This window comes from Streptomyces sp. URMC 124, from assembly GCF_051386455.1.
Lineage (GTDB): Bacteria > Actinomycetota > Actinomycetes > Streptomycetales > Streptomycetaceae > Streptomyces.
The window spans coordinates 1-56,660 of sequence record NZ_JBPQTS010000023.1 but is presented as its reverse complement, the minus strand read 5'-3'; the positions used below and the strand labels follow the sequence as shown (position 1 = coordinate 56,660).

Sequence of the window (56,660 nt, the reverse complement as noted above, 5' to 3'; positions counted from 1 at the left end):
CTGCTGTCCGACGTCGCCGGGGAACTGGCCGGATACGCCTCCGACCTCGACGCCGACCCGCTGCGGCTGGCGGCCGTCGAGGAGCGGCGCGCCGCGCTCACCCAGCTGACGCGCAAGTACGGTCCGGACATCGCCGAAGTCCTCGCCTGGGCCGAGCGCGGCGCCGAGCGGCTCGGCGAGCTCGACGGGGACGACGAGCGCATCGAGGAGCTGACCGCCGAACGGGACGCGCTGCGCGCGGAGCTGGGCGGGCTCGCCCAGGCGCTCAGCGACGCCCGGGCCGAGGCCGCGCAGCGCTTCGCCGACGCCGTCACCGCCGAACTCGCGGAGCTGGCCATGCCGCACGCGCGCGTCAGCTTCTCCATCCGGCAGACCGAGGCCGGCGAGGCGGACAGCGGCATCGAGGTCGGCGGGCGCGCCGTCGCCTACGGCCCGCACGGCGCCGACGAGGTCGAACTGCTTCTCGCCCCCCACCCCGGCGCGCTGCCCCGGCCCATCGCCAAGGGCGCGTCCGGCGGTGAGCTCTCGCGCGTCATGCTCGCCGTGGAAGTCGTCTTCGCGGGCTCCGCGCCCGTGCCCACGTACCTCTTCGACGAGGTCGACGCGGGCGTCGGCGGAAAGGCGGCCGTCGAAGTGGGCCGCCGCCTCGCGCGCCTCGCGCGCACGGCCCAGGTCGTGGTGGTCACCCACCTCCCGCAGGTGGCGGCCTTCGCCGACCGGCACCTGGTGGTGGAGAAGACCCACGAGGGGTCGGTGACGCGCAGCGGCGTCCAGGCGATGGAGGGCGAGGACCGCATCCGCGAGCTCTCCCGCATGCTGGCGGGCCAGGAAGACTCGGAACTGGCCCGCGCCCACGCGGAAGAACTCCTCGCCACGGCCCGGGGCACGTCCGGAGGGGCGTAACGCTTCCGGGTACATCCGTCGGCCTCGGCGCCGGGCCGCCCGCTACGGCCGGGCAGAACGGCGCCGGTGCCCGTCACGGGAGCGCCTGCCGCCCGAACGCGGGGCGGGCTCGGCACCGCCGGATTGCTGCGTCGTGGCTGATCGCCGCTGCGGCGGGGGTAGTGCCGGGCGGTATGGGGTTGGTGGGCCGGCCTGTCCTGCCTGTCGGTGGCAGGGGCCGGTCGTTGCTGGAGTGTCTGCCGCTCGGTCGCGGGGCGGGCTCGGCTCCGCCGGGTGCTGTGTCGTGGCTGATGACCGTTGCGGCGGGGGTAGTGCCTCCTGCCTGTCGGCGGAGAGACCGGCCACCTGGGATGCCGGCTGTCCCCTTCCGCCGCCGCGGCGAGCAACCCCCCCCTCGCGCTGTCCGGCGGTGCCAGGGCCGCCTGTGGTGGGTGACACCTGTGCGGTCGGCGGCGGGGCTCGTACAGTCGGGGGATGATCAAGATGGTGGGGGCGGCGGCGCTCTGCGGGGCAGTCGTGGCGCGGGGGGTTTACGAGGGGGCGCGGCGCAGGCGCCGGGACGCCGGGCGGTGGCGGCGGACCAATCACGCCGGCCGCACGGTCGACCTGTACGCCGGGCCGGCCGCGGTCGCCGGGACCGTGTTCGCCCTGGCCGGTACGCCCGCCCTGCCGCCGAAGGCGCGGGCCGCCGGGGCGCTGGCCGTGCTCGCGGCCGGTGCCTGCGGGGCCTATGACGACTTCGCGGGAGCGGGGGACCCGCGGCGGGGTTTCCGGGCGCACCTGGGCGCCCTGCGGCGCGGTGAGGTCACCAGTGGCGCCGTGAAGCTCTTCGGGGTCGGGGCGGCGGCCGCCGTGGCCGGGGCGGTCGTCAAGGAGCGGCCACTCGACAAGGCGCTCGCCGCGGTGGTGATCGCCGGCTCCGCCCACCTCGTCAACCTGCTGGACGTGCGGCCGGGCCGGGCCGCCGGGGCCGTGCTCGCGCTCGCCGCGCCCGGCCTCGCACGCCCCGCCTCGGCGGGGGCCGCGGCCGCACCCATGGGCGCGGCGGCCGCCCTGATCGCGGAGGATCTCGGCGAGCGGACCATGCTCGGCGACACCGGCGCCCACGCCCTCGGGGCGGGTCTCGGGCTCGCCGTCGTGGCGGGCAACGGCCGTGCCGGGCTCGCCCTGCACGCGGCCGCCCTGGTGGGCACGGCCCTGGCGATGGACGCCAGAAATCACCTATGTGAGTGAATCCGCGGATGCGCGGGCGAGGTAGGGCGCTCAACCCGCGAGACGGTGGTCCCGTGATGTCGGCGGACGCTGGCATCCTGGGCGGCAGCACTGCGCCGTACGCCTCCCCGATGCCGACGCCGAATCAGGAGTTCTCCCCGCGTGAGCAGTACACCCGCGCCCCCCGGGCGGCCGCCCCTGCACGCGGTGCAAGTGCTGGGCAGCGGGGGAGCCGGCAGCGGCGCGCACGTGCGTTCCCTGGCGGCCGGGCTGGTGGCCCGCGGGCTGCAGGTGACGGTCTGTGCGCCCCGGCAGACGGACGAGGGGTACGGATTCACGTCCGCGGGCGCGGCCTTCGCCCCGCTGTGGGCCCGGCCGGAGGCCCTGGCCGTGGCGGGCATCCGCGCGGCCAGCGCCGACGCCGACGTGGTGCACGCGCACGGCCTGCGCTCCGCCGTCCTCGCCGCCCTGGCGCTCCGCGGCCGCACCACGCCCCTCGTCGTCACCTGGCACACCACGTGTCACGAGGGCGGCGCCCGTGGGCAGTTCCTGCGCCTGATGGAGCGGAGGGCGGCCCGCGCCGCGGCCGTCGTCCTCGGGGTGACGTCCGAGCTGGTCGACCGGGCCCGGCTGCGCGGCGCGCGCGATGCCCGCCTGGCTCCCGTGGCCGTGCCCGCCCCGCGCCACGCCCCCGATGACGACGAGCCGCGCGACAAGACCCGGGCCGAACTGGGCGCGGTGGCCCGCCCGCTGCTGGTTACCGTGGGCCGTCTGGAGCCCGGCCGGGGCCACGGCCTCCTGCTGGACGCCGCCCGCGTCTGGCGCGAGCTGGATCCGGAGCCGCTGCTGATCGTGGCGGGCGAGGGCCCCGAGCGGCCGCTGCTGCAGCACCGCATCGAGGAGGAGAACCTCCCGGTCCGTCTGGTGGGCCGCCGCGACGACGTCCCCGAGCTGCTCGCCACGGCCGACGTCGCGATCCTGCCCAGCCGCTGGGAGGCCCGCTCCCTGCTCGCCCAGGAGGCGCTGCACGCGGGCGTCCCCCTGGTGGCGACGGCCGTCGGCGGCGTCCCCGACCTCGTGGGCGATGCGGCCGAGCTCGTCCCCTACGGAGACGCCGCCGCCCTCGCCGGTGCGGTGGCCCGCCTGCTGGCCGATCCGGCCCGCCGCGCGGAGCTCACCGCGGCCGGCCGCGCGCAGGCGGCCTCCTGGCCCACGGAGGACGACACGGTCGCCCACGTCCTCAGCGTCTACGACGAGCTGGCCACGGGCGGATAGCCCGCACCGGCGTCCGGCAGGCGGAACGTTCAGGCGGGCCAGTGCCCCGGCCGGCTCAGCGCCGCCGGCAGCTTCGTGCCCCCGTCGCCCCGCGCCGCGTTGAGCTGGGCCTGGGTGAGGAAGACGCTCCCCGTCAGGTCGGCCCCGGCGAGGTTCGCGTCGCGCAGGTCGGCCCCGAGGAGGTCGGCGGTCCGCAGGTCCGCGCCGGCGAGGTCCGCGGCGATCAGGTACGCCCCGCGCAGATTGGCGCCCCGCAGGTCCGCGCCGCGCAGCCGGGCCCCCATCAGGTCGGCCCCGCGCCGGTTCTTCTTCTTGCCGGGCACCTGCGCCCGTACGAGCTCGCTGGTGCGCTGCAGCAGTTCGCCGACCTCCTGCCGGCGCGCCGCCACGTCCACCTCCAGGATCGCCTCGGGGCTCTCGTGGGTCAGGCGCTCGACGGCGTCGTGGACGCGCCGGACCTCGGCGTGGACCTGCCGGGCCGCGGGCAGGGTCAGGGCCTCGACCAGATACCAGAGCAGCTCGTGCAGCTGCCGCATGACGGGGTAGACGGCGAACATCTGCCGGGCGGTCCCGCGGTCCTGCCGCCAGTCCCGGCCGCCGAAGGTGACCTGGGAGACCTTCTGCCCGGCCCCCTGGCAGTCGTAGACGGTGCAGCCGGAGAAGCCCTTCTGCCGCAGCTTGGTGTGGATACCGCAGCGGAAGTCCTGCTGCAGGTTGCCGCACGGCTTGCCCGCGTCCTTGGTCACGGCGAAGTCCGCCGAGGCGACGAAGGGCAGCGCGACGCAGCACAGCCCGAAGCAGCTGCCGCAATCCGCCCGCAGGTCCTCGCGGTCCGCCGCGGCGACGCCGGCCGCCTCACTCTTGCTCATCCCGGTCACTGTGGTGTGGCTCCTCTCCCCGTTCGAGTAGAGCCCGGGGCGTCTGCGCAGGTCAAATCCGCTCGGCGGGACGCTCAGATCCACTCCGTGTGACGCCGCGCGCGCAGCGCCAGGCCCAGGGACAGCACCGTCTCCGGGTCCTCCAGGTCCACTCCCAGCAGCCGGCCGATGCGCGCCAGCCGGTCGTAGAGCGTCTGGCGGTTGAGGTGCAGCTCGCGCGCCGTCTCCGCCTTGCGGCCCGCGTGGGCGAGGTACGCGGTCAAGGTGGGCAGCAGCGCGGGCCGGGCGGCGGCGTCGTGCGCGATCAGCGGGCCGAGCACCCGGTCGACGAACGCGGCCAGGTCGCCCTGCGAGCGCAGCCGCCACAGCAGGACGTCCACGTCGAGCCGGCGCACGTCGTGCCAGGGCCGGTCCGGCAGCCCCTGGGCCGCCGTCGCCGCCTCCGCCGCGTGCCGCAGCCCGGCCCCGGCCGTCTCCCAGGTCGCCGGAGCCCCGGCCACCACCACGGGCGCCGGGAACCCCGCCCGCTCCGCGCCCGCCCGCAGCGCCGCGGCGACCCGCCCGGCCACCGCCGCCCGCTCCGCCGCGTCGCGCAGGCCCACCAGCAGCGGCACCCGCCCCTCCGGCAGCCGGACGCCCAGCAGCACCGGCACTCCCACCCCGGCCAGCTCCTCCTGCACCGCGCAGGCCAGCGCGGCCCGGCCGTCCGCCGGCGCCAGGTCGGTGGCGGGGCGCATCACCAGCGGCAGCAGCGGCCCCGGCCCGGGCCTGAACCCCAGCACCCTGGCCTGCGCGGGCGCGTCGGCCGCCGGGACCCGGTCCTCGGCGAGGTCGGAGAGGAAGTCGCCGCGCCCGCGCGCCGCCAGCTCCTCCTCCTGGCGGGCCTGCAGCAGGACGACCGCGAGAAGCCCGGCCGTGCGGTCCGCGGCGATGCGGTGCACGGGCGCCAGCGGGGCGTCCACGGGCAGGACGGTCAGCCGGGCCCGTACCGCGCCCGGGCCGGGACCGGTCCCGGGAATGTCGGTCACGACCGCCCCGGCCATCCCCGCCGACCGCAGCCCCTCCCACACCTGCAGCGGATCCGAGCCGCCGGCCGCACCCTCCGGCCCCGCCGCGTACAGCAGCCGGCCGTCCGGCGTGCCCAGGAACACGGGGTTGCCCGCGAAGCCCGCGAACAGCCGCAGCACCTCCGGCACCCCGCCGCCGCCCAGCAGCACCTCCGTGCACCGCCGGTGCACCTCCTCGGCGCGCCGCAGCAGCGCGTAGTGCTCGTTGACCAGCTCGGTGTGGATCTCCTCGGTCACCGCGACGAACGGCACCTCCCGGTGCAGCTGCACCAGCGGCAGCCCGCACGAGCGCGCCGTGTCCACCACGGCGGCCGGCAGCGTCGTGAAGCGCGCGCCCAGCTCGACCACCAGCGCCGCGATGCCCCGCTCCGCCAGCCCGCGCACGAAGGCGCGCTGCTCGGCGGGGCGGCTGCCCACCCCCAGACCGGTGGTGAGCAGCAGCTCGCCGCCCTTGAGCAGCGCGGCGATGTTCGGGGCCTCGCCCGCGTGCACCCAGCGCACCGGCCGGTCGAGCCCGTCGCCCGCGGCGAGCACCTCGGGGAGTCCCTTGCGCAGGGTGGGCAGCGCCAGGGCCCGCGCCACGGTGATGGTGCCCTGCGGGGTGTGTTCCATGACCGGAACCTAACGGCCGTCCGGCCCGGTTGTCAGACGGGCCTTGCGGCGGGACGTACCTGCCCGTTCCCGCGCGTTCCTGCCCGGGCCGGCTCTGCGGGCCCGAGGCCGCAGGGCCGCCGCCGTAGGCACCGCGCCGCGCCCCACCTACCCTGTCCCGCATGACCGCCGTGCCCGAGAGCCCCGAGTCCGCCCCCTCCGGCTTATCCCCGGAGCAGGGAAGAGCCGCCGTCCCGCCCGACCGCGCCGCCGTCCAGCGCCGTACGGTCAACGTCCTCATGGCCGCCCAGGTCTTCATCGGGATCGGCATGGGGGCCGTCATCTCGTCCGGAAGCCTGCTCGTGGAGCGGCTCACCGGATCGCAGGCCGCCGCCGGCTTCGCCACCACCCTGGTCACCCTCGGCGCCGCCATGCTCTCCGTCCCGCTCGCGGCGCTCTCCCGGGCCCGCGGCCGCCGCGCCGGGCTCGGCACCGGCACGCTGATCGCCGCGGCGGGCTCGCTGGTCGTCCTCGTGGCCGCCCCGCTCGGCTGGGTGCCGCTCGCCTTCCTGGGGCTCCTCCTGGTCGGCGCGGGGACGGCCGCGAACCTGCAGTCCCGGTTCGCGGCGACCGACCTCGCGGAGGCCGGCGGGCGGGCCCGAGCCCTGTCCCTGGTCGTCTGGTCGGTGACGATCGGTGCCGTCCTCGGCCCCAACCTGAGCGGACCGGGCGCCGTCGTCGCCCGTGCCCTCGGGCTGCCCGAGGAGGCGGGCTCCTTCGTCTTCTCCTGCGTGGCCTACCTCCTCGGCTGGGCCCTCATCCACACCCGGCTGCGCCCCGACCCGATGCTCCTCGCCGCCCGCCTGAACCCGGGCGAAACGCCCGAGCCGGGGGCCCGCTTCCTTACCCGAATGAGCGGCGCCCTGCGACACGTGGCCGCATCACCCTCGGCGCTGACGGGGCTCGTCGCCCTGGTCCTCGGCCATGCCGTGATGGTGTCGGTGATGACGATGACACCGGTGCACCTCGCTCACCACGGGGCATCACTGAGCGTCGTCGGCTTCACCATCAGCCTGCACATCGCAGGCATGTACGCGTTCTCGCCTCTGGTGGGCCGGGCGGCCGACCGGTTCGGCAGGGTACCGGTGATCCTGGCCGGGCAGGTCGTCTACGTCGCCGCGACGCTCCTCGCCGGCACGGCGGGCGACCGCCGGTGGGCGGTGACGGCCGGGCTGTTCCTGCTGGGCATCGGATGGTCGTGCGCGACGGTCGCGGCGTCCACGCTGCTGAGCGAATCGGTGGACGCGGCGCACCGGGCCGAGGTGCAGGGGGCTTCCGACATGCTCATGGGCCTGGTCGGGGCGGCCGGTGGGGCGCTGTCGGGGGCGTTCGTCGCCATGAGCGGCTACGGCGGCCTGAACGCCGCCGCGGCCGTCCTCGTCGTGCCGGTCAGCGGATGCGCGCTGTACTTCGGCTTGCGAAAGCGCTAGTCGCCGCGTTCGGTGGCGCTAGTCACTGCGTTCGGCCCGGCTCCGGGCGGAAAGCCCGCTTTTGAGCCCGCCGCAGCGGCGATCAGCCACTGCGGCGGAGACCGGCGGAGACCGGCGGAGACCGGCGGAGACCGGCGGAGACCGGCGGTGCCGAACCGCCTGGGGGGAGGGGCCCGAACCCCGAGGGCCGCCCCTAACCCCCGAACGCGCTGGACGCCGTCAGGCGCAGCGCCGTGTCGATCAGCGGCACGTGGCTGAACGCCTGCGGGAAGTTCCCCACCTGGCGCTGCAGCCGCGGGTCCCACTCCTCCGCCAGCAGACCCAGGTCGTTGCGCAGCCCCAGCAGCTTTTCGAACAGCTGCCGCGCCTCGTCGACGCGGCCGATCATGGCCAGGTCGTCCGCGAGCCAGAAGGAGCAGGCCAGGAACGCCCCCTCGTCACCCTCCAGGCCGTCCACGCCGGCCTCCTCGCCCGCCGTGGGGTAGCGCAGCACGAAGCCGTCCGGCGTCGACAGCTCCCGCTGGATCGCCTCGATCGTGCCGATCACGCGCTTGTCGTCGGGCGGCAGGAAGCCCATCTGCGGAATCAGCAGCAGGGAGGCGTCCAGCTCCTTCGACCCGTAGGACTGGGTGAAGGTGTTGCGCTCCTTGTCGTACCCCTTCTCGCACACGTCCCGGTGGATGTCGTCGCGCAGCTCGCGCCACCGCTCCAGCGGCCCGTCCACGTCACCGGACTCGATGAGCTTGATGGTGCGGTCGACGGCCACCCAGGCCATCACCTTGGAGTGCACGAAGTGGCGGCGCGGGCCGCGCACCTCCCAGATGCCCTCGTCCGGCTCGGTCCAGTGGTCCTCGAGGTAGCCGATCAGGCGCAGCTGCAGCAGCGAGGCGTAGTCGTTGCGGGCGAGGCCCGTCATGTGGGCCAGGTGGAGCGCCTCGGTGACCTCGCCGTAGACGTCCAGCTGGAGCTGGTCGGCCGCGCCGTTGCCGACCCGGACCGGCGTGGAGTTCTCGTAGCCGGGCAGCCAGGGCAGCTCGGCCTCGCCCAGCTCGCGCTCGCCGGCGATGCCGTACATGATCTGCAGGTTCTCCGGGTCGCCCGCGACGGCGCGCAGCAGCCACTCGCGCCAGGCGCGGGCCTCCTCGCGGTAGCCGGTGCGCAGCAGGGAGGAGAGGGTGATCGCCGCGTCGCGCAGCCAGGTGTAGCGGTAGTCCCAGTTGCGGACGCCGCCGATCTCCTCCGGCAGCGAGGTGGTGGGCGCGGCCACGATCCCGCCGGTGGGGGCGTAGGTGAGGGCCTTCAGCGTGATCAGGGAGCGGACCACGGCGTCCCGGTAGGGCCCGTGGTACGTACAGTGCTCGACCCACTCGCGCCAGAACTCCTCCGTGGCCTCCAGCGAGCCCTCCGGGTCGGGCAGGGCCGGCGGCTCGCCGTGCGAGGGCTGCCAGCTGATGGTGAAGGCGACGCGCTCACCGGGGGAGACGGTGAAGTCGGAGTACGTGGTGAGGTCCTTGCCGAAGGTGTCGGCGGTGGTGTCGAGCCACACCGAGTCGGGGCCCGCGACGGCCACCGTGCGGTCGCCCACCTTGTGCACCCAGGGCACGACCCGGCCGTAGGAGAAGCGCATGCGCAGCGCGGAGCGCATCTGCACCCGCCCGCTGACGCCCTCCACGATCCGGATCAGCTGGGGCGCGCCGTCGCGCGGCGGCATGAAGTCGATGACGCGCACCGTGCCGCGCGGGGTGTCCCACTCGGATTCGAGCACGAGGGAGTCCCCCCGGTAGCGGCGGCGGTCCGCGGGCGGCGGCGCCGCGCCCGAGGGGTGCGCGGGGCCGACCCGCCAGAAGCCGTGTTCCTCCGTGCCGAGCAGACCGGCGAACGCGGCATGGGAATCGAATCGGGGGAGGCACAGCCAGTCGGCCGTGCCGTCCCGGCAGACAAGGGCGGCGGTCTGCATATCGCCGATGAGTGCGTAATCCTCGATACGCCCGGCCACGTCATCTCCAGTCGAACGGCGCCACATGACCCCGGAGGGGTCCTCTTGCGGTCAAGCGATCTTTAGACGAGCTCTGTTCCGGAATGGTGCGTCTCCCCTGGGGAGCACCTCCAGCGGTAGCTGGGGGAGGTGGCTGGGGGAGGGCGGGATGATGCCGTGCCGGCCGGCTCGCTGCATGTGTCCGAGCAGGATACGACGCGGAGTTGGTGCGACGCGCGACGGTTGGAGGACGAATCTGAGCCGAATGGGTGGCCTGTGACAGGGCCGCCACGCAGGGCCACGCAGCGGCCCCGGACGCGTCACCGGGCGCGGCCGGGCCGGGGCGCTGATACCCTGGTACCCCGTGGACCGGTGGGCGCAAGACCCCCCAACCGCAGCGACGGCACCCCCGAAAACTCCGGGTGGGCGCCGGTACGCACCCTCCACTCGCGACCACGGGAGCCCCCCTTTGGCCATTGCCGCAAAGCCCACGACGACCAAGCACCTCTTCGTCACGGGGGGTGTCGCCTCCTCGCTCGGCAAGGGACTGACGGCCTCCAGCCTGGGCGCGCTGCTCAAGGCCCGGGGTCTGCGGGTCACGATGCAGAAGCTCGACCCCTACCTCAACGTAGACCCGGGCACGATGAACCCCTTCCAGCACGGTGAGGTGTTTGTCACCAACGACGGCGCCGAGACCGACCTGGACATCGGTCACTACGAGCGCTTCCTCGACGTCGACCTCGACGGCAGTGCGAACGTCACCACCGGCCAGGTGTACTCCTCGGTGATCGCCAAGGAGCGGCGCGGCGAGTACCTGGGCGACACCGTGCAGGTCATCCCGCACATCACCAACGAGATCAAGCACCGCATCCGCCGGATGGCGACCGACGACGTCGACGTCGTGATCACCGAGGTCGGCGGCACGGTGGGCGACATCGAGTCGCTGCCGTTCCTGGAGACGGTTCGTCAGGTCCGTCACGAGGTCGGCCGGGACAACGTCTTCGTCGTCCACATCTCCCTGCTGCCCTACATCGGCCCCTCGGGCGAGCTGAAGACCAAGCCGACCCAGCACTCGGTGGCCGCCCTGCGCAACATCGGCATCCAGCCCGACGCGATCGTGCTGCGCGCCGACCGCGAGGTGCCCACCGCCATCAAGCGCAAGATCTCGCTGATGTGCGACGTCGACGAGGCCGCCGTGGTCGCCGCGATCGACGCCCCGTCGATCTACGACATCCCGAAGGTCCTGCACACCGAGGGCCTGGACGCCTACGTCGTGCGCAAGCTGGACCTGCCCTTCCGCGACGTGAACTGGACCCAGTGGGAGGACCTGCTGGACCGCGTCCACAACCCCTCGCACGAGGTCACGGTCGCGCTCGTCGGCAAGTACATCGACCTGCCCGACGCCTACCTGTCGGTGACCGAGGCCATCCGCGCGGGCGGCTTCGCCAACCGCGCCAAGGTCAAGGTCAAGTGGGTCGCCTCCGACGACTGCAAGACCCCCGCCGGCGCCGCCGCCCAGCTCGGCGACGTCGACGCCATCTGCGTCCCCGGCGGCTTCGGCGACCGCGGCGTGAACGGCAAGGTCGGCGCGATCACCTACGCCCGCGAGAACAAGGTGCCGCTGCTGGGCCTGTGCCTGGGCCTGCAGTGCGTGGTCATCGAGGCCGCCCGCAACCTGGCCGGCATCGAGGGCGCGAACTCCACCGAGTTCGACCCGGCCACCGCCAACCCGGTCATCTCCACCATGGCCGAGCAGCTGGACATCGTCGCCGGTGAGGGCGACATGGGCGGAACGATGCGCCTGGGCATGTACCCGGCCAAGCTCGCCGAGGGCTCCATCGTCCGCGAGGTCTACGACGACCAGCCCTACGTGGAGGAGCGCCACCGTCACCGCTACGAGGTGAACAACTCCTACCGCGCGGAGCTGGAGAAGGCCGGCCTGGTCTTCTCGGGCACCTCCCCGGACAACAAGCTGGTGGAGTACGTGGAGTACCCCCGCGAGGTCCACCCCTACCTGGTGGCCACGCAGGCCCACCCGGAGCTGCGCTCCCGCCCGACCCGCCCGCACCCGCTCTTCGCGGGCCTGGTGAAGGCGGCCGTCGAGCGGCAGCAGGGCTGACCTATACGGTTGACCGGGGTGAAGGTTTCCGCACGGAGGCCTTCACCCCGGTTTCCGTATTTCTGGAGGACGCACATGGGCATCAAGGACACCGCCGCCGAGTGGCAGGTCAAGGCGAGCGAGACCCCCTTCACCGGCAACAAGACCAGCGTCCGCACGGACGAGGTGGTCATGCCCGACGGGACCGTCGTCAAGCGCGACTACCAGGTGCACCCCGGCTCCGTCGCCGTCCTCGCCCTGGACGAGGAGGGCCGCGTGCTGGTCCTCAGCCAGTACCGCCACCCCGTCCGGCAGAAGCTGTGGGAGATCCCCGCCGGTCTGCTGGACGTGCCCGGCGAGAACCCCCTGCACGCCGCCCAGCGCGAGCTGTACGAGGAGGCCCACGTCAAGGCCGGGGACTGGCGGGTGCTGACCGACGTCTACACCACCCCCGGCGGCTGCGACGAGGCCGTGCGGATCTTCCTGGCCCGCGAGATCTCCGACGTCGAGGGCGAGCGCTTCGAGGTGGAGCACGAGGAGCTCGACATGGAGCTGGACCGGGTGCCGCTCCAGGACCTGGTGCGGGGCGTCCTCGCGGGCGAGCTGCACAACAACTGCCTGGTCGTCGGCGTCCTCTCGCTGGCCGCGGCGCTGGCGGGCGAAGGGGTGGACGCGCTTCGCCCGGCGGATGCGCCCTGGCCCGCGCGGCCTTTCGCGGCGTAGCCGCCTCCTTCGGCGGGGGTTTCCGTCCGACGGCGAGAGGTGCTTACCCGACCATCAGGAGAACCGAATAGGTGATCTTCTGCAGCGACGGCCGGGACTCACCGGGTCGTGCCGGGCCGTGAACTAGGCTCGTCGCGTGCTCGACCGCGGCCGCGGCGGGCTCGTGCGTGGCAGGTGGACGGGAGTGTGCCCCGTGGCGGAGCGGGCGGTGGAGACCGGCGGCGGGACGGCGGCGGTGCCGCCGGGGCGGCGGCTGACCGTTCCGGCAGCGGGTGCCCCGGCCCGCGCAGCGGCCTTCGCGCTGCCCGGGTTCGTAGGGCGCCGCCGGGAGCTGGAGGAGCTGCGCGCCGACATCGTGCGCGCGGGCCTGGACACCCTGGCCGGCCGCAAGAGCGGGCGCGGCCGGGTCCTGCTCATCGCCGGGCGGCCCGGCTCCGGTCGTACGGCCCTGGCCGAGGAACTCGCCGGGCAGCTCGCGGGCCGCTATCCCGACGGCGTGCTGCGCGCCCGGCTCACCGAGACCGACGGCTCGCCCGTCCCCACCGAGCGGACCGCCCGCGCCCTGCTGGCCGCGCTCGGCGAGCCCGTCCCGCCGGGGGCGGAGGAGGACGAGCTGACGCAGGCGGTGCGCACCGCGCTGCGGGGGCGCCGGGCGCTGCTGGTGCTCGACGACGCCGCGGGCGCCGAGCAGGTCGACCCGCTGCTGCCGGACAAGTCCGAGTGCCTGGTGGTGGCCGTCTCGCGCGGCCCGCTGACCGGCGTGCCCGACGTGCGGCCGTGCACCCTGGGCGGCCTGGACACGGCGTCCGCCGTCGAGCTCCTGGAGCGTTACGCGGGCCCGACGCGCATCACGTGCGACCCGGCCGCCGCGCAGGCGGTGGTGGAGGAGTGCGGCGGGCAGCCCGCGGCGCTCGTGCTGGTGGGCGGCTGGCTCGCCGCCCTGTCCAAGCTGTCCGTGGTCGACGCGGTCACCCGGCTGCGGGAGCTGCCGTCCGGCGAGGCCCTGGACGTCGCGGGGCGCTCGCTCTCCCGCGCCTTCCGGCTCGCCCACGAGGCGCTGGCGCCTCCCTCCGCCCGCATCCTGCGGCTGCTGGCGCTGGCCCCGGCCGGCACCGTCGACGCCCACACCGCCTCCGCGCTGGCCGGCTGCTCGGTGGCCGCCGCGCAGACCGCCCTGGAGGACTTCGAGGCCCGCGGCCTGCTGCGGCCCGAGCACGACAGCGGCTCGCTGCCCCCGCAGTACCGGGTGCCGGGCTGTCTGACGGGCCTGCTGCGGGAGCTGATGCTCGCTCAGGAGCGTCCGGCCGAGATCGAGCTGGCCCGGGCGCGGATGCTGGAGCGCACGGTCCGTCAGCTGCACTCGTGCCGGGCGGCCACCCGCACCGACGACCCGCTGACCCGCAAGCGGCTGGCCGAGCTGCCCAGGCCCCTGCGGTTCGCCTCGCCGCAGGCCGCCGCCGAGTGGCTGCGCCGCCGGCTGCCGGCGCTGCTGGCGGCCGCCCGGCTGGCCGTGCAGGACGGGCGGCTCGACACCCTCGCCCGGCGGCTGGTGTCCGCGCTGACCCGGGCCCTGACGGCCCACTTCGGCGCCGAGGAGGCGGGCCCGGAGCTCTACGGCCTCCACCAGCTCGTGCTGGACGTGGCGCAGCGCTGCGAGATGCCGCTGGAGAAGGCGGCGGCCCTGCTGAACCTGGGCGACCTGGACGCCCGCGCCGGCCGGGTCCCCGGCGCCCTCGGCCGCTACCGGGAGGCGCTGGACGCGGCGCGTCAGGCGGGTGACCCGTACGCGATCAGCCGTTCCCTGGAGTCCATCGCGGCCTCGTACCACGAGCTGGGGGACTGGCAGCGCGCCCTCGACTGGTACGGGCGGGCGCTGGAGCTGCGCCTGACGCGCGGTGAACTGGCGGACGAGGCCCGGCTGTACGGGCGGCTGGGCGCGGTGCGCGCCTACGCCGGGCAGTGGAACGAGGCGCTGCGCGACTGGCGGGCGGCCGCGGCCGCGTACCGCCGGCTGCGGGACCTGCCGGGGCACGCCCGGGCCCTCACCGAGATCGCCCGGGTGCAGGAGTACGCGGGCCGGCCGCAGGAGGCGCTGCGCACCTGCCGGGAGGCCGTGGAGTGCGCCCGGCAGGCGGGCGACGACCGGCTGCGGGCCGCGGTGCTGCTGCGGCTGGCGGACGCTCTGGAGCGGCTCGGGGATCCCGGGACCGCAGGTGAGCACCGTGCCGCGGCCGCGGAGCTGCTGGCTGCGGGCCCCGACGGGCCCTCCGCCGGGGCCGGTGGCGCCATAGCGGCGGTGCCCGCGCCCACCGAAGCTGAGGGTTACCTACGAAATCAGTAGTGGTCCCCAAAAAAATTGGCCCTTTGCAAGGCTAGACAGCGCAGGATCCTTCATTAGACTGGTTGGGCCGCGATCGACGCGGTCTGCTCTGGTGTGCCCCGGCATTTCCGGATTAGCCTGTAATTCTCTGATTCAAGGACCGTGATCGACGTGAAGGTCGGCATCCCCCGCGAGGTCAAGAACAACGAGTTCCGCGTGGCCATCACGCCCGCCGGCGTGCATGAGCTCGTGCGCAACGGCCACCAGGTCTTCGTCGAGAAGAACGCCGGTGTGGGCTCCTCCATCACCGACGCCGAGTACGTCGCGGCCGGCGCCGCGATCCTGGACACGGCCGACGAGGTCTGGGCCACCGCCGACCTGCTGCTGAAGGTCAAGGAGCCGATCGCGGAGGAGTACCACCGCCTCCGCAAGGGTCAGACCCTCTTCACCTACCTGCACCTGGCCGCCTCCCGCGAGTGCACCGACGCCCTGCTGCAGTCCGGCACCACGGCGATCGCCTACGAGACGGTCGAGCTCGCCAACCGCGCGCTGCCGCTGCTCGCCCCGATGTCCGAGGTCGCGGGCCGCCTGGCCCCGCAGGTCGGCGCCTACCACCTGATGCGCTCGGCCGGCGGCCGCGGCGTCCTGCCGGGCGGCGTCCCGGGCACGGCGGCCGGCAAGGCCGTCGTCATCGGCGGCGGCGTCTCCGGCTGGAACGCCGCGCAGATCGCCGTCGGCATGGGCTTCCACGTGACCCTGCTCGACCGCGACATCAACAAGCTCCGCGAGGCGGACAAGGTCTTCGGCACCAAGGTGCAGACGATCGTCTCCAACGCCTTCGAGCTGGAGAAGGCCGTCGTCGAGGCCGACCTCGTCATCGGCGCCGTCCTCATCCCGGGCGCCAAGGCCCCGAAGCTGGTCACCAACGAGCTCGTCGCCAAGATGAAGCCCGGAAGTGTACTTGTCGACATTGCGATCGACCAGGGCGGCTGCTTCGAGGACTCGCGTCCGACCACCCACGCCGAGCCGACCTTCGAGGTCCACAACTCGGTCTTCTACTGCGTCGCCAACATGCCGGGCGCGGTGCCGAACACCTCCACCTACGCGCTGACCAACGCCACGCTGCCCTACATCGTGGAGCTGGCCAACCGCGGCTGGCAGGAGGCGCTGAGCCGCGACGCCGCGCTCGCCAAGGGCCTCAACACCCACGAGGGACAGGTCGTTTACGGCCCCGTCGCCGAGGCGCACGGCCTGCCGTTCGTCGAACTGAGCACCCTGCTCGGCTGAGTCGTCAACACGACACGCCAAGAGCGCACCCCCGGCCGGGCCTTGTTCAGCAAGGCCCGGCCGGGGTCGTTTCCGCCCAGTTTGCGAGCGCTTTCGACACCCGGTCACCCACCCGCGAAACTTCCCAGATGTGGGCCGCAGACCCTTGACAGAAGCCTGTTCGATTGCCGACACATCGTGCCGTCTCCGGCGGATTGTGTTGCTGCGAACCGCCGACACGCCATAGAGTCGCCAACCGTCGGCATGGTGCAACGCTGACCTATCTAGATGTTTCCTGGTCACCAAGGAGGTAGGACGACTTGTGAATGAGTCGACATTTGCTCCCGGGGGTGGTCACCCAGGAATGTCTGCGCAGGGCCAGAGTCCCACGGGACTCGAAGCTGTCGGCTCCGTCGCTGTCCACACCTTCGCGGCACACCAGAACATCCAGAGCACACCGACAGCCCACCAGAGCATGGACGGCCATCACGTGAACGCCATGGCCGGCGACCGGGGCGGGGTCGATCCCGCGCGGCTCGCCGACTACGAGGACGTGCCCGACGGGCACTTCTACGACCCCGACGCGGAGTACGAGCCCGACCCCGAGTACGCGGCCACCCTCGCGCCCGACGCTGCCCGCCAGCGCCGCGAGCGCATCGGGCCCACCGGGCGTCCCCTGCCGTACTTCCCCATCCCCGGACCGCTGACCGACCACGGCCCCGCGAAGATCATCGCGATGTGCAACCAGAAGGGCGGGGTCGGCAAGACCACCTCGACCATCAACCTGGGTGCCGCCCTGGCCGAGTACGGACGCCGGGTGCTGCTCGTCGACTTCGACCCGCAGGGCGCGCTCTCCGTCGGCCTCGGCGTCAACCCGATGGAGCTGGACCTGACGGTCTACAACCTGCTCATGGAGCGGGGCATGTCGGCCGACGAGGTCCTCCTCAAGACGGCCGTGCCCAACATGGACCTGCTGCCCAGCAATATCGATTTGTCTGCCGCCGAGGTCCAGCTCGTCAGCGAGGTGGCCCGCGAGTCGACGCTGCAGCGCGCGCTGAAGCCGCTGCTCGCCGACTACGACTACATCGTCATCGACTGCCAGCCCTCGCTCGGCCTGCTCACCGTCAACGCCCTGACGGCCGCTCACAAGGTGATCGTCCCGCTGGAGTGCGAATTCTTCGCGCTGCGCGGTGTGGCGCTGCTCACCGAGACGATCGAGAAGGTCCAGGAGCGGCTCAACCCCGAGCTGGAGCTCGACGGCATCCTCGCCACCATGTACGACTCGCGGACGGTGCACAGCCGCGAGGTCCTCGCGCGGGTGGTCGAGGCCTTCGACGATCACGTCTACCACACCGTCATCGGCCGTACGGTCCGCTTCCCCGAGACCACGGTCGCGGGCGAGCCGATCACCACGTACGCGTCCAACTCCGTGGGTGCCGCCGCCTACCGCCAGCTCGCCAGGGAGGTGCTCGCCCGGTGTCACGCCGAGTGAGTCTGCCCGGCGCCGACGAACTGTTCCGCACCACCGGGGGGTCGGGTCTGCAGTCCTCCTCCCCCCGCCGGCAGGCGAACGGCGAGGGCTCCCCGCGGGTGCCCGGCCCGGCCGGTGACTCCGAGACGACGCCCGAAGGCCCCGCCGGCACGGGCGGCGAGCCCGGAGGCCGCGCCGCCGCGGGCGAGCGGGAGAACGGCCCCGAGCGCCGCCCCGCGCCCGCCCAGGAGCGCCCCGTGGGCGCCGGCCGGGCCGCGGGCCAGAACGAGGCCGCGGCGCCCGCTCAGGGCCGCCGCCGGGGACGCGGGGCGGGCCGCCGGCCCAGCGGCCGCGAGCGCCACGACGAGAAGATCACGGTCTACGTCTCCGCCGAGGAGCTCATGGACCTGGAACACGCGCGCCTGGTGCTGCGCGGTGAGCACGGGCTCGCGGTCGACCGCGGCAGGATCGTGCGGGAGGCCGTCGCGGTCGTCCTCGCCGACCTGGAGTCGCGGGGCGACGCGAGCATCCTCGTACGGCGCCTGCGCGGCCGCTGAGCGGTTCCCCTGCGCTAGCCTCGCTAGCCTCTGCCGTGACCGCGCCCCCGCGCGCCGTCGTACGGCCCGTTCCGCCCCTCACCCTGGATCTCCGATGCCCGCAGCCGCCTCCTCTCCGGCCCGTCGCCCCCTCGGCCGCGGCCCGGCCGGCCGGCCGCATCCGCAGCCGCCCGCCGGCGGCGAGGGCCGGCAGGAGGACCGGCGGGAGGACGGGCGGGAGGAGGCCGTGCCGGCCGCCGCCGCACCGGAGACCCCCGCCGGAGGCGACGCGCGGTTCACCGTCCGCCTGGAGAACTTCGAAGGCCCCTTCGACCTTCTGCTGCAGCTGATCGCCAAGCACAAGCTGGACGTCACCGAGGTCGCCCTGTCCAAGGTCACCGACGAGTTCATGGCGCACCTGCGCGCCATGGGCCCCGGCTTCGACCTGGACCAGACCACCGAGTTCCTCGTCGTCGCCGCGACCCTGCTCGACCTCAAGGCGGCCCGCCTGCTGCCCGCCGCCGACGTGGAGGACGAGGCCGACCTCGCCCTCCTGGAGGCGCGCGACCTGCTCTTCGCCCGCCTCCTGCAGTACCGGGCGTACAAGCGGGTCGCGGAGATCTTCAGCGGCCGGCTGGACGAGGAGGCGCGGCGCTTCCCCCGTACCGTCGGCCTGGAGCCGCACCACGCGGAGCTGCTGCCCGAGGTCGTCCTCGGTATCGGACCCGAGCGCCTGGCCGAGCTGGCCGTCAAGGCCATGCGGCCCAAGCCCGCGCCGCAGGTGTACGTCGACCACATCCACGCGCCGCTCGTCAGCGTCCGCGAACAGGCCGGGGTCGTCGTGGCCCGGCTGCGGGCGGCGGGCCGGGTCAGCTTCGGGGAGCTGGCCGGCGACGCCCCCGACACCCTGACCGTCGTCGCCCGCTTCCTGGCGCTGCTGGAGCTCTACCGCGAGCGCGTGGTCGCCCTGGACCAGGACGAGGCCCTCGGCGAGCTGGCGGTGCGCTGGACGGGCGAGGAAGGGGCGGAACCGCTGGTGACGGACGAGTTCGACCGGGCGCCGGAGACCGAGCCGGAGGAGAGTGCACCGTGAGCGCAGCGACGTACGAGGGCGAAGAGGTGCCCGCGGGGGCGTGCGGTGTCTCCGCGCTCGGCCTCAAGCCCGCCCTGGAGGCCGTCCTCATGGTGGTGGACGAGCCGGCCGGCGAGGAGCACCTCGCCAAGGTCCTGCAGCGCCCCCGCCGCGAGATCGCCGCGGCCCTCGCCGAGCTGGCCGGGGAGTACGACGCCCAGGGCCGCGGCTTCGAGCTGCGGCAGGTCGCCGGGGGCTGGCGCTTCTTCACCCGGGCGGCCTACGCGGACGCCGTCGAGGCGTTCGTCCTCGACGGCCAGCAGGCACGCCTCACCCAGGCCGCTCTGGAGACCCTCGCCGTCGTCGCGTACCGTCAGCCGGTCAGCCGATCGAAGGTCTCGGCGGTGCGCGGCGTGAACTGCGACGGGGTCATGCGCACCCTCCTCCAGCGAGGTCTGGTGGAGGAGGCGGGGACGGAACCCGAAACAGGTGCGATCCTGTACAGGACGACGAACTACTTTCTGGAGCGCATGGGCCTGCGCGGCCTGGACGAGCTCCCGGAGCTCGCGCCCTTCCTCCCCGAGGCGGAGGCGATCGAGGGCGACACTCAGGAAGGTGTGCCGTCGTTCGATCCGGACGCACCGGACACCGAAGCGGACGACAAGACGGAACTTTGATGCGAAGCAGCGGCAGGAACAGCGGAAGCGGCAACCGGGACGACCGGGGCGGTCGAGGACGTCCGGCGTCCGGGGGCGGGCGCGCGGGCGGCGGCCGTTCCGGCGGCGGTCGTGCGGGCGGCAGCTGGTCGGGCGGGCGTCCCGAGGGCGGCCGCTCGGGGGGCGCGCGCGACGACAGGCAGCAGGAGCGTCCGCGCCGGCCGCGCCCGGAGGAGCGCCGTTACGACGTCGGCCCCGACGCCGAGCGCACCCGCGGCGGCGCCACCAGCGGCCGTACCACCGGTCCCACCAGCGGCCGGGGCGAGTCGGCCCGCGGCGGCGCCAAGGGCGGCCCGCGGCGCAGCAGCGCGGCCGGCGGCCGCGGCGGTGCGCCGGGCCGCGGGCAGCGGTCCGCGCCGTCCCGCCCGCGCGAGCTCGACGCCAAGATCGAGGAGCGCAACCGCGAGCGGCACAACAAGCCGCAGGTCAAGCTCCCCAAGACGTTCGGCGAGCAGGAGGGCGAGCGCCTGCAGAAGGTGCTGGCCCGGGCCGGCATGGGCTCCCGCCGCGCCTGCGAGGAGCTGATCGAGCAGGCCCGCGTCGAGGTCAACGGGCAGATCGTCACCGAGCAGGGCCTGCGGGTCGACCCCGAGAAGGACGAGATCAAGGTCGACGGCCTGACCGTCGCCACCCAGTCCTACCTGTTCTTCGCGCTCAACAAGCCGGCCGGCGTCGTCTCCACCATGGAGGACCCCGACGGCCGCCAGTGCCTCGGCGACTACGTCACCAACCGCGAGACCCGGCTCTTCCACGTCGGCCGCCTCGACACGGAGACCGAGGGCATCATCCTGCTCACCAACCACGGCGAGCTGGCCCACCGCCTGACGCACCCGCGCTACGGCGTGCAGAAGACCTACCTCGCCGCCATCACCGGGCCGCTGCCGCGCGACATCGGCAAGCAGCTGAAGAACGGCATCGAGCTGGAGGACGGGTACGCCCGCGCGGACAACTTCCGCGTCATCCAGCAGACCGGCAAGAACTACCTGGTGGAGGTCACCCTCCACGAGGGCCGCAAGCACATCGTGCGGCGCATGCTCGCCGAGGCGGGCTTCCCGGTCGAGAAGCTGGTCCGCACCGCGTTCGGCCCGATCGCCCTGGGCGACCAGAAGTCGGGCTGGCTCCGCCGCCTGACCAACACCGAGGTCGGCATGCTGATGCGCGAGGTCGACCTCTAATCACACAGGCGGCCGCGGCGTGCACACTGGCCGCATGAGTGATCAAGCCATACGTCCCGGAGCCGCTCGGCTCCGGGACGCCGGTCTGCCGGCCATCGACCTCTCGTCCCTCCTCGCCGGGCAGACGGTCGTGTTCGCCACCGTCTCCGGTGCGCACCTCTACGGCTTCCCGTCCCGGGACTCCGACGTCGACCTGCGGGGCGCGCACCTGCTCCCGGTCGCCGATCTGATCGGCCTGAGGGAGGGCGAGGAGACCCGTACGCGGATGGGCGACCACGACGGCGTCGAGACGGACCTCGTCACGCACGACCTGCGGAAGTTCGCCCGCCTGATGCTCCGCCGCAACGGCTACGTCCTGGAGCAGCTCCTCTCGCCGCTCGTCGTGCACACCACCGGCGTCCACGCCGAGCTGACCGCCTTGACCCCGGGCCTGCTCACCCGTAACCACGCCCACCACTACCGGGGTTTCGCCGTCACCCAGTGGCGGCTGTTCGGCAAGCAGGGCGCGCAGGGCGAGCTCAAGCCGCTTCTCTACACGCTGCGCGTCCTGCTCACCGGCATCCATCTGATGCGCAGCGGCGAGGTCGTCGCCCACCTCCCCACGCTCGCCGGCCTGGCCGAGGCCCCGGCCTACGTGGCCGAGCTGATCGCCGCCAAGGCGGAGGCCGAGCACGGTCCGGTCCGGGACCTGGTGGACGCCGCCCGGCTGCGGGAGGACGTCGAGAGGCTGCACGCCGCGCTGGACGACGCCCAGGCCGCCTCCCGGCTGCCGGAGCAGCCGTCCCGGGAGGCTCACGACGCCCTGCACGAGCTCGTCGTGCGGGTGCGGCTGTCCGGCTAGGTCGCCGAGGCGCGGCGTACGCGTATCAGGAAGTCCTCGACGCGGGCGTGGTCCGGCCGCTCGGGGAGGGGGCTCGTGCGGGCCGCTTCGGCGGCCTCCTCGGTCAGCCGGGTCAGCCGGGCCTCCACCTCGGGCCAGGGCACCTCGCCCCGCCGCACGGCCAGCAGCGGCTCGCGCATCCCGCCCACGTCGAGCACGAGCGATCCCGTGCGCAGCAGGTCGCGGCCGCACATCAGCAGCCGCAGCGCGTGCATGACGGGCTTCCAGCGCCGCGGCGCACCGTGCGCCCGCACGTCCGCCGCGAACTTCCTGCGCTGGCCCGCCGCGTAGCCGGCGTACGTCTCGTGGACCCTGCGGGAGAGGAACGCCTCCCGCAGGGACAGCAGCTCGCGCCCCGTGGCGTCGGCGTGCTCGACGAGCGGGGAGTGCAGGCACTCCAGGATGTTCGGGTTGCCGCGCAGCGCCAGCTCGCAGAAGCGCTCCAGCTCCCAGGAGAACTGCTCCTCGGCGGGCCCCTCCACGTGCGGCGGCGGCTTCTCGAAGCCCCAGAACAGGGGCGTCGGCGCCACGTACACACCCCGCCGGTCCGTATCGCTCGTGTCCGTGGCCAGCCCGAAGGCGCGCGAGCCCATCACGCACGCGTAGACGGAGTGCTCCGTCACCAGCGAGACCGGGGACAGGGGCGTCACGACCACACCGCCAGGCCCGTCGCGCGGCCGCCCTCGTCGCGCTGGATCTCCATCATGCCCTCGACCGCGTCGCGGTTGATGCGCCCGAAGACGTGCGGGAACCGGGTGCCCGGGTCGACGCCGGGCGGCGGGGCCGGGTCGGCGGCCTCCCAGCGGACCAGGACGTCCAGCTTGTGCTCGTCGATCAGGAGGACCATCAGCGGGCCGGGCACGTCCCGGTAGAAGGCCGTGGCCACGGCGAGCGTCGTCTCCTCGTCGGGGGAGCAGTGGACGAAGCCGTCCTCGGAGAGGGAGGCGGGGGAGTACGGGCGGTCGGGTACGGCCAGCCAGTCGTCCAGGGGCACCACGTGGTAGATCATGTGCACGGTTGTACCGGACACGGGCCCGGCAGTCCCGCAGGGCGCCCTCCCCGGGTGCCGCAGGCCGCCCGCCCCGCACGCCCGCCGCAGCGCTGGATAGGCTTGCCGGGCCCGCCGTCCGTCACGCTCCACGCACCTCGCAAGGACTCTCAGTGAGAACCGCCCTCGTCATCGGCACCGGACTGATCGGCACCTCCGCCGCGCTCGCCCTCGTGAGCCGCGGGGTCCACGTCCACCTCAGGGACCATGACCCGGACGCGGCGCGGACGGCCGCGGCCCGTGGCGCCGGCACGGACCAGGCGCCCGAGGGCCCGGTCGACCTGGTGATCGTCGCGGTGCCGCCGGCCCACGTCGCGGCCACGCTCGCCGGGGCCATCCGGGACGGCCTCGGCCGCGGCTACGTCGACGTCGCGAGCGTCAAGGGCGGCCCGCGGCGCGAGCTGGAGGCGCTCGGCGCCGACCTCTCCGGCTACCTCGGCACGCACCCGATGGCCGGCCGCGAGCGCTCCGGCCCCATGGCCGCCACCGCCGACCTCTTTGAGGGCCGGCCGTGGGTGCTCACGCCCACCCGCGACACCGACACCGAGGTCCTCAACCTCGCCCTCGAGGTCGTCGCGCTGTGCCGCGCGGTCCCCGTCGTCATGGACGCCGACGAGCACGACCGGGCCGTCGCCCTCGTCTCGCACACCCCGCACCTGCTCTCCAGCATGGTCGCCGCCCGCCTGGAGGAGGCGGACGAGACGGCCGTGCGCCTGTGCGGGCAGGGCATCCGGGACGTGACCCGGATCGCCGCCTCCGACCCGAGGCTGTGGGTCGAGATCCTCTCGGCCAACCCCGGCCCCGTCGCCGACATCCTCGCGGCCGTCGCCGCCGATCTCGACGAGACCGTGCGGGCCCTGCGCTCCCTTCAGGCCGCGGACGACGGCAAGCGCGACGAGGGCGCCGCCGGCCTGGAGGACGTGCTGCGCCGCGGCAACGCCGGCCGCAGCCGGGTCCCGGGCAAGCACGGGGCGGCCCCCGCCGCGTACGAGACCGTCTCCGTCCTCATCGGCGACCAGCCCGGCGAGCTCGCCCGGATCTTCGCCGACGCGGGCCGGGCCGGCGTGAACATCGAGGACGTCCGCATCGAGCACGCGACGGGCCAGCAGGCGGGCCTGATCCAGCTCATGGTCGAGCCGGGCGCGGTGGCGTCCTTGAGCGCCGCGCTGCGCGACCAGGGCTGGTCGCTGCGCCAGTAGGCGAGGGCGCGGGCGGGCGCCCTCGCCGGTGCCCGCGCCCGCCGGGCCGATGCCGCTCCCGCGAGCCAGTAACCTTGTCGGAGGCTGATAAAAGCCGCCCGTACTCCCACCCCGTGCACAAGGAAGGTGTCTGACACCGTGGAAACCGCCGCCCGGACCGCTCCGGCAGCAGTCATCGTCGGCATCGACGGCCCCTCCGGCACGGGCAAGTCCAGCACGTCCAAGGCCGTCGCGGCCAAGCTCGGCCTGCGCTACCTGGACACCGGCGCGCAGTACCGCGCGATCACCTGGTGGATGCTGAGCAACGGCATCGACGTGAACGACGCCGCGGCCGTCGCCGACGCCGCGGGCAAGCCCGAGATCATCTCCGGCACGGACCCGTCCGCGCCGACGATCACGGTCGACGGCGCCGACGCCGCCGGTCCCATCCGCACCCAGGAGGTCACCTCCGCGGTCAGCGCCGTCAGCGCCGTCCCGGAGGTGCGCACGCGCCTGACCGAGCTGCAGCGGTCCATCGCCGCCGAAGCGCCGGCCGGCATCGTCGTCGAGGGCCGTGACATCGGCACCACCGTGCTGCCCGACGCCGACCTGAAGATCTTCCTGACGGCGTCCGCCGAGGCCCGTGCCGCCCGCCGCAGCGGCGAGCTGAAGGGCAAGGAGGCCACCGACCTGGCCGCCACCCAGGCCGCCCTGATCAAGCGGGACGCCGCCGACTCCGGCCGGAAGACCTCGCCGCTGGCCAAGGCCGGCGACGCGGTCGAGGTCGATACGACGGAGCTGACCCTGGAGCAGGTCATCGAGTGTGTCGTGACCCTGATCGAGGAGAAGCGGGCGGCGTGACCGCGTCCCCCGGGGGTGCCGCCGTCGGCCGGCGGATCGGCATAGGCCTGATGTACGGGCTGTGGAAGCCGCGCGTGCTGGGCGCCTGGCGGGTGCCCGCCGCGGGGCCGGTCATCCTGGCCGTGAACCACTCCCACAACATCGACGGACCGATGCTGATGGGCACCGCGCCCCGGCCGGTGCACTTCCTGATCAAGAAGGAGGCGTTCGTCGGCCCCCTCGGCCCGTTCCTGGAAGGGATCGGCCAGCTGAAGGTGGACCGCACGAGCGCCGACCGCGCCGCGATCACGGAGGCCCTCGGCGTCCTGGAGCGCGGCGGGGTGCTGGGGATCTTCCCCGAGGGCACCCGCGGCGAGGGCGACTTCGCCTCGCTGCGCGCCGGCCTCGCCTACTTCGCGGTGCGGTCGGGGGCGCGGATCGTGCCGGTGGCGGTGCTCGGCAGCGCCGAGCGCCGAAGCCGCCTGGTGCGGGGCCTGCCGCCGCTGCGCGGCCGCGTCGACGTCGTCTTCGGGGACGCCTTCGAGGCCGGTGACGGCAGCGGGCGGCGCACGCGCAAGGCGCTGGACGAGGCGACCGTCCGCATCCAGGAGCGGCTGAGCGCGCACCTGGCGGACGCCAAGCGGCTGACCGGCCGCTGAACGAGACTTAGTAGCGGGCCCGCGGGTCCGCCGACCATACGAACGAGGAACGGACTTCATGAACGACCAGATCCACGGCGACGAGCACGGTGAGCTTGGCGACGCCGAGTACGCGGAGTTCATGGAGCTCGCGGCGCAGGAGGGCTTCGAGGCCGAGGAGATCGAGGGCGCCCTCGGGGAGGCGGGCCACGGCCCGCTGCCCGTGCTCGCCGTCGTCGGCCGCCCGAACGTCGGCAAGTCGACCCTGGTGAACCGCATCATCGGCCGCCGCGAGGCCGTCGTCGAGGACCGCCCGGGCGTCACCCGCGACCGCGTCACCTACGAGGCCGAGTGGGCGGGCCGCCGCTTCAAGGTCGTCGACACCGGCGGCTGGGAGCAGGACGTCCTCGGCATCGACGCGTCCGTCGCCGCGCAGGCCGAGTACGCGATCGACGCCGCCGACGCGGTCGTCTTCGTCGTGGACGCCACCGTCGGCGCCACCGACACCGACGAGGCCGTCGTCAAGCTGCTGCGCCGGGCCGGCAAGCCCGTCGTGCTGTGCGCCAACAAGGTCGACGGCCCCTCCGGCGAGGCCGACGCCGCCATGCTGTGGTCGCTGGGCCTGGGCGAGCCGATGCCGGTCTCCGCGCTGCACGGCCGCGGCACCGGCGACATGCTGGACGAGGTCCTCAAGGCCCTGCCCGAGGCCCCGGCCCAGCGCTTCGGCGCCGCCGTGGGCGGCCCGCGCCGCATCGCCCTGATCGGCCGCCCGAACGTCGGCAAGTCCTCGCTGCTCAACAAGGTGGCCGGCGAGGAGCGCGTCGTCGTCAACGAGCTCGCGGGCACCACCCGTGACCCGGTCGACGAGCTGATCGAGCTCGGCGGCGTGACCTGGAAGTTCGTGGACACCGCGGGCATCCGCAAGCGCGTCCACCTCCAGGAGGGCGCGGACTACTACGCCTCCCTGCGCACCGCCGCCGCGGTCGAGAAGGCCGAGGTGGCGGTCATCCTGATCGACGCGAGCGAGACCATCTCGGTGCAGGACCAGCGCATCGTCACCATGGCCGTCGAGGCCGGCCGCGCGATCGTCATCGCGTACAACAAGTGGGACACCCTCGACGAGGAGCGCCGCTACTACCTCGAGCGCGAGATCGAGACCGAGTTCCAGCAGATCGCGTGGGCGCCGCGGGTCAACGTCTCGGCGCAGACCGGCCGGCACATGGAGAAGCTCGTCCCGGCGATCGAGACGGCGCTGGCGGGCTGGGAGACGCGCGTGCCGACCGGGCGGCTGAACGCCTTCCTCGGCGAGCTCGTCGCGGCCCACCCGCACCCGATCCGCGGCGGCAAGCAGCCCCGCATCCTCTTCGGCACCCAGGCCGGCACCAAGCCCCCCCGCTTCGTGCTCTTCGCCTCCGGCTTCATCGAGGCCGGCTACCGCCGCTTCGTGGAGCGCCGCCTGCGCGAGGAGTTCGGCTTCGAGGGCACCCCGATCCACATCTCGGTGCGGGTGCGTGAGAAGCGCGGGCGTAAGAAGTAGGACGTCGCGGGCGTCAGAAGGCAGACGTGAGGGGCTGCGGGGCCGTACGGCCCAGCCCCTCGGTCGTCAGTAGCCGCGCATGCCGCCCGTAAGGCGTGTCCCACGCGGGGTTGTAGCCCGAGTGGACGTGATAGCCCAGCTGGCCGGCGTAGCCCTGCTGCCCGCCGTACTGCCCGTAGCCGAGCTGCGGACCGAAGCCCACGAACCTCAGTTCCTCCTCGCCCGAGCGGTCGAAGGGGAGCGCCCGGAACGAGCGGCGGTACTCGGAGTAGAGCGCGTCGTAGATCGGGGTCACCGAGACGGGGTGGCTCTGCGGGGTGGCTTCGCGGGATGGGCGCATGCCGGGGATGTGGTTCGGGTACGGAATCCGCGGGGCAGGCTCGTATGAGTGCACATACGAGCCAACGAGTCCGTGGCCCGGGGGATGCGGGCCCGGCCGGTAATGGGCCGCCGGAGCGTAGCGGACGGGGTGCACGGCGTCCGTCACGTACCCGCGAGCGGCATGGTCGCGGCAACGAGCCGCCCGGCGGCGGCGGCCCGGTCCAGCGCCTCGCGCAGCAGGTCCTCGCGCGGCTGGGAGCCGATCGTGCCGACGGGCGCCGCGAAGACCAGCACCCGCTTCGTCTTGTTCACGGCCGCCCGCCACTCGGGCGCCACCTGCATGGCCTGGTGGGCCTGCCACCACGCGCTGGGCTGGGCGCCGGCGACGCCCGGCATCAGGATCGCGTGCAGCTGGCCCATGGCCAGCAGCACCGACCAGCCCGGCGTGGACGGCGGCACCTGCTCGACGGTGGCGACGGGCGCGAAGCCCTGCTCGATCAGGAGGGGCAGGAAGACGTCGACCGGGCCGTTCGTGCCCGGGCGGGCGATCGGCCCGAGCGGCTCGACGACCAGCGCCGGGTGCAGGTCGCCGCCGATCAGCACCAGGCCGCTGGTCACGCCCAGCTCGGCCTGGACGGGGCCGTCGGGCGCGGCGGTGAGCGACGGCATGGCGGCGGGGGCCGGCAGCCGGGGCGCGGCCGCCTGGTCGCCGTCGCCCTGGATGGAGCGCACGGCGCCCTGCAGCTGTTCCTCGGAGACCGCGACGACCTGGGAGGGGATGCAGGCGGCGTGGGCGAAGGCCAGCACGGCCGTCTCCTCGCCGACGAAGAGCACGGTGCTGGTGCGCTCGCGGTCCGTGTCGCCGGGCGTGCGGCAGGAGGTGCAGTCGTAGCTGCCCGGGGCGTTGTCACCGCCCAGCAGTCGTTCGGCCTCTTCGTCGCCGATCTCGGCGCGGACGTCGTCACTGACGTCGAGCATGCGCGGCACGGGTGGCTCCTAGATATCGGTGCGTATCACACGGGGGTTCCCGGTTCGTAAGAGCACAACGGGCGATCCGTGGCAGGGGTCACGCGTAACGAGTTGGTGATCAGGGCCAACCTCATGCGCCCCACCACGGTCTAATCTCTGGGTAGGCGGGCTGGATGGAATGTCCGCGGCAACCGGCTGGGGACGAATGCACATCTCATTCCTGATTCACAACGCGTACGGCATCGGCGGGACGATCCGGACCACGTTCAACCTCGCGAGCACCCTCGCCGAGCAGCACGACGTGGAGATCGTCTCCGTCTTCCGGCACCGGGAGGAGCCGGTGTTCGCACCGGGCGGCAAGGTGCGTCTGCGCCACCTGGTGGACCTGCGCAAGGGCACCCCGGGCTACGAGGGGGACGACCCCGAGTACGAGCGCCCGGCCACGGTCTTCCCCGCCACGGAGGGCCGCTACAAGCAGTACAGCGCCCTGACCGACCGCCGGATCGCCGAGCACCTGCGCACCCTGGACTGCGACGTGGTCGTCGGCACCCGCCCCGGCCTCAACGTGCACATCGCCCAGCAGGCCCGCCGCGGCCCGGTGCGGGTCGGCCAGGAGCACCTGACGCTGAGCACCCACTCCCAGCCGCTCAAGCTGACGCTGCGCACGCACTACCCGCGGCTGGACGCCGTCACGACCGTCACCGAGGCCGACGCCGCGACCTACCGCAAGCTGATGCGGCTGCCCGGAGTGCGGGTGGAGGCCGTGCCCAACAGCATCCCCGCCCCGGCCGTGGCCCCCGCCGACGGCAGCGGCAAGTGGGTGGTCGCCGCCGGCCGGCTCGCCCCCGCCAAGCGCTACGACGTGCTGATCCGCGCCTTCGAGAAGGTCGTGGCCGAGCGGCCCGACTGGAAGCTGCGGATCTACGGCGCGGGTGCCGAGCGCGCCAAGCTGCGCGCCCTGATCGACAAGCGCGGCCTGTACAACCACGTCTTCCTCATGGGCCCCGCCAACCCGCTGGACCCCGAGTGGGTCAAGGGCTCCATCGGCGCCGTCACCTCCAGCCTGGAGTCCTTCGGCATGACCATCGTCGAGGCGATGCGCTGCGGCCTGCCGGTGGTCTCCACCGACTGCCCGCACGGCCCCGGCGAGATCATCTCCGACGGCGTGGACGGCCTGCTGGTGCCGGTCGGCAAGGTCGACAAGATCGCCGCGGGTCTGCTGAAGCTGATCAACGACGACGAGCTGCGGCAGCGGATGGGCCGGGCGGCGCTCGAGAGCTCCGCCCGCTTCGACCCGGCGCGGGTCGCCGGGCGCTACGAGCAGCTCTTCGGCGACCTGGCCGCCCGCGGCTCCCTGCGCGGCTCGCTGCACCGCACCCGCGGCGCCCTGCTCAGCAGCGCGTTCAAGACCTCGGACGCGAGCCGCTCCGCCCTGCGCCGGGCGCGTGCCGCATGACGCCCGAGACCGGTAAACCCTCCGTGCCCGCGAACGCCGCCGGATCCGGCGGCTCCACCACCCCTGAGGAGAGCACCATCGTGTCTGCCCCGGCCCCGCCGCGCGCCGACTGCATCGCGGACTCCGCGGGCGGGCTCACCTTCGACCTCGACGCCCCCGGCTCCGGGCCCGACCTCAGCGAGCCGGGCCACTGGACCGCCGCGCTGGTCCTGCGCCGCCGCGGCAGCGACGACGAGGCCGAGGAGGTCCGCCTGCCGCTCGCGCCCGACGGCGAGGGGCGGCTGCGCGCCGTGCTGCCGAGCACGGTCGCGCTGCCCGAAGGCCGCTGGGACGTCTACGTCGCCTTCGCGGACGCCGAGCCCCGCCGCCTGGTGCCCGGTCTGGCCGATCTCAGATCGCTGGTCGACCGCAGACCCGGGCCGAGCACCTCGCCGCTGGCCGTCCGCATCCCGTACGCGACCAAGCACGGCAACCTCTCCCTGCGCAGCTGGCTGCGCGGCCCGCACGCCGAGGCGGGCGACCTGCACCCGGACGCCTCCGGCCTGACCGCCCACGGCCGCATCCACCGCGTGGCGGACCCGGCCGCCTGGCTCACGGGCGCCGTCGTGGAGGCCCGCTGCCGCCGCGCCCCCGATCTCGTCGTCACCGCCCCGGTGACCCGGGAGGAGCGGGCGGAGGACGCCCCTGCCGACGAGGCCGACGGCCAGGAATTCTCCTTCACCCTGGAGTACGCCCGGCTCGCCGAGGAGTGGCGCGGCGGTCTGGACGTGTGGGACCTGTGGCTGCGCCCGGCCGACGGCTCGGAGCCCGCACGCCTGGCCCGCCTCCTCGACGACGTCGTGGACAAGCAGCAGATCTTCGCCTACCCCGCGCTGCCCGTCGACGCGGAGTACGCGCCCGCCCAGGCCGGGCCGTACTACACGGCCGACAACGACCTGGCGGTCCGGATCGAGGAGCGCCCGCCGGTCGCGGGCTGACCTTCTTGCATGTTGGAGACCTCGGCACGTCTGCTCCGTCTGCTCTCCCTGCTGCAGGCCCACCGCGAGTGGTCCGGCCCGGACCTCGCCGACCGGCTCGGCGTGACCGCGCGCACCGTGCGCCGTGACGTCGACCGGCTGCGCGAGCTCGGCTATCCCGTGCACTCCACGCCCGGCACGGCCGGCGGCTACCGGCTCGGCTCCGGGGCGCAGCTGCCCCCGCTGCTGCTGGACGACGAGGAGGCCGTGGCCGTCGCGGTGGGCCTGCGCACCGCGGCCGCGGGCGTCGACGGCATCGAGGAGACGTCCGTCCGCGCGCTCGCCAAGCTCGAACAGGTGCTGCCGGACCGGCTGCGGCGCCGGGTGAGCGCCCTGAACGCCTTCACCGTGCCGATGGTCTCCGCGCAGCGGGGGCCCACGGTCGACGCGGCGGTCCTCACCGAGCTGGCCGCCGCGTGCCGGGACAGCGAGCGGCTGCGCTTCTCCTACCGCGACCACAACGGCGACGCCACGCGCCGCACGGTCGAGCCGCACCGCCTGGTGTGCGCCCGGCGCCGCTGGTACCTGGTGGCCTGGGACACCGACCGCGAGGACTGGCGGACGTTCCGCGCAGACCGCATCACCCCCACGCCGCCGCACGGACCGCGCTTCGCCCCGCGCCGCCCGCCGGCGGAGGACCTGGCGGCCTACGTCTCGCGCGGCGTGTCCACCACCGCCTATGCCGAGCAGGCCACCGTGCTGCTGCGCGTGCCGCTGGAGGTGGCCGCGGAGAAGGTCCCTCCGGCGGTGGGGACGCTGGAGGCGGTCGACGGCGGCAGCTGCCTGCTGCGGACCGGCGCGCACACCCTCGACGTGATGGTCGTGCACGTCGTGCTGTTGGGCTTCGACTTCGAGGTGCGCGAGCCGCCGGAGCTCGTGGAGCGGATGCGCGAGGTCAGGGACCGGTTGTCCCGGGCGCTTCCGCCGTCTGCGGAGCGGTGACCTTGGCCACCTCCGGGTGGTGCAGGTCGAAGGCGGGCGACTCGGAGCGGATCCGGGGCAGGGCCAGGAAGTTGTGCCGCGGCGGCGGGCAGCTCGTGGCCCACTCCAGGGAGCGGCCGAAGCCCCACGGGTCGTCGACCCCGACGGGCTTGCCGTACTTGGCGGTCTTCCAGATGTTGTAGAAGAACGGCAGGTTGGACAGGCCGAGCAGGAACGCGCCGATGGTCGACACCGTGTTGAGGGCCGTGAAGCCGTCGGCCGCCAGGTAGTCGGAGTAGCGCCGGGGCATGCCCTGGGCGCCCAGCCAGTGCTGGACGAGGAAGGTGAGGTGGAAGCCCATGAACAGCGTCCAGAAGTGCACCTTCGCCAGCCGCTCCTCCAGCATCCTGCCCGTGAGCTTGGGCCACCAGAAGTAGAAGCCCGCGAAGGTCGCGAACACCACCGTCCCGAACACCACGTAGTGGAAGTGCGCGACGACGAAGTAGGTGTCGGTGACGTGGAAGTCCAGCGGCGGCGAGGCGAGGATCACCCCGGTCAGCCCGCCGAAGAGGAAGCTCACCAGGAAGCCCACCGCCCACAGCATGGGCGCCTCGAACGACAGCGACCCGCGCAGCATGGTGCCGATCCAGTTGAAGAACTTCACGCCCGTGGGCACCGCGATCAGGAACGACATGAAGGAGAAGAAGGGCAGCAGCACCGCCCCCGTGGCGAACATGTGGTGCGCCCAGACCACCACCGACAGGGCCGTGATCGCCATGGTGGCGCCGACCAGCGTCAGGTAGCCGAAGATCGGCTTCCGGGCGAAGACCGGGATGATCTCGCTGATGATGCCGAAGAACGGCAGGGCGATGATGTAGACCTCGGGGTGGCCGAAGAACCAGAACAGGTGCTGCCACAGCAGCGCCCCGCCGCTCGCCGCGTCGAAGACCACGGACGAGAACCGCCGGTCGGCCTCCAGCACCAGCAGCGCCGCCGCCAGCACGGGGAAGGCCAGCAGGATGAGGATCGAGGTGAAGAGCACGTTCCAGGTGAAGACGGGCATCCGGAACATCGTCATCCCGGGGGCGCGCATCCCGATGATGGTGGTCAGGAAGTTCACCGCGCCGAGGATCGTGCCGAAGCCGGAGAGCGCCAGCCCCATGATCCACATGTCGGTGCCGATGCCGGGGGAGCGCACCATGCTGCTCAGCGGGGCGTAGCCGGTCCAGCCGAAGGTGGCGCCGCCCTGCGGCATCAGCAGGCTGGAGACGACGATCAGGCCGCCGAAGAGGTACAGCCAGTACGCGAACATATTGAGCCGGGGGAAGGCCACGTCCGGCGCGCCGATCTGCAGCGGCATGATCGCGTTGGCGAAGCCCGCGAAGGCGGGGGTCGCGAAGAGCAGCAGCATGATCGTGCCGTGTGCCGTGAAGGCCTCGTTGAACGACTCGTTGGTCATCAGCTGCAGGCCGGGCCGGGCCAGCTCGGCCCGCATCAGCATCGCCAGCAGCCCGCCCCCGAGGAAGAAGGCGAACGAGGTGATCAGATAGAGGTTGCCGATCGTCTTGTGGTCGGTCGTGGTGAGCCAGTCGATCACGATCCGGCCCGGTCGGCGCTCCCGCACCGGCCCGGTGGTCGCCTGCGCGGTGTCCGTCCCCATCTGCGCTCCCTCGATGTCACCTTCGACGGGCTTTCGGGCTCACGCCATGATGCTCGCCCCGGGCCCCGTCGCGCGAGGGTGCCTCCTGGGGTCCGGGGGGCGGGCGCGGTCGGTCCGGCCAATCGGAATTCTTTATTCCGGATGTTTCCGGGGGAGGCTATTCCAGTGACCGTGAACACGGATCCGCAATATCCCGCGCGCCCGGTGTGCGGTCATTTCCGATGCGATCCCGGGCGATTTCGGCGGACCCCCCGAAAAGATGTCGCGCATTTCCCGCCGGGGATTCGTGAAGACGCTCCGCACGAGCCCGTAATCCCCGTAGGGGTGAAGAGTTCCACGGCAAACCACAACGGGTTCTCTGTGACAGAAGTGTGACCGCCGGGGGACGGCGGGGCCCCGCCCAGCGCGCTCCGGCCGCCCGGACTCCGCTTCCGCCCGGTGACGGGGCGGCCTACGGTGACGGGCATGGCACCTCTACCGAACCTCCCCGCCGATCCCGACGACGACCCCGCCGCCTACGTCGGCCTCCCCACGGCCGCCGCGGCCGAGCGGGCCCGCGCCCGCGGCTGGGCCACCGTGCGGGCGCTCGCGCCCGGCACCGTCGTCACCATGGAGTACCGGGCGGGCCGGCTGAACTTCGAGGCCCAGGACGGCATCGTCAAACGCTGCTGGAAGGGGTGACGGCACCCGCACGCACGACGGCGGCCCCGGAACCCCTCCGAAGGGGTTCCGGGGCCGCCGTTCCGCACGGGGAAGCGGGCCGTCAGCCGCCGACCGTCCGGCCGCGGCCCGCGGCCGGGCCCAGCGGGCTGGTGCGCGGCGCCCGGTCGGGGTTCGGCGGGCGGCGGCTGCCGGTCGGCGTGACCGGCGTCCGCTCGGAGCGGGCCGTGTGCGGCCTCGCCGGCAGGTGGGGACGCCCCTCGGAGCCCCGCGCGCTCGCCGAGCGGCTCCCGACGCCCACCGGCTCGCGGGCCGGCTGCTGGTCGTCGGCGGGGGAGCGCGGCGCGCCCACGGCCACCGGAGCGACCGGCGCGACCGGGGCGGGCACGAGCACGGCGCGCTCGCGCACCCGGCGCCACAGGGCCAGCAGCCAGGCCTCGGCGCGGGCCATCGGCGCCTCGAACCACGGCAGCGCGAGCAGCACCAGCAGCCCGGCCGTCCAGCCGAGGGTCACGTCGCTCATCCAGTGCGTACCGAGGTAGACCGTGGTCATGCCGACGCCCAGTGCGAGGAGCGCGGCGATCACCGAGGCCACCCGGCGGGTGCGCGGCGTGGTGGCCAGATAGGCCAGGACGCCCCAGGTCACCACGGCGTTGGCGGTGTGCCCGGAGGGGAATATGTCGCCGCCCGCGAACATCTCGTTCGAGCCGATCGAGGTGGCGTAGTGCGGACCGAGCCGGCCCATGCCGATCTTCGCCGCGCCCACGGTCGCGTTGAGCAGCAGCAGCGAGGTGCCGAGGACCAGCAGCGGCCGCAGCGTGCCCAGCTTGTAGGTGCGCCAGCCCAGCCAGGCGGCGACCGCGACGGCCGTCGGGCCGCGCTGGCCCAGGACCACGAAGTAGTCGAGGAAGGTGTGGATCTCCGGCCACTGCTTGTACGGCCGGAAGAGCATGACCTGCCAGTCGAACCGCACCGGCCAGGACGTGGTGAGCACGCCGACCACGATCGCCAGGTAGACCACGGAGGTCGCCACGAAGATCCCGAGGCGGGTCCGGGTCATCCGCGGCCGCACGGGCTCGGTCGGGCGCTCCTCCGCTTGGACGAGCTCGTCGTTGGTACGCACTCAATCGACGTTACATTGAGTGACAGGAAGCTTCGGCCGATCGGGCCTGTTTGTGATGACGATGTGATGTGGAATGCGTCTCAACCATGACGTGCGCCACATGGGATTCCCCGGGGCAACTCCCGCCCAGGAAATTCCCGGGCCGCTCCGAGTAGCTGTCCGGGCCCTATTTCCCGCCTTTGCCGGCCTTCGTTTATCGGGGATTGGCCGTGCCGTTCCGCTACGTTTTCCCGCGGTCCCGGGAGGGTGCCGGGCGGTCGTCCGGGAAAACGATCACGGGGGGCCGGAGCCGTGCAGCCAGAACGCCCCGTACACCGCGGACACCAGCACCACGGCGCTCACCGTCAGCACCGCCCGTACCCTCCGTGTCCGCGCGAGGGCCACCGCGAGCGGCAGCAGCAGCGGGAAGGCCGGCATCATCAGGCGCGGCTTCGAGCCGAAGTACCCCTTCGCCGTCAGCGCCAGCAGCAGCACGGCGCCCGCGTACCCCAGCAGCGGCAGCGGCTGGCGCTGCCGCACGCACGCCGCGTACAGCCACAGCACCAGGCCCACGCCCACCAGCAGGCCGAGCCCCGCGGGGAAGGCCGGGCCGAAGAGGCGCTGTGCGACGAAGGAGCCGAAGGCCAGCCCGCCGTCGAAGCCGTTGCCCCAGCCGCCCTGGACGTCCAGGTAGCCCGTGGGGCTGCCGGTCCGCACGCCGACCCAGGCGAAGTACGCGAGCCAGCCCAGCGGCGCGAGCACCGCGCCCAGCAGCATCGGGAACAGCTCCTGCCGCTCCGGCCGCCCCCCGCGCCGCAGCGCGGCCAGCACGCCCAGCCACACGGCCAGGACCACGGCCGCCCCCACCGGGCGCGTCAGCCCGGCCAGCGCCGCGAAGGAGCCCGCCCACACCCAGCGCCCGGTGAGCACCGCGTACAGGCTCCACGCCGCCAGCGCCGTGAACAGCGACTCCGAATACGCCATCGACTGCACGATGCCGACCGGCAGCGCGGCCCACAGCGCCACGAGCGCCACCCCCGCCCGCCGGCCGTACAGCCGCTCCCCGATCAGGAAGACCACCCACGCCGCGAGCAGTGAGGACAGCGCGGTCACCACCAGGCCCGCGTCCGCGGCCGACAGCGGGAAGGCCGCCGACAGGCCGCGTTCCAGCCAGGGAAGCAGCGGGAAGAAGGCAAGGTCCGAGTGGACCTTCCCGCCCGGCAGGTGAAGGGTGTAGCCGTAGCCGTCCTCGGCGATGCGCGCGTACCAGAGGGAGTCCCAGCGCGCCGAGAGCAGCTGGTGCGGGCTCTTGCCCGCGAAGTGTCCCCACAGCGCGAGCACCGCGATCCCCAGCGCCCGCACCGCCGCGTAGACCAGCAGGGCGGGCAGCGCGCGGCGCAGCGCGCCACGCACCCGGCGGGCGGCGGGGGGCCGGTCCGCCCCGGCGCCCGTACCGGCGGGAGAAACAAGATCAGTCACCGATCAATTGTCCAGCATGCGCGGAGCGCCTCCACGATCGGCCCGGACGGTGACGGAGCACACGGATCCGTGCCCGGGACTCGCGTACTCTGTCGAGTCACTCGCCCACGACGATTCCCCCGGCCTCCCCCCGGGCGGCACCCCAGGCCCGCAGTCCCCAGGGCCGGCGGGCGGACGGCGAGCGCACGACACGGAGGTGTGAATGTCCGGGACGACCACGGCCGGCCCGCCGCGGGCCGACGGCGTCCCCCGGCAGCGGTACCGGCGCGGACAGCGGCAGCGGCCGCCGTACGGGCCGGGCGCCGGCGCCGGGGCCAACCGCTGGACCGTCCTCGTCGTCCTGTGCGTCAGCCTGCTCCTCGTCGCCGTCGACGCCACCGTCCTGCACGTCGCCGTCCCGGCCGTCACCGAGGACCTGCGGCCCGGCGCGATGCAGCTGCTGTGGATCGTCGACGTCTACCCGCTGGTGTGCGCCTCGCTGCTGATCCTCTTCGGCACCCTCGGCGACCGCGTCGGCCGCCGCCGGGTGCTGCTGCTGGGGTACGGGCTCTTCGGCGCGGCCTCCGCGCTCGCGGCGTTCGCCCCCACCCCCGAGGTGCTCGTCGGGGCCCGCGCGCTGCTCGGCGCCGGCGGCGCGATGATCATGCCGGCGACGCTGTCGATCCTCCGCCAGGTCTTCCCCGACCGGCGCGAGCGGGCCCTCGCCGTCGGCGTGTGGAGCGCGGTCGCCGCGGTGGGCGCCGCGGTCGGGCCGCTGCTCGGCGGCTTCCTCCTCGAACACTTCTGGTGGGGATCGGTCTTCCTCATCAACCTCCCGCTCATGGCCGCCGCGCTGCCGGTCGGGCGCTGGCTGCTGCCCGAGTCGACCGGTCCCCGCGACGGGCCCTGGGACGTCACCGGCGCGCTCATGGCCGCGTTCGGGCTGTTCGGGCTCGTCCTCGGCGTGAAGCGGGCCGGGGCCGGCGAGGCGCTCAGCCTCGGCACGGTCGTGCCGGGGGCCGTCGGAGCGGCCCTGCTCGTCCTCTTCGTCCGCCGGCAGCGCCGGCGCACCCACCCGCTCGTAGACCTGCGGATGTTCGCCCGGCCCGCCTTCGGCACGTCCGTCGGGTGCATCGTGCTGGCCATGCTCGCGCTCGTCGGGCTGGAGCTCATAGCCGCCCAGTACCTGCAGCTCGTCCTCGGGCTCTCCCCGCTCGAGACCGGCCTGCGGCTGCTGCCGCTCACGCTCGCCGCGATGGCCGCCGGGCTCGTCGGCTCCCGGATGCTGCAGCGGCTCGGCCCGCGGACGATGGTCGCCCTCGGCTTCGTCCTGACCGCCGCGGCGGTCGCCTCGCTCACCGCGATGGGGCTGCAGGACCGCCCCGGGGTACTCGTCGCCTGCTTCGTCCTGCTCGGCTTCGGCCTCGAAACCACGCTCTTCGGCGCCTACGAGTCGATGCTCAGCGAGGCGTCCGCCGAGTCCGCGGGCGGCGCCGCGGCCATCGGCGAGACCTCCTACCAGCTCGGCGCCGGCATCGGCATCGCCCTGCTGGGCAGCGTCATGAACGCCGCGTACGCGCCCGGCGTCGACTCCGTCCCCGGCGTGCCCAGCGCGGCGGGCGCCTCCGCGAGCCACTCCCTCGGCGAGGCCTACGACGTCGCCTCCCGGCTGGGGGGACCCGCGGGGGAGGCCCTGCGGGTCGCGGCGCGGGACGCCTTCGTGCACGGCCTGCACGTGACGCTGGCGCTGAGCGCGTGTCTGCTGCTGGCGGGGGCGGTCGCCGCGCTGCGCCTGCCGCGGGCGATGGAGTGCGGGGCGGATGCGCCTGCGGTGCCTGCCGCGGCCCCGGCTCCGGCCCCGGCCGAGGAGGGCTCGGCACCGCCGGTCACGTAGCGGTCGGTTGTCCGCCGCGGCGGGAGAAGGGCTCCGGCCCCACCCTTTCCCCAACCCTTTCCCCCTTTCCCGGGGGCAAGCCCCCCGGCCCCCCTGGACTCGGCCGGTTACCCGGCCGTAGCGTGCTGGCGAAGCGAAAGACGATCACATTCGCCCGCACCCCGCCGGAGGCAGCCGTGTTCGACCCGCACGATCCCCTCGGGATCGAGGACCTGCTCAGCCCCGAGGACCTCGCCGTCCGCGACACCGTCCGCCGCTGGGCCGCCGACCGCGTCCTGCCGCACATCGCGCAGTGGTACGAGGCAGGCGAGCTGCCCGGTGTCCGGGAGCTCGCCCGCGAGCTCGGCGCGATCGGCGCCCTCGGCATGCAGCTCAGCGGCTACGGCTGTGCGGGCGCGAGTGCCGTTCAGTACGGCCTGGCCTGCCTGGAGCTGGAGGCCGCCGACTCCGGCATCCGCTCCCTGGTCTCCGTCCAGGGCTCCCTCGCGATGTACGCGATCCACCGCTTCGGCTCCGAGGAGCAGAAGCAGCAGTGGCTGCCGGCGATGGCGGCGGGGGAGACCATCGGCTGCTTCGGCCTGACGGAGCCGGACCACGGCTCGGACCCGGCCGGCATGCGCACGTACGCCAAGCGCGACGGCGGCGACTGGGTGCTGACGGGCCGCAAGATGTGGATCACCAACGGCTCGGTCGCCGGCGTCGCCGTGGTCTGGGCCCGGACCGACGACGGCATCAGGGGCTTCGTCGTGCCCACCGACAGCCCCGGCCTGTCCGCGCCGGAGATCCGGCACAAGTGGTCGCTGCGCGCCTCCGTCACCAGCGAGCTGGTCCTGGACGAGGTGCGGCTGCCCGCGGGCGCCGTCCTGCCGGAGGTCACCGGGCTGCGCGGCCCGCTGAGCTGCCTGAGCCACGCCCGCTACGGCATCGTCTGGGGATCGATGGGCGCGGCGCGCACGAGCTTCGAGACCGCCCTCGACTACGCGCGCACGCGCGAGCAGTTCGGCCGGCCGATCGGCGGCTTCCAGCTCACCCAGGCCAAGCTCGCGGACATGGCGGTCGAGCTGCACAAGGGGATCCTGCTGGCGCACCACCTCGGGCGGCGCATGGACGCGGGGAGCCTGCGTCCGGAACAGGTGAGCTTCGGCAAGCTCAACAACGTCCGGGAGGCGATCGAGATCTGCCGGACCGCGCGGACGATCCTCGGCGCGAACGGGATCTCCCTGGAGTACCCGGTGATGCGGCACGCCACGAACCTGGAGTCCGTGCTGACGTACGAGGGAACGGTGGAGATGCACCAGCTGGTGCTGGGCAAGGCGCTCACCGGCCTCGACGCCTTCCGGTAAGCCCTCGCCCCGGCACGGCTTCGCCGTGGCCGTGAAACTCAGCTCTGGTTGAAGAAGCCGCCGTTCGCCCGCCCCCTCGGCTCCCCGCTGACCACCATGTAGTCGGCGGGGGTCAGCAGGAACACGCGGTTGGCCACGCGCTCGATGGAGCCGCGCAGCCCGAACGTCAGCCCGGCGGCGAAGTCCACGACGCGCTTGGCGTCGTTGGGCTCCATGCCGGTGAGGTTGACGATCACCGGTACGCCGTCGCGGAAGAGCTCGCCGATGCCGCGGGCGTCGCGGAAGCCGTCGGGGGTGACGGTGGCGATGCGCGTGCCCTGTTCCTGTGCGGCCTCGTCCGCCACCCGCACCTTGGGGTTGGTGACCCAGGCGTCACCGGGCTCGGGTCCCTCGGCGTACTCGTCGTCGTAGTAGCGCTCGTCATCGCTGTCGTCGACGAGGCCGAGCCAGGCACTCGCCTTGCGCACCGATCCCATGGACGCCTCCTCTCACACGCGGGGTGTTCCGTCCGCTTCTCTATCGTCGTCCATGATGCGGATGGTGTGCCAAGTGGATAGCCGCCGGACGAGCATTTCGTGACGCATCTGGTGCAAACCGGTTGGCGGTGCGTCAGAAACCCCGCAGGCCCCTTGTAGCGCCCTGGACCTGGGCATATGCGGTTACGGCGGGCGATCGGGGGGCGCGGGGCGGGCCCCGGTCGGGTCGGGTGGTCAGGTGTTTAGGATGCCCGGGTCCATTCACACCACACACGGGGGCTGGGTTTTGTTCGGGATCATAAGGCCATGTCGGCATCGGTTGTCAGAGGCCATGCGCACGGAATGGATGGCGCATCTGTGCGGACTGTGCCTCGCGCTGCGCGGCGACCACGGACAGTTCGCGCGCGCGGCCACCAACTACGACGGTCTGGTCATCTCGGTCCTGGTGGAGGCGCAGTCACCGGCGGACGAGGGCGCCAACTCCTGGCGCCGCACGGCCGGACCGTGCCCGCTGCGCGGCATGCGCACCGCTTCCGTGGCCAAGGGTGAGGGCGCGCGCCTGGCCGCCTCGGTCTCGCTGGTGCTGGCCTCGGCGAAGATGCGCGACCATGTCGCCGACGGCGACGGCGTGTTGAAGCGCCGGCCGGTCGCCGCGGCGGCGCGCCGCGTGGCGGCGAAGTGGGACCGGGCCGGTGCCCGTACGGGAGCGGACCTCGGTTTCGACACCGCCGTCCTGGTCGACGCGGTCGAACGGCAGGCCGGCGTCGAGGCGCTGGCCGGTCCGGGGACGTCGCTGCTGGCGGTGACGGAGCCCACCGAGACGGCCACCGCGGCGGCCTTCGGCTACACCGCCGTGCTCGCCGGGCGGCCGGGCAACAAGGAGCCCCTGGAAGAGGCGGGCAGGCTCTTCGGGCGGCTCGCGCACCTGCTGGACGCCGTGGAGGACATGGCGGAGGACGCGGAGACCGGTGCGTGGAACCCCGTCGCCGCGACCGGCACCGACCTCGCCGAGGTGCGCCGGCTGTGCGACGACGCGGTGCACGGCGTCCGTCTGGCGCTGCGCGAGGTCGACTTCGCCAGCAAGAGCCAGAGCAGGCTCGCGCACGTCCTGCTCGCGCACGAGCTGGAGCGTGCCGTCGACCGGGCGTTCGGCACGACGAGTTGCGGGCACGCCGGGCACGGCGAGCACGCCGGGCACGGCGAAATAACGGGTGATGCGGGGCATAGCGGGCATTCCGGGGCGGAGGGTCACGCCGGGCATGTCGCGCTCCAGGACGGCGCGCCGCACGGGGCGTTCGGGCCGCCGCCGGTCATGCCGCCGGACCAGATGCCGCCCGGCCGGATGCCCCCCGGCGCGCCGCCCGAGCCGCCGCGGCGGGGGAGGCGGCGCGGGCTGCTGGCCGGCTGCGCGGTGTGGGCCACGCTTTTCTGCACGTGTCAGGTCTGCTGCCGGGATCCGTACTTCGACCCCTGGGACGGTCAGCAGCGTGAGGGCTGGTGCCACAAATGCGAGTGCGACAACTGTGATTGCAGCGGCTGTGGCGATTGCTGCAACTGCTGTGAATGCTGCGGTGACTGCGACTGCGGTTGTGACTGCGGCTGTTGAGTACGAGTGAGTACGAGTGAGTACGAGGGTGCGCCCCGTAGAACAGCGTGGTGCGAGGGGAGGGTGCGGCGGAACGCCACGGATGTGAAGGCGTAAGGGGGCGCCGCGCGCCGAGCGCGGTCAGCCCCGGGGGGTACCCGGAAGAGGTGCACGGGAGCCCGGACACGATGCGGACCACACCCGACCGAAGTCGATGTGGTCCCGGGTGACCAGCCGTTGCCCTGGGTGCATGGGCCAAGTGGAACAGCCTTCCGTTTCCGCGTCAACCGTGCTGAGACGGCCTGCCCACAGTGTGGACAGGAGTGCGGGCACGGCTTGACAGTTGGCCAGGGCACGCGAATAGCCTCGGAGTTCGGCCGTGCTGAGGGGCGCGGCCGGATGATGCGTCCGTGCGCCCCCGTGCGTCCGCTGCGCGCGATGTGAAGGCACCTTCCCGTGTCCGATCCCGTATCCACGGAGCCTTCGCATGCCCCTGTCCGCGTCCGCACCCATCCGGCCCCTGCACCTGGCCGTGAGCATCGACCGCCCCGGCGTCCGGGACGCCGGGCCCTACGTCCGCGCCGCGCAACTCGCCGAGCGCGGCAGGCTCGACTTCGTCACCCTCGGCGACACCCTCGGCCCGCCGAGGCGCGGCGAGAGCCGCCTCGACGCGCTCGCCGTCCTCGCCCGCGTCGCGCCCGCCACCGAACGCATCGGCCTGGTCCCCACCGTCACCACCACCCGCACCGAACCGCTCCACCTCTCCACCGCCCTCTCGACCCTCGACTGGGTCAGCGGCGGCCGCGCCGGCTGGACCGTGGAGGTCTCCGGCACCGAGGCCGCGGCGCGCCACTTCGGCCGCCGTGCCGCTGCCCCCGCCGACCTGTGGCGCGAGGCCGCGGCCGTCGCCGACGCCGCCGCCGGACTCTGGGACGGCTGTGCGCCCCGGTCCCCGCAGGGCCGGCCGGTGACCGTCGTCGACGCCACCCGCCTGCTGCCCCGCGCGGCCGCCGCCCGCCACGCCGACGTCGCCTACGTCCGCACCGGCCCCGCGCCCGCCCCCGGAGCCGTCCGCGCCGCCCGCGACGACCTGCACGCCCGGTTGCGCGCCCTCGGCCGCGATCCCGGCCGGATCGTCGTCCTCGCCTCCCTGCCCGTGGCGCTGTACGCGGCCGCCGACGCCGTCGCCCTCGCCGAGCTGGCCGGCTCCTGGTGGGCCGACGGCGTGATCGACGGCTTCCACTTCCGGCCGCGGGACCCCGACCGGGACCTCGCCCTGCTGGTCGACGGGACCGTGCCCGTGCTCCAGCACCGCGGCCTGCTGCGCTCCTTCTATCCCGGCGGCACGCTCCGCGAGCACCTGTGCCTGCCGCGCCCCGCCCACCCCTACGCAGCCGAAAGGAGGCCCGCATGACCGCCCCCGGGGCACACCGGCCCCAGCAGATGCACCTGGCCGCCCACCTCCCCGGAGCCGGCGGCACGGACGGCTTCGCGGCCTTCCGCCGCCTCGCCGGCACCGCCGAACGCGGCCTCTTCGACTTCCTCCTCCTCGACGAGGACCCGCGGTTGCACGAGCACCGGGGCCGGAGCGGCGACTCGGCCGCCGGCGACCCGGACGCCGTCGTCCGTCCCGAGCCGGTCACCGTGCTCAGCGCCCTGGCCGCCGTCACGGAGCGGATCGGCCTCGCGGCCGGCCTCGGCACCACGTGCCGTCAGCCGTACACACTGGCGCGGCGCGTCGCCTCCCTCGACCACCTCAGCGGCGGGCGGGCCGCCTGGAACGCCGTCGCCTCCGGCGAAGGCGGCGGCCGCCCCGACCGGGCCGGGGCCCGCGCCCGCACCGCCGAGTTCGCCGCCACCGCGCGCGAGCTGTGGGACTCGTGGACGCCCGAGGGCGTGCCGCGCCCCTTCGCCCACCACGGGCGGCACTTCTCCCTCTCCGGCACCTTCGACGTGCCCCGCAGCCCGCAGGGCCGGCCGGTCGTCATCCGGGCCGGGGACTCCGAAGAGGACAGGGAGTTCGCGGCCTGCGCCGCCGACGTGATCCTCACCCGGCACGGCACGCGGGAGGCCGGGCGGGCCTTCCGCGCCGACGCCGGACGGCGGCTCTCCGCGTACGGCCGGCTCCCCGGCGACCTGAAGGTCATGCGGGGAGTGACACCGGTCCTCGGGGACACCGACGCCGAGGCCCGGGAGAGGGCGGCCGGGCTCCGCAGACCGCCGGTCCCGCCGCCCGCCGCCGTCCTCGCCGGCACCCCCGCGGCAGTGGCCGCCCGGCTGGAGGAGTGGGTCACCGCGGGGGCCGCCGACGGCTTCGTCCTCGTCCCCCACCCCGACGCCGGAGGGCTCGGCGAGTTCGTCGACCGTGTGGTGCCCCTGCTGCAGGAGCGTGGCGCGTTCCGTACGGAGTACACGGGCGCGACGCTGCGCGAACACCTCGGGCTGCCGCTGCCCGTATGGAAGAGTTGACGGACATGAGCACGGACACGGGCAACGACGCACGGCAGCAGTGGAAGACGTGGCACGAGGAGCGCACGGAGGCGGTCTCCGCACCGTACGGGCCGCTTGCGCTCACCGGGACCCACTGGCTCGCCGACGCCTCCGAGGGGCGATTTCCCGCCATCCCCGGGCACTGGGCCGAGGACGGCGACGCCGTGCTGCTGACCGCCACGGCCGCCGACGGGCTGACGGCGGACGGGCGCCCGCTGAACGGTGCGGTCCGGCTCGTCCCCGACAAGGGTGCGGCCGCCGCGGCCCGCGTCGACTACGGCGGACGCAAGCTCGTGGTGATGCGCCGCGAAGGGCTGTGGGCGGTGCGCGTCTTCGACCCCGGCTCGGCCGGGCGGCGGGCGTTCACCGCGATCGACGTCTTCCCGTACGACGAGGACTGGGTGCTCCCGGGGGTCTTCCGCCCCTTCGACAGCAGCCGCAGGGTGACGGTGGAGAACGCGGACGGGCGGGAGCGGGGACTCGGCCTGGACGGCGAACTGTCCTTCACCGCCGCCGGATCCGAGCTCGCGCTGCAGGTGGCCGTCGAGGTGGACGGCACGCTGTGGGCGGTCTTCGCCGACGGTACGAGCGGTGACACCAGCTACCGCTTCCGCTTCCTGCGCACGCCCGCGCCCGGCGTCGACGGACGGGTGACCGTCGACTTCAACGGCGCCCTCCTGCCGCCCTGCGCCTTCGCCGACCACTTCATCTGCCCGTTCCCGCCGCCGGGCAACACCTTGCCCGTCTCGGTCCCGGCGGGGGAGCGGCGCGTGCTGCTCGGCTAGCGATCCCTCGCGGAGCGCCCCGCGCCGTCCGAAAGATGCTCTTGCGGGTCTCGGCGCGGGGCCCGAATACTCCCGAACAGCGCTTGTCAGGGGCACGACGAAAGTGGAATCCCGCGTGCCCGTTCTGGCTGCGCCTCACCGACCCCACTCGGGAGGAAGAACGTGAGGATCAAGCGCACCACCCCCCGCACCGCGACCCGCATCGGCCTCGCCTCCGCCCTCGCCGCCGCGGCCGCCCTCGCCGGCACCGCCGCCCACGCCCAGAGCGGCGGCGCATCGGCCCCCGTCAGACACTCCGCCGCCCAGCTGTCCGCCGCTTCCGCCGCCGTCCAGGCGGCGGACGTCGCCGGCACCGCCTGGGCCGTCGACCAGGACACCGGCACGCTCGTCGTCACCGCCGACTCCACCGTCTCCGCCGCCGCCCTCGCCGGGATCAAGGAGAAGGCCGGCACCGCGGTGGAGGCCATACGCATCGAGCGCACCCCCGGCACGCTGCGCCCCTTCCTCCGCGGCGGCGACGCGATCTACGCCCCGAGCTGGCGGTGCTCGCTCGGGTTCAACGTGCGCAAGGGCAACACCGCCTACTTCCTCACCGCAGGCCACTGCACCGAGGGCAAGCCGCCCTACTACAGCAACTCCGCGCACACCACGAGCATCGGTCCCACCACGGGCACCAGCTTCCCCGGCAACGACTACGGCATCGTGCAGTACACCAACGGCTCCCTCCCGCACCCCAGCGAGGTCAACCTCTACAACGGCCGCACCCAGCGGATCACCGCCGCCGGCAACGCGACCGTCGGCCAGTCCGTGCAGCGCAGCGGCTCCACCACCGGCCTGCACGGCGGCAAGGTCACCGGCCTCAACGCCACCGTCAACTACGGCAACGGCCAGGTCGTCCGCGGACTCATCAAGACGAACGTCTGCGCAGAGCCCGGCGACAGCGGCGGCGCCCTCTTCGCAGGCTCCACCGCCCTCGGCCTCACCTCCGGAGGCAGCGGCAACTGCACGTCCGGCGGAACGACCTTCTTCCAGCCCGTCGGCCCGGCGCTCAAGGCGTACGGAGTGACCATCGGCTGAGGCCCGCCCCGCCGGTCCCGCCGCCCGCCGGCAGGACAGCCCCCGGCCACCGCACCCCGGCCGGGGGCTCGACCCTGCGCCCGATACGGGCATACCGTGGACATAACACCCGGGATGTACGGCAGGGGGCCTGCCATGGTCGAGGAACTGGTGGTGGCAGCGGTCGCCGCGGCGTCCGCCGGGGCGGTGTACGTCACGGCGGCGGCCCGCGTGGTCAAGCAGTACGAACGCGGTGTCGTGCTGCGGCTCGGGCGGCTCCTGCCCGAGATCCGCCCGCCCGGCTTCACCCTGGTCATTCCCGGCGTCGACCGGCTGCGCAAGGTGAACATGCAGATCGTCACGATGCCGGTGCCCGCGCAGGAAGGCATCACCCGCGACAACGTCACCGTGCGGGTCGACGCCGTCGTCTACTTCAAGGTGGTCAACCCCGCCGAGGCGGTCATCGCCGTCGAGGACTACCGCTTCGCCGTCTCGCAGATGGCCCAGACGTCGCTGCGCTCGATCATCGGCAAGAGCGACCTCGACGACCTGCTCTCCAACCGCGAGAAGCTGAACCAGGGCCTGGAGCTCATGCTCGACAGCCCCGCCATCGGCTGGGGCGTGCAGATCGACCGGGTCGAGATCAAGGACGTCTCGCTGCCGGAGACGATGAAGCGGTCCATGTCCCGGCAGGCGGAGGCCGAGCGCGAGCGGCGGGCGCGGGTGATCAACGCGGACGCGGAGCTGCTGGCGTCGAAGAAGCTCGCCGAGGCGGCGGCCACGATGGCCGACCAGCCGTCGGCGCTGCAGCTGCGGCTGCTGCAGACGGTGGTGGCGGTGGCGGCGGAGAAGAACTCCACCCTGGTCCTGCCGTTCCCGGTGGAGCTCCTGCGCTTCCTGGAGCGCTCGGCCCAGCAAGGGCTTGTGCCGCCGGATCCGCCGCGCCGGGCGTCGTCTCCGGCGCCGCCGCCACCGGAGGACGCGGCGGTGGAGGACGCGGCGGTCGAGCCGCCCCGGCCTCCGGAGGAACTCCCCCCGGGCCCGCCGAACCCTTGACGGGCGGCCGCCCCGGCGTCCCCCGCCGCCCACAGCGAACCCGAGGGGGTCACCGCCTGCGGGGCCCTGAGGCCCCGCCCTCTCTGTCCGCCGCGGCGGTGATCGGCCACGACGGTGGAGACCGGCGGTGCCGGAGGGCCCGAGGACGGCCCGGCACCGCCGGTCCGCGCCGTTCGGGGTCTCGCCGTTGCGGCGGGAGAAGGGGGGCGGTGCGGTGCGGTCCGCGGAGTTCGAGGTCTCGACCGCTGGGGTCGCTGTTCCGGTGGGCAACCCCGATGGCGTAACCCGGCGCCGCCGGGCCACCCCGGTGGGCTAAAACGGGGGCGCCGGATGTGCGCGGGGTGGTGGCGGGCAACTCCCCCCGCCCGCGCGCACATCCCCCGCTGGGCGCGCAAAGCGACACGCGCGCACGAGGAGTCCGCCTTGTGCGCGCCCTCCCCGGGTCCGGGATACTCGTTTGGTCGACTTGGCATGGACGCGCCCTCTGTAAAGCAGGAGGCGGCCCATGTCGTACCCCCTCCGGGCCCGCGGTGATCCCGTGGCGGCGCCCAACCCCCACTGGAGGTGCCGAGTTGAAGCGTAGATGGATCTCCGTCCGCGCGGCCCTGGCGGCCGTCGCCACGGCGGCCCTCGCGGCCGTGACCCTCGGCCCGCAGCAGGCCGATGCCTCGCCCGCCCCACCCCCCGCGCTCTCCGCGACCGACGCCGCGGCCGTCGCCCGTACGCTCCCCGCCGGGGCGGAGGACGCGATCGCGGGTTCGTACTACGACTCCGCTCTCGGCAGGCTCGTCGTCAACGTCACGGGCGGGAAGGCCGCCGGCCTGGTCCGCGCGGTGGGCGGGCAGCCGCGCGCCGTCCGCAACTCCCGGGCCGAGCTCGACGCGGCGAAGGCCACCCTCGACGCGGGCGAGGCGATCCCCGGCACCACCTGGGGGACGGACCCCTCCCTCAACCGGGTCGTCGTGACCGCCGACCCCACGGTTACCGGTGCGAAGCTGACGCGGCTGAAGGAGTCCGTCCGGTCCCTCGGGGACGCCGTGCTGGTGAAGAGGACGTCCGCGAAGCTCACCCGGTACATCGCGGGCGGCGATGCGGTCTTCGGCTCCCGCCACCGCTGTTCGCTGGGCTTCAACGTCAAGCGGGCCGGCAAGCCGGACGCTTTCGTCACGGCCGGGCACTGCGGCAAGGCCGAGGCCGCCTGGGCCGCCACCAACGGCGGCCCGGTGATCGCGAACACCGAGAACGCGGTCTTCCCCGTCCATGACTACGCCCTCGCGACGTACGCCGCCACCGGCGCTCCCGCACATCCGAGCGCCGTGAACCTCTACAACGGCTCGCAGCAGTCCATCACCGCCGCCCGTGACGCGGTCGCGGGCGAGACGGTCCGGCGCAGCGGGTCCACCACCGGCGTCAAGAGCGGCACCGTCAAGCGCACCGGCGTGACCGTCAACTACCCGGAGGGCCAGGTCACCGGCCTGACCGAGACCACCGCCTGCGCCGAGCCCGGCGACAGCGGCGGCTCCTACTTCTCCGGCACCGACGCCCTGGGAATCCTCTCCGGCGGCAGCGGGGACTGCACCAGGGGCGGAATGACGTACTTCCAGCCCGTGACGGCGGTCCTCGCGGCGTACAACGCGACTCTCGGCGGCTCCTGACCGGCCCGGCCCGCAGACGAGGGCGGCCCCCGGACACACCTCCACGGTGTCCGGGGGCCGCCTCGCGTTCAGCCGCTCTGCGGGGGGTTTCAGAACTCGAAGAGCGTGCCCTTGCCCGCCTTCGCCTCGCACGGGTTCGCGAAGGTGTGCTCGAAGCGCACCCGCTGGCCCTCCCACACGCCGTCGGCGGTGACGACGCTCGGGTTCCACTCCCTGGTGCAGGCCGTACCGGACTTGATGGTGGTGACCTTCTTGAGGTCACCGCCGGCCGCGCGGAGCGCCGCGCAGGCGCCCTTCGCGTCCGGGTGCGTGCCCGTCGCCTTGGGGAAGCAGGTCAGGGTCACCGCGCGGTCGACCGAGGCCTCGGCGGAGTTCGCACCGTGACCGACGGTCAGGACCAGGGCGGAGGAGGCGTAGAGACTCTGCGTCTGTGCTGCGGGGACAGGGGCGGGTGTGGCGCTCGCGGTCGTCGTTCCGGCGGCCAGGAGGCCGCCGCCCAGTGCGAGCGCGGCGCCCATCGCGATGCCCCCAGTGATGTACCGCATTCCGAACACTCCCTTGCTCGTGGCTGCAGATAACGGACGGAAGTCTTACCCAAGTTGAGCATGAACGCACATGGATCGAACACTTTCAGTCGCTGGTTGAAAACTGTCGGTAGTGGCCGAATCTCATGTGAGGCACGTCTCATACGAGACGGGAGGGAAGTGGTCCGGCTTTCATCTGTGCCCGATTGGGGCCAATTGCGGCGATTTAATGTTACAGGGACATTGACCAGGGAAGATTCCTTGTAATCCTTGATGAATTATCAAAACTGCCTTTAAAAAGATGGTTTGCGGCTACCTAATTCGTTGGATCTAATGATCCGCAACCCGGGGCGGGAGACCCCCGCAGACCGGCCGAAAAGAGGCCCGCCGTGTGACCAACCGGCGGCCGGAGCGATTCAGGAGCGCGGCAGCAAATGGCCGAAGTGCACTCAGGGGGACCCCTCGAAGCGCCCTCTCAGAGGTCCCTGAAGGCCCCCTCCCGCGGGCCCCTCGCCACCGCCTGCCGCGCCTTCCGCCGCGACCGCACGGGCATGGCCGCCCTCGCCACCGTGCTGTTCTGCGCCCTCCTCGCGGCGGCTGCGCCCCTGGTCACGGCCCTGTACGGGAAGAATCCCACCGAGCACTACGGCCAGCGCGACGCCGGACTGCTCAGCGCCGAGGGCCTGCCGGTCCTGCCCAACGGCGGCATCTCCGCCGACCACTGGTTCGGCATCGAACCCGGCCTCGGCCGCGACGTGCTCGCCCAGCTCCTGTACGGCATGCGCACCTCGCTGCTGGTGGCCCTCGCCTCCGTCGCCGTGATCGCCGTGGCCGGAGTCGTCCTCGGGGTGACCGTCGGCTATCTCAGCGGTCTCGCCGACCGGGCCTTCACTTTCGTATGCAATGTGCTGCTCGGTTTTCCGACACTTCTGCTTCTCCTCGCGCTCAGCCCGGTCATCCGGACGCGCTTCGTCGGCCCCGGTGAGAATGAGCCCGCCTGGATGCAGTTCACCTCCCTCATCCTGGTGTTCTCGGCCTTCGGCTGGGTGCCGCTCGCGATGGTCCTGCGCACGTCCGTACGGGCCCTGCGCGAGCGCGAGTTCGTCGAAGCGGCGCGGGCCGTCGGGGCGAGCCGCCGGCACATCGTGCTGCGCGAACTCCTGCCCAACGTCTGGGCCCCCGTGCTCGTGCACGTCACGCTCGCCGTCCCCGGCATCGTCACCGCCGAGGCCGCGCTGTCCTTCCTCGGCGTCGGCATCGACGAGCCGATCCCCGACTGGGGCCGCATGATCTCCCGCGGCTCCGAAGTCTTCTACGACGACCCGACCTACATGGTCTTCCCCGGCGTCGCGATCCTCGTCTTCGTCCTCGCGTTCAACCTGCTCGGGGACGCGGTTCGCGATGCGCTCGATCCGCGGATCGTGCGCTGAGCCTCACAGCCTGCTGGTCGCGCCCGCGCGGCGGAGCCGCAAACCGGCACAGCCCCGCGCCCCTGACGGGGCGTACCCACCCTGTCGATCAACGGAGTTCCCCCATGGTCCGAATCAGCCCGCGCACCGCAGCCCTTCCGGCGCTCGTCACCGCCGCCGCCCTGCTGATGTGCTCCTGCTCGGCCGGTGCCGGAGCGGAGGGCGGGGCCAAGGGGAAGGGCGAGGCCGCAGCCAAGAGCGGTCAGCGGCTCACCGCCACGCTCGGCACCGCCGAGGACAGCAAGGGCCCGGCCCCGGCGGTCGAGGGGGCCCGGACCGGCGGCACGATCCGCATCGCCAACGCCAACGACTACGGCCACCTCGACCCGCAGAAGATCTACGCGGGCGAGTCGTACAGCACGTCCCTGCTGTGGGGGCGGCAGCTGACCCAGTATCAGGTGGTGGGCGGCAAGCCCAGGCTCGTCGGCGACCTCGCCACCGACACCGGGCGGTCCTCCGACGGCGGCCGCACCTGGACGTACGAGCTCAAGGACGGGATCACCTGGGAGGACGGCGAGCCCATCACGTCCGAGCACGTCAAGTACGGCATCGAGCGGACCTTCGCCCCCGGCTTCGAACTGGGCCCCACCTACTGGCCCGAGTGGCTCACCGGCTCCGAGGACCGCACCGCCGCCGTCGGGAAGTACGCGGGCCCCGAGCACGGCGACCTCGACGCCATCGAGACGCCCGACGCCAAGACGATCGTCTTCCACTTCCCGCAGCCGCAGGCCGACGTGCCCTACATGGCCGCCCAGTCCTCCTCGTCCCCCGTCCGCAAGGACAAGGACACCGGCACCGGCTACGACACCCGCCCCTTCGCCACCGGCCCCTACCGGATCGCCGAGCACAAGCAGAACCAGAGCCTGACCCTGGAGCGCAACCCGCACTGGAAGCCGGAGACCGACCCCATCCGCCACCAGTACGCGGACCGCTTCGAGTTCACCTTCGGCAAGAAGATCCTCAACACCGCGCAGGAGGTCCTCAACGGGCGCGGCAGCGGACCGGACACCCTCTCCACCAAGAGCGAGGTGCCGCCGGAGCTCTACGCCGAGGCCCGCCGCGACCCGGGCAAGAAGGACCTCCTCGTCGCCGGCAGCCAGGGCGCCTACACCAGCGACCTCTACATCAAGAACAGCCGCGTCACCGACCCCGAGGTCCGCAAGGCCATCCACTACCTCTTCCCGCGCGAGCAGGCCCGCCAGGTCCTCGGCGGCCCCCGCCTCGGCGACTTCGCCACCACGCTCTCCTCGCCCGCCGTCGTCGGCTGGAAGAAGTACGACCTCTACCCCGTCGCGCCCGCCGGGAACGTCGAGAAGGCCAAGGAGCACCTGGCGAAGGCCAAGACCAAGGTCGACACGCTCACGTACGCGTACGAGAGCGACGCGCCCGAGAAGGACCGGCTCGCCCAGGTCCTCGTCGAGGCCTTCGCCAAGGCGGGCATCAAGCTCGTCACCAAGCCGCTGGAGAAGGCCGCCTTCACCAACGAGGTCTTCCGCGGGCCGGCCCCCTACGACCTGTGGCTGTCCACCAACTCCGTCGACTGGCCCACCCCGTCCACGCTGCTGCCCGACAGCTACCACAGCAAGCTCGACGCCCTCGCCAACTCCATCCGCTACAGCAACCCCGAGGTCGACAAGGAGCTGGAGCGCATCGCGACCATCGGCGACGCGCAGCAGAAGGCCGACGCCCTCATCACCCTCGAACAGACCGTCATGAAGGACGTCCCGGTCGTGCCGTTCCTCTACACCAGCGTCACCCAGTTCCGCGGGAAGAACGTCGGCGGAGCCGCCGTCCACCCCATCTACGGCTCCATCGCGGCCGCCGACCTGTACCTGAAGAAGCCCTGACCCCGGAAGCCCTGAACCGGAAGCCCTGACCCCGACATGACCGGCTACCTCCTGCGGCGGGTCCTGCAGGCCGCGGCGGTGCTCCTCGCGATCACCGCCGCCGCCTTCGGGCTCTTCTACGCCGCCCCCTCCGACCCCGCACTCATCGCCTGCGGCCCCAAGTGCGACACCGCACAGGTCGAGGCCGTCCGCCACAGCATGGGTCTGGACCAGCCCCTGACCACCCAGTACCTCGACTACCTGCGCGGCCTCGTCGCCGGCCGCACCATCAGCGACGTCGACGGCAGCCCCATCGACTGCGCCGCGCCCTGCCTCGGCTACTCCTACACCCTCCACCAGCCGGTCCTCGACGCCATCGGCGACCGCTTCCCCGTGACGCTGTCGCTGGCGGGCGGGGCGCTGGCGGTGATCGTCGTCCTCGGCATCGGGGCGGGCTTCGCCGCCGCGCTGCACCAGGGCACGGCCACCGACCGGCTGCTGTCCGGCTTCACCCTGGTCGGCGCGAGCGTCCAGATCTACTTCCTCGGCTACGCCCTGCAGTACCTGCTGGTCTACTCGACCGACCTGATGCCGCTGCCCGGCTACGTCCCCCTCGCCGAAGGGCCCGTCGCGTGGGCCGCCGGGCTGCTGCTGCCCTGGCTCGTCCTCGGCTTCGTCAACGCCGCCGTCTTCGCCCGCCTCGCGCGCTCCCAGACGCTGGAGACGATGCACGAGGGGTACGTGCGCACGGCCCGCGGCAAGGGGCTCACCGCGCTGCGGGCGCACGGGAAGTACACGGCGCGCGGCGCCGCCGGGCCCCTCGTCCAGCTGCTCGGACTGGAGGCCGGGGCGCTCTTCGGCGGCGCCTTCATCACCGAGACCGTCTTCGGGCTCGGCGGCGTCGGCAAACTCGCCGTCGACTCCGTCGTCCAGAACGACCTGCCGACGGTCGTCGGCACGGTGCTGCTCGCCGCCTTCTTCGTGGTGGTTTTCGTCGCCCTCGCCGACCTGGTGGTGGCCTGGCTCGACCCGAGGGTGAGGCTCGCATGACCCCGGCCCTGTCCGTACGCGACCTGACGGTCTCCTTCCGGGGGCGGGACGGCACGCGCGTCACGGCCGTCGACGGGCTCTCCTTCGACCTGGCACGCGGTGAAGTCCTGGGACTGGTGGGGGAGTCCGGCTCGGGCAAGTCCACGGTGGGGCTCGCCGCGATGGGACTGCACGACCCGGCCCGCACGCGGGTCGGCGGCAGCGTGCTGATCGGCGGCACGGAGGTGGTGGGCGCGCCCGAGTCCGCGGTGCGCGCCCTGCGCGGGTCGCGGATCGCCATGGTCTTCCAGGACGCGCTGGCCGCGCTGTCGCCCTTCCACACGGTCGGCGCGCAGCTGGCCGAGGCCTACCGCGTGCACGCGCCGGCGGGTGCGGGGCGGCGCGCCGACGCGAAGGAGAAGACGCTGACCGTGCTGGAGCGCGTCGGTATCCCGGCCGCCCGCGCCCGCGACTACCCGCACCAGTTCTCCGGCGGCATGCGGCAGCGCGTGATGATCGCCATGGCGCTGGTCAACAGCCCCGACGTGCTCATCGCCGACGAACCCACGACGGCGCTGGACGCGCGCGTCCAGCGGCAGGTCCTCGACCTCCTCGCGGAACTGCAGGAGGAAAGCGGCACGGCGGTGCTGCTCGTCACCCACGACGTGGGGGTGGTGGCGCAGACGTGCGACCGCATGCTCGTGATGCGGGGCGGGAGGGGGCTGGAGGAGGGCCCCACCCGCAAACTCCTGAACGACGCCGCACACCCGTACACCAAGGCACTGATCGGCGCGGCCCCGACCCTCCATACGCTGCCGGGCACGCGCTTGCCGACGGTCGAGGACCCGGCTCCGGCTCCGGCTCTGAAACGGCCTGCTGCCGCCGGGCCGGCCCCCGCCGCTCCCCTCGCCGAAGTCATCGATCTGCACGTGGAGTTCGGCGGGCGCCGGGGGCTTTGGGGAGGGCGCGGCGCCGTTCGGGCCGTGCGGGGGGTCGGTCTGCGTATCGGCTCCGGCGAGACGCTCGGCCTGGTCGGCGAGTCCGGGTCGGGGAAGTCGACCACGGCGAGGGTCCTCGCAGGCCTGCAGCGCCCCACCTCCGGGACCGTGCGGTTCGACGGCCGGGACATCTCCCGGGCCGCGGTCGACACCCGCCTGCGCCGCGAGCTCAGCCGCGACGTCCAGCTGGTCTTCCAGGACCCGTACGCCTCGCTCAACCCGCGCCGCACCGTCGAGGAGATCGTCACCACGCCGCTGCGGGTGCACACCGCCCTGGGCAGGGAGGAGCGCCGGGCCCGGGCGGCCGAACTGCTGGAGCAGGTGGGCCTGCGGACGGCCCATCTCGGCCGCTACCCGCACGAGTTCTCCGGCGGCCAGCGCCAGCGCATCGGCATCGCCCGCGCCCTGGCCCTGCGCCCCCGCCTGGTCATCGCCGACGAGCCGGTCTCGGCGCTGGACGTCTCCGTGCAGGCGCAGGTACTGAACCTCCTCATGGACCTCCGCGACGAACTGGGCCTGTCCCTGCTGTTCGTCTCGCACGACCTCGCCGTCGTCCGCCACTTCTGCGACCGGGTGGCGGTGATGCGGGCGGGGACCGTGGTGGAGAGCGGACCGCGGGACGAGGTGTTCGGCGATCCGAAGGCCCCCTACACGCGCGAGCTACTCGCGGCCACGATGTAGGGCGGTGCCCGCACCGCCGCTCGTGGAGGGGACGGGCGGTGGTGCGGGCCGCCGTGGGCGCAGCAGGTCGACGGGGACGCAGGTCACGTCGTCGGCGAGGAGGAGCGGCCGGTGCCCGCCGGGTTCGGGCGCGCCCGAACCGGCCGTGCCGCCGTGCCGGGCCCACGCCAGCCGGCCGTCCGCCCAGAGGGCGAGGGCGTGGAGGTAGGCGGATACCGCCGAGAGCGCGGCCGGAGGGAGCCCGGCCCGCGCCGCCTCTGCCGCGACGCCGTGGAGCACACCCCGGAACGCTTCCGCCTCCGCCTCCGCCGCTGCTTCCTTCTCCGCCTCCGTCTCTGCTTCTGTCTCCGCCTCCGCGCCGCCGCGTGCGAGCACCGCGGTAGCGGCGCCGGACACGGACCGGAACGACGCCAGCCCCCGTACGGGCGCCGGGAGTTCGCGCTCGCAGACGTACTCGACGAGATCGAGGGCGGACCCCGCGGCGAGGGCGTCCCACAGCCGCCGGTCGGCGAGTTCGCGGAAGCGGGCGGCGAAGCGCTCGCGCCATGCCGGCGACATCGCCGGGGCCGTCATCCGCCACACGTCGGCGAGGGCCCGCTGCAGCGCCGTACGAGCCGGCGGGGTGGGCCCGCCGTCCGGGGGCAGGAAGTCGGGCAGCGCACCGAACCCGAACGCGTACTCCTCGCCGCGAGGGTGGCGGCACCGGTCGTCCAGCGCGTGGAACCAGACGATCCACGCCGCCGTCCGCTGCAGCCGCGGGCACGTGGCCTGCGGAGCCACCCGCGCCGCGAGGTCGACGCAGCGCGCCCTGCGGAAGCGCCGCTGCGCGGAGAAGGACTGGATGAGCCCGGTGCGCCGCACCCACCGGTCGGTGAACGCGGCGGCTTCGTCGAGGTGCGGGCTGACCCGCTCAGGCTCGGGGAGATCGGTGACCGGCGGCCGGTAACGGGGCACGGGGGACACGACGTTCCTCAAGGACGAGGGATGGGAAGTCACAGCGTCCACCCCGGCACCGCACCGGATCCATGGCCCGTCCCCGGTTCGCCAGCGGCTCATCAGTGCACGACCGGGCGTGCGCGGCGGCTAGTGCGCCGTCGCCCCGGCGGGAGCCCGGGGGCGCCCGCCCTGCTGTGTCGTCCGAGAAGGCGCGTTCACTCTTCGGAGTTCTTTTCCCGCCGTTTGAGCCCCGCGCACACCATCGTCACCACCGCCCCCGCCACCGCCCACGCCGACAGCACCAGCAACGGGCCCGTCAGGCCGTTGCCGCGGAAGTAGGCGAGGGAGCGGGCGGACCAGGTGCCGGCGCCCGGGGGGAGGGCGGGGCCGATGGCGTTCCAGAAG

General features: G+C 73.6%; 46 protein-coding genes and 3 pseudogenes. 35 read left to right on the top strand and 14 right to left on the bottom strand.

Going from position 1 to position 56,660, the window contains the following annotated elements:
• The 3 genes and pseudogenes from ACSNOG_RS07340 to ACSNOG_RS07330 all read left to right on the top strand — a co-directional run.
• Window positions 1–903: pseudogene (locus ACSNOG_RS07340) on the top strand (DNA repair protein RecN); the annotation flags it as partial.
• 474 nt (window positions 904–1,377) lie between these two features.
• Entirely contained in the window at window positions 1,378–2,136 is a 759-nt protein-coding gene (locus ACSNOG_RS07335; RefSeq protein WP_436751725.1) for a hypothetical protein, read from the top strand.
• Window positions 2,137–2,277: 141 nt separating this feature from the next.
• On the top strand, window positions 2,278–3,390 hold the full coding sequence (locus tag ACSNOG_RS07330) for a glycosyltransferase family 4 protein (protein ID WP_436751724.1): 1,113 nt from the start codon (window positions 2,278–2,280) through the stop codon (window positions 3,388–3,390).
• 29 nt (window positions 3,391–3,419) lie between these two features.
• Here the strand turns inward: ACSNOG_RS07330 and ACSNOG_RS07325 are convergent, their stop codons facing one another.
• Window positions 3,420–4,259, bottom strand: coding sequence for a pentapeptide repeat-containing protein (locus ACSNOG_RS07325; protein WP_436751723.1), 840 nt, complete (start codon window positions 4,257–4,259; stop codon window positions 3,420–3,422).
• Between the two features lie 83 nt (window positions 4,260–4,342).
• Entirely contained in the window at window positions 4,343–5,947 is a 1,605-nt protein-coding gene (locus ACSNOG_RS07320; protein ID WP_436751722.1) for a PucR family transcriptional regulator, read from the bottom strand.
• Window positions 5,948–6,108: 161 nt separating this feature from the next.
• Here ACSNOG_RS07320 and ACSNOG_RS07315 point away from each other — a divergent pair, with 161 nt between their 5' ends.
• Window positions 6,109–7,416: an MFS transporter gene (locus ACSNOG_RS07315; protein ID WP_436751721.1), complete on the top strand. Its 1,308-nt coding sequence runs from the start codon at window positions 6,109–6,111 to the stop codon at window positions 7,414–7,416.
• Between the two features lie 193 nt (window positions 7,417–7,609).
• On the opposite strand, the gene ACSNOG_RS07310 is transcribed toward ACSNOG_RS07315, so the two are convergent.
• Entirely contained in the window at window positions 7,610–9,412 is a 1,803-nt protein-coding gene (locus ACSNOG_RS07310; RefSeq protein ID WP_436751720.1) for a glycoside hydrolase family 15 protein, read from the bottom strand.
• Between the two features lie 448 nt (window positions 9,413–9,860).
• Here ACSNOG_RS07310 and ACSNOG_RS07305 point away from each other — a divergent pair, with 448 nt between their 5' ends.
• From ACSNOG_RS07305 to ACSNOG_RS07260, 10 genes are all read left to right on the top strand, one after another.
• Window positions 9,861–11,510 carry a CTP synthase gene (locus ACSNOG_RS07305; RefSeq protein ID WP_382047898.1) on the top strand — a complete coding sequence of 550 codons (1,650 nt, stop codon included), beginning with the start codon at window positions 9,861–9,863 and terminating at the stop codon, window positions 11,508–11,510.
• Window positions 11,511–11,585: 75 nt separating this feature from the next.
• The gene (locus ACSNOG_RS07300) at window positions 11,586–12,212 is read left to right on the top strand and encodes an NUDIX domain-containing protein (protein WP_436751719.1); all 627 of its coding nucleotides are present in this window, start codon (window positions 11,586–11,588) and stop codon (window positions 12,210–12,212) included.
• A 253-nt stretch (window positions 12,213–12,465) separates the two neighbouring features.
• Entirely contained in the window at window positions 12,466–14,553 is a 2,088-nt protein-coding gene (locus ACSNOG_RS07295) for a tetratricopeptide repeat protein (protein ID WP_436751729.1), read from the top strand.
• 150 nt (window positions 14,554–14,703) lie between these two features.
• Window positions 14,704–15,819, top strand: a complete 1,116-nt coding sequence (gene ald / locus ACSNOG_RS07290; protein ID WP_436751728.1) for an alanine dehydrogenase — start codon at window positions 14,704–14,706, stop codon at window positions 15,817–15,819.
• Between the two features lie 343 nt (window positions 15,820–16,162).
• Window positions 16,163–17,290: a ParA family protein gene (locus tag ACSNOG_RS07285; protein ID WP_168093328.1), complete on the top strand. Its 1,128-nt coding sequence runs from the start codon at window positions 16,163–16,165 to the stop codon at window positions 17,288–17,290.
• The gene (locus ACSNOG_RS07280; RefSeq protein ID WP_436751718.1) at window positions 17,275–17,826 is read left to right on the top strand and encodes a hypothetical protein; all 552 of its coding nucleotides are present in this window, start codon (window positions 17,275–17,277) and stop codon (window positions 17,824–17,826) included. Before ACSNOG_RS07285 ends, ACSNOG_RS07280 begins: the two co-directional genes overlap by 16 nt.
• A 94-nt stretch (window positions 17,827–17,920) precedes the next feature.
• Window positions 17,921–18,898, top strand: a complete 978-nt coding sequence (locus ACSNOG_RS07275; protein WP_436751717.1) for a segregation and condensation protein A — start codon at window positions 17,921–17,923, stop codon at window positions 18,896–18,898.
• Complete coding sequence (scpB, locus tag ACSNOG_RS07270) at window positions 18,895–19,554, top strand: SMC-Scp complex subunit ScpB (protein WP_436751716.1); 660 nt, start codon at window positions 18,895–18,897, stop codon at window positions 19,552–19,554. Before ACSNOG_RS07275 ends, scpB begins: the two co-directional genes overlap by 4 nt.
• Complete coding sequence (locus tag ACSNOG_RS07265) at window positions 19,554–20,768, top strand: pseudouridine synthase (RefSeq protein ID WP_436751715.1); 1,215 nt, start codon at window positions 19,554–19,556, stop codon at window positions 20,766–20,768. Before scpB ends, ACSNOG_RS07265 begins: the two co-directional genes overlap by 1 nt.
• 34 nt (window positions 20,769–20,802) lie before the next feature.
• Window positions 20,803–21,609, top strand: a complete 807-nt coding sequence (locus tag ACSNOG_RS07260; RefSeq protein WP_436751714.1) for a nucleotidyltransferase domain-containing protein — start codon at window positions 20,803–20,805, stop codon at window positions 21,607–21,609.
• On the opposite strand, the pseudogene ACSNOG_RS07255 reads toward ACSNOG_RS07260, so the two are convergent.
• Together ACSNOG_RS07255 and ACSNOG_RS07250 are read right to left on the bottom strand one after the other, a co-directional pair.
• Window positions 21,562–22,289: pseudogene (locus ACSNOG_RS07255) on the bottom strand (nucleotidyltransferase domain-containing protein); the annotation flags it as partial. The gene ACSNOG_RS07260 and the pseudogene ACSNOG_RS07255 sit on opposite strands and share 48 nt — an antisense overlap.
• Window positions 22,290–22,294: 5 nt before the next feature.
• Window positions 22,295–22,657, bottom strand: coding sequence for a DUF952 domain-containing protein (locus tag ACSNOG_RS07250; protein ID WP_436751713.1), 363 nt, complete (start codon window positions 22,655–22,657; stop codon window positions 22,295–22,297).
• Between the two features lie 152 nt (window positions 22,658–22,809).
• Here ACSNOG_RS07250 and ACSNOG_RS07245 point away from each other — a divergent pair, with 152 nt between their 5' ends.
• The 4 genes from ACSNOG_RS07245 to der all read left to right on the top strand — a co-directional run bounded on the left by ACSNOG_RS07245 (window position 22,810) and on the right by der (window position 26,889).
• Window positions 22,810–23,895: a prephenate dehydrogenase gene (locus ACSNOG_RS07245; protein ID WP_436751712.1), complete on the top strand. Its 1,086-nt coding sequence runs from the start codon at window positions 22,810–22,812 to the stop codon at window positions 23,893–23,895.
• A gap of 126 nt (window positions 23,896–24,021) precedes the next feature.
• Window positions 24,022–24,735, top strand: coding sequence for a (d)CMP kinase (gene cmk, locus ACSNOG_RS07240; protein ID WP_436751711.1), 714 nt, complete (start codon window positions 24,022–24,024; stop codon window positions 24,733–24,735).
• A 50-nt stretch (window positions 24,736–24,785) separates the two neighbouring features.
• Entirely contained in the window at window positions 24,786–25,373 is a 588-nt protein-coding gene (locus tag ACSNOG_RS07235; protein WP_436751727.1) for a lysophospholipid acyltransferase family protein, read from the top strand.
• Window positions 25,374–25,431: 58 nt separating this feature from the next.
• Window positions 25,432–26,889, top strand: a complete 1,458-nt coding sequence (gene der, locus ACSNOG_RS07230) for a ribosome biogenesis GTPase Der (RefSeq protein ID WP_436751710.1) — start codon at window positions 25,432–25,434, stop codon at window positions 26,887–26,889.
• A gap of 13 nt (window positions 26,890–26,902) precedes the next feature.
• On the opposite strand, the gene ACSNOG_RS07225 is transcribed toward der, so the two are convergent.
• Together ACSNOG_RS07225 and ACSNOG_RS07220 are read right to left on the bottom strand one after the other, a co-directional pair.
• Entirely contained in the window at window positions 26,903–27,229 is a 327-nt protein-coding gene (locus tag ACSNOG_RS07225; protein ID WP_436751709.1) for a hypothetical protein, read from the bottom strand.
• A 143-nt stretch (window positions 27,230–27,372) separates the two neighbouring features.
• Window positions 27,373–28,188, bottom strand: coding sequence for a hypothetical protein (locus ACSNOG_RS07220; RefSeq protein WP_436751726.1), 816 nt, complete (start codon window positions 28,186–28,188; stop codon window positions 27,373–27,375).
• Window positions 28,189–28,384: 196 nt separating this feature from the next.
• On the opposite strand from ACSNOG_RS07220, the gene ACSNOG_RS07215 reads away from it, so the two are divergent.
• The 3 genes from ACSNOG_RS07215 to ACSNOG_RS07205 all read left to right on the top strand — a co-directional run bounded on the left by ACSNOG_RS07215 (window position 28,385) and on the right by ACSNOG_RS07205 (window position 31,593).
• A complete protein-coding gene (locus ACSNOG_RS07215) occupies window positions 28,385–29,635 on the top strand; it encodes a glycosyltransferase family 4 protein (protein WP_436751708.1) in 1,251 nt (416 codons plus the stop codon).
• 80 nt (window positions 29,636–29,715) lie between these two features.
• Window positions 29,716–30,612: a hypothetical protein gene (locus ACSNOG_RS07210; protein WP_436751707.1), complete on the top strand. Its 897-nt coding sequence runs from the start codon at window positions 29,716–29,718 to the stop codon at window positions 30,610–30,612.
• 9 nt (window positions 30,613–30,621) lie between these two features.
• Window positions 30,622–31,593 carry a helix-turn-helix transcriptional regulator gene (locus tag ACSNOG_RS07205; RefSeq protein WP_436751706.1) on the top strand — a complete coding sequence of 324 codons (972 nt, stop codon included), beginning with the start codon at window positions 30,622–30,624 and terminating at the stop codon, window positions 31,591–31,593.
• On the opposite strand, the gene ctaD is transcribed toward ACSNOG_RS07205, so the two are convergent.
• Window positions 31,547–33,232: an aa3-type cytochrome oxidase subunit I gene (gene ctaD / locus ACSNOG_RS07200; protein WP_436751705.1), complete on the bottom strand. Its 1,686-nt coding sequence runs from the start codon at window positions 33,230–33,232 to the stop codon at window positions 31,547–31,549. The two genes, ACSNOG_RS07205 and ctaD, sit on opposite strands and share 47 nt — an antisense overlap.
• Window positions 33,233–33,697: 465 nt before the next feature.
• On the opposite strand from ctaD, the gene ACSNOG_RS07195 reads away from it, so the two are divergent.
• The gene (locus ACSNOG_RS07195; protein ID WP_436751704.1) at window positions 33,698–33,913 is read left to right on the top strand and encodes an I78 family peptidase inhibitor; all 216 of its coding nucleotides are present in this window, start codon (window positions 33,698–33,700) and stop codon (window positions 33,911–33,913) included.
• Between the two features lie 82 nt (window positions 33,914–33,995).
• Here the strand turns inward: ACSNOG_RS07195 and ACSNOG_RS07190 are convergent, their stop codons facing one another.
• The gene (locus ACSNOG_RS07190; protein WP_436751703.1) at window positions 33,996–35,015 is read right to left on the bottom strand and encodes a phosphatase PAP2 family protein; all 1,020 of its coding nucleotides are present in this window, start codon (window positions 35,013–35,015) and stop codon (window positions 33,996–33,998) included.
• A 273-nt stretch (window positions 35,016–35,288) separates the two neighbouring features.
• Window positions 35,289–36,473, bottom strand: coding sequence for a glycosyltransferase family 39 protein (locus tag ACSNOG_RS07185; RefSeq protein ID WP_436751702.1), 1,185 nt, complete (start codon window positions 36,471–36,473; stop codon window positions 35,289–35,291).
• A 202-nt stretch (window positions 36,474–36,675) separates the two neighbouring features.
• Here ACSNOG_RS07185 and ACSNOG_RS07180 point away from each other — a divergent pair, with 202 nt between their 5' ends.
• Entirely contained in the window at window positions 36,676–38,346 is a 1,671-nt protein-coding gene (locus ACSNOG_RS07180) for an MFS transporter (protein WP_436751701.1), read from the top strand.
• 176 nt (window positions 38,347–38,522) lie between these two features.
• Entirely contained in the window at window positions 38,523–39,689 is a 1,167-nt protein-coding gene (locus ACSNOG_RS07175; protein ID WP_436751700.1) for an acyl-CoA dehydrogenase family protein, read from the top strand.
• 38 nt (window positions 39,690–39,727) lie between these two features.
• On the opposite strand, the gene ACSNOG_RS07170 is transcribed toward ACSNOG_RS07175, so the two are convergent.
• The gene (locus ACSNOG_RS07170) at window positions 39,728–40,165 is read right to left on the bottom strand and encodes a cell division protein SepF (protein ID WP_058045069.1); all 438 of its coding nucleotides are present in this window, start codon (window positions 40,163–40,165) and stop codon (window positions 39,728–39,730) included.
• A 331-nt stretch (window positions 40,166–40,496) separates the two neighbouring features.
• Between ACSNOG_RS07170 and ACSNOG_RS07165 the strand changes: the two genes are divergently transcribed.
• The 7 genes from ACSNOG_RS07165 (at window position 40,497) to ACSNOG_RS07135 (ending at window position 48,792) form a co-directional block, all read left to right on the top strand.
• Entirely contained in the window at window positions 40,497–41,771 is a 1,275-nt protein-coding gene (locus tag ACSNOG_RS07165) for a DUF5685 family protein (protein WP_436751699.1), read from the top strand.
• Between the two features lie 466 nt (window positions 41,772–42,237).
• On the top strand, window positions 42,238–43,164 hold the full coding sequence (locus ACSNOG_RS07160; RefSeq protein ID WP_436751698.1) for an LLM class flavin-dependent oxidoreductase: 927 nt from the start codon (window positions 42,238–42,240) through the stop codon (window positions 43,162–43,164).
• Entirely contained in the window at window positions 43,161–44,219 is a 1,059-nt protein-coding gene (locus ACSNOG_RS07155) for an LLM class flavin-dependent oxidoreductase (RefSeq protein WP_436751697.1), read from the top strand. The genes ACSNOG_RS07160 and ACSNOG_RS07155 overlap by 4 nt, the downstream gene beginning before the upstream one ends.
• A gap of 5 nt (window positions 44,220–44,224) precedes the next feature.
• Window positions 44,225–45,025: a DUF1684 domain-containing protein gene (locus ACSNOG_RS07150; RefSeq protein ID WP_436751696.1), complete on the top strand. Its 801-nt coding sequence runs from the start codon at window positions 44,225–44,227 to the stop codon at window positions 45,023–45,025.
• Window positions 45,026–45,187: 162 nt separating this feature from the next.
• Window positions 45,188–46,102, top strand: a complete 915-nt coding sequence (locus ACSNOG_RS07145; RefSeq protein WP_436751695.1) for a S1 family peptidase — start codon at window positions 45,188–45,190, stop codon at window positions 46,100–46,102.
• A 135-nt stretch (window positions 46,103–46,237) separates the two neighbouring features.
• Window positions 46,238–47,137: a slipin family protein gene (locus ACSNOG_RS07140; RefSeq protein ID WP_436751694.1), complete on the top strand. Its 900-nt coding sequence runs from the start codon at window positions 46,238–46,240 to the stop codon at window positions 47,135–47,137.
• 572 nt (window positions 47,138–47,709) lie between these two features.
• Window positions 47,710–48,792 carry a S1 family peptidase gene (locus tag ACSNOG_RS07135; RefSeq protein WP_436751693.1) on the top strand — a complete coding sequence of 361 codons (1,083 nt, stop codon included), beginning with the start codon at window positions 47,710–47,712 and terminating at the stop codon, window positions 48,790–48,792.
• An 89-nt stretch (window positions 48,793–48,881) separates the two neighbouring features.
• On the opposite strand, the gene ACSNOG_RS07130 is transcribed toward ACSNOG_RS07135, so the two are convergent.
• Window positions 48,882–49,337 carry a subtilase-type protease inhibitor gene (locus ACSNOG_RS07130; protein ID WP_436751692.1) on the bottom strand — a complete coding sequence of 152 codons (456 nt, stop codon included), beginning with the start codon at window positions 49,335–49,337 and terminating at the stop codon, window positions 48,882–48,884.
• Window positions 49,338–49,750: 413 nt separating this feature from the next.
• Between ACSNOG_RS07130 and ACSNOG_RS07125 the strand changes: the two genes are divergently transcribed.
• The 4 genes from ACSNOG_RS07125 to ACSNOG_RS07110 all read left to right on the top strand — a co-directional run bounded on the left by ACSNOG_RS07125 (window position 49,751) and on the right by ACSNOG_RS07110 (window position 55,319).
• Complete coding sequence (locus tag ACSNOG_RS07125; protein WP_436751691.1) at window positions 49,751–50,746, top strand: ABC transporter permease; 996 nt, start codon at window positions 49,751–49,753, stop codon at window positions 50,744–50,746.
• A gap of 104 nt (window positions 50,747–50,850) precedes the next feature.
• Complete coding sequence (locus ACSNOG_RS07120; RefSeq protein WP_436751690.1) at window positions 50,851–52,632, top strand: ABC transporter substrate-binding protein; 1,782 nt, start codon at window positions 50,851–50,853, stop codon at window positions 52,630–52,632.
• Window positions 52,633–52,668: 36 nt separating this feature from the next.
• Window positions 52,669–53,661 (top strand): ABC transporter permease, encoded by a 993-nt coding sequence (locus ACSNOG_RS07115; RefSeq protein ID WP_436751689.1) that lies wholly within the window; start codon window positions 52,669–52,671, stop codon window positions 53,659–53,661.
• Window positions 53,658–55,319 carry a dipeptide ABC transporter ATP-binding protein gene (locus tag ACSNOG_RS07110; protein WP_436751688.1) on the top strand — a complete coding sequence of 554 codons (1,662 nt, stop codon included), beginning with the start codon at window positions 53,658–53,660 and terminating at the stop codon, window positions 55,317–55,319. The genes ACSNOG_RS07115 and ACSNOG_RS07110 overlap by 4 nt, the downstream gene beginning before the upstream one ends.
• Here the strand turns inward: ACSNOG_RS07110 and ACSNOG_RS07105 are convergent.
• Together ACSNOG_RS07105 and ACSNOG_RS07100 are read right to left on the bottom strand one after the other, a co-directional pair.
• Window positions 55,299–56,282 (bottom strand): terpene synthase family protein, encoded by a 984-nt coding sequence (locus tag ACSNOG_RS07105; RefSeq protein WP_436751687.1) that lies wholly within the window; start codon window positions 56,280–56,282, stop codon window positions 55,299–55,301. The genes ACSNOG_RS07110 and ACSNOG_RS07105 overlap by 21 nt on opposite strands.
• Before the next feature lie 188 nt (window positions 56,283–56,470).
• Window positions 56,471–56,660: pseudogene (locus tag ACSNOG_RS07100) on the bottom strand (DUF3533 domain-containing protein); the annotation flags it as partial.

Bases quoted from the DNA above. Each gene is read 5' to 3' on its own strand.
- ACSNOG_RS07335 (WP_436751725.1), top strand. From the start codon at position 1,378: ATGATCAAGATGGTGGGGGCGGCGGCGCTCTGCGGGGCAGTCGTGGCG.
- ACSNOG_RS07325 (WP_436751723.1), bottom strand. From the start codon at position 4,259: ATGAGCAAGAGTGAGGCGGCCGGCGTCGCCGCGGCGGACCGCGAGGAC.
- ACSNOG_RS07320 (WP_436751722.1), bottom strand. From the start codon at position 5,947: ATGGAACACACCCCGCAGGGCACCATCACCGTGGCGCGGGCCCTGGCG.
- ACSNOG_RS07315 (WP_436751721.1), top strand. From the start codon at position 6,109: ATGACCGCCGTGCCCGAGAGCCCCGAGTCCGCCCCCTCCGGCTTATCC.
- ACSNOG_RS07300 (WP_436751719.1), top strand. From the start codon at position 11,586: ATGGGCATCAAGGACACCGCCGCCGAGTGGCAGGTCAAGGCGAGCGAG.
- ACSNOG_RS07285 (WP_168093328.1), top strand. From the start codon at position 16,163: ATGTCTGCGCAGGGCCAGAGTCCCACGGGACTCGAAGCTGTCGGCTCC.
- ACSNOG_RS07275 (WP_436751717.1), top strand. From the start codon at position 17,921: ATGCCCGCAGCCGCCTCCTCTCCGGCCCGTCGCCCCCTCGGCCGCGGC.
- ACSNOG_RS07265 (WP_436751715.1), top strand. From the start codon at position 19,554: ATGCGAAGCAGCGGCAGGAACAGCGGAAGCGGCAACCGGGACGACCGG.
- ACSNOG_RS07260 (WP_436751714.1), top strand. From the start codon at position 20,803: ATGAGTGATCAAGCCATACGTCCCGGAGCCGCTCGGCTCCGGGACGCC.
- ACSNOG_RS07250 (WP_436751713.1), bottom strand. From the start codon at position 22,657: ATGATCTACCACGTGGTGCCCCTGGACGACTGGCTGGCCGTACCCGAC.
- ACSNOG_RS07235 (WP_436751727.1), top strand. From the start codon at position 24,786: ATGTACGGGCTGTGGAAGCCGCGCGTGCTGGGCGCCTGGCGGGTGCCC.
- der (WP_436751710.1), top strand. From the start codon at position 25,432: ATGAACGACCAGATCCACGGCGACGAGCACGGTGAGCTTGGCGACGCC.
- ACSNOG_RS07225 (WP_436751709.1), bottom strand. From the start codon at position 27,229: ATGCGCCCATCCCGCGAAGCCACCCCGCAGAGCCACCCCGTCTCGGTG.
- ACSNOG_RS07220 (WP_436751726.1), bottom strand. From the start codon at position 28,188: ATGCTCGACGTCAGTGACGACGTCCGCGCCGAGATCGGCGACGAAGAG.
- ACSNOG_RS07215 (WP_436751708.1), top strand. From the start codon at position 28,385: ATGCACATCTCATTCCTGATTCACAACGCGTACGGCATCGGCGGGACG.
- ACSNOG_RS07205 (WP_436751706.1), top strand. From the start codon at position 30,622: ATGTTGGAGACCTCGGCACGTCTGCTCCGTCTGCTCTCCCTGCTGCAG.
- ctaD (WP_436751705.1), bottom strand. From the start codon at position 33,232: ATGGGGACGGACACCGCGCAGGCGACCACCGGGCCGGTGCGGGAGCGC.
- ACSNOG_RS07195 (WP_436751704.1), top strand. From the start codon at position 33,698: ATGGCACCTCTACCGAACCTCCCCGCCGATCCCGACGACGACCCCGCC.
- ACSNOG_RS07180 (WP_436751701.1), top strand. From the start codon at position 36,676: ATGTCCGGGACGACCACGGCCGGCCCGCCGCGGGCCGACGGCGTCCCC.
- ACSNOG_RS07170 (WP_058045069.1), bottom strand. From the start codon at position 40,165: ATGGGATCGGTGCGCAAGGCGAGTGCCTGGCTCGGCCTCGTCGACGAC.
- ACSNOG_RS07165 (WP_436751699.1), top strand. From the start codon at position 40,497: ATGCGCACGGAATGGATGGCGCATCTGTGCGGACTGTGCCTCGCGCTG.
- ACSNOG_RS07160 (WP_436751698.1), top strand. From the start codon at position 42,238: ATGCCCCTGTCCGCGTCCGCACCCATCCGGCCCCTGCACCTGGCCGTG.
- ACSNOG_RS07155 (WP_436751697.1), top strand. From the start codon at position 43,161: ATGACCGCCCCCGGGGCACACCGGCCCCAGCAGATGCACCTGGCCGCC.
- ACSNOG_RS07150 (WP_436751696.1), top strand. From the start codon at position 44,225: ATGAGCACGGACACGGGCAACGACGCACGGCAGCAGTGGAAGACGTGG.
- ACSNOG_RS07140 (WP_436751694.1), top strand. From the start codon at position 46,238: ATGGTCGAGGAACTGGTGGTGGCAGCGGTCGCCGCGGCGTCCGCCGGG.
- ACSNOG_RS07130 (WP_436751692.1), bottom strand. From the start codon at position 49,337: ATGCGGTACATCACTGGGGGCATCGCGATGGGCGCCGCGCTCGCACTG.
- ACSNOG_RS07125 (WP_436751691.1), top strand. From the start codon at position 49,751: ATGGCCGAAGTGCACTCAGGGGGACCCCTCGAAGCGCCCTCTCAGAGG.
- ACSNOG_RS07120 (WP_436751690.1), top strand. From the start codon at position 50,851: ATGGTCCGAATCAGCCCGCGCACCGCAGCCCTTCCGGCGCTCGTCACC.
- ACSNOG_RS07115 (WP_436751689.1), top strand. From the start codon at position 52,669: ATGACCGGCTACCTCCTGCGGCGGGTCCTGCAGGCCGCGGCGGTGCTC.
- ACSNOG_RS07110 (WP_436751688.1), top strand. From the start codon at position 53,658: ATGACCCCGGCCCTGTCCGTACGCGACCTGACGGTCTCCTTCCGGGGG.